Source organism: Halomonas sp. KM007, assembly GCF_050709225.1.
GTDB classification, from domain to species: domain Bacteria; phylum Pseudomonadota; class Gammaproteobacteria; order Pseudomonadales; family Halomonadaceae; genus Vreelandella; species Vreelandella hamiltonii.
This window is the reverse complement of sequence record NZ_CP136131.1, coordinates 1945132-2000100: the sequence shown is the minus strand read 5'-3', so window position 1 is coordinate 2000100 and position 54969 is coordinate 1945132. Positions and strand designations below refer to the sequence as shown.

Below are 54969 nucleotides of genomic sequence, written 5' to 3'. Positions count from 1 at the left end.
AGCAGGCCCGATGGTTCGCAAAGGCGATATGAAGAGCGCCGCGTGGATCACTGCCTACGAGAAAAACAACGTGCAGGTCGGTTTGGCCTGTGGCCTGCGCGGCCGCGCCCAGATTGGTAAAGGCATGTGGGCCATGCCCGATTTGATGCACAGCATGCTGGAGCAGAAGATTGGCCACCCGAAGGCCGGTGCCAACACGGCGTGGGTCCCTTCCCCCACAGCGGCGACCCTGCACGCGCTACACTACCACCAAGTAAACGTGAACGACGTTCAGCGCGAGCTGGAAGCCCAGGGCGAGCCGGACTTCCTGGACGACCTGCTCACCGTGCCGGTAGCGGAAAACCCCAACTGGTCGGATGACGAAATTCAGCAAGAGCTGGATAACAACTGCCAGGGCATTCTGGGTTACGTGGTGCGCTGGGTAGAGCACGGCGTAGGCTGCTCGAAGGTGCCGGACATTCACAACGTGGGCCTGATGGAAGACCGCGCCACGCTGCGTATCTCCAGCCAGCACATTGCCAACTGGCTGCACCATGGCATCGTCGATGCGCCACGTGTCGAGGAAACCCTCAAGCGCATGGCGAAAGTGGTCGATGAGCAGAACGCTGGCGACCCGACGTACACCGCCATGAGCGCCGACTTTGAAGGCTCTACCGCCTTTAAAGCGGCCTCAGACCTGATCTTCAAGGGCCGTGAACAGCCTTCTGGCTACACCGAACCGCTGCTGCACGAGTGGCGCCAGGTGCACAAGGCCAAGTAAGCACCCGCTGAATGGCCTGCCAAGCCCCAAGGCTCGCGCCTTGGGGTTTTTTTATTTATGCTGGCTTACGTTAACGTCAAGGAGAACAACAACGATGACCGTCATGACCGTCGAGCAGATCGAGCACTTTCTGGATGAGGTCTTTCCCCAGCGAATGGGCAAGATAGAGAGCGTTGGAGAGATGTGCGCTACCATGCGCCTAAGCATTGGCCATGAGCACCTGCGCCCTGGCCCCCGCGTTTCCGGCCCCACCATGATGGGCTTTGCGGATGTGGCGCTGTACGTGGCGATACTCGCCCAAATTGGCCCCGAAGCGATGGCCGTGACCAGCGATTTAAACTGCCACTTTTTACGCGCAGCCTCCGGCGACCACGACATTATTGCCTACGCCAAGCTGATCAAGCTGGGCCGCCGCCTGGCGGTGGGCGAAGTACAGATTTTCTCCGCCAGCGATGACACGCGCCCCGTGGTGCATGTCACCGCCAGCTATGCGCTGCCGGATAAACTCTAGGCAGCCGAACAGCGCGGTCGTTCACGCTTTAACGCGCTCAACTCACTTTGGGGAGCTGGTCGATCAGCCGATCCAGCGTCATCGGGTAGTCCCGTACGCGAATACCGGTGGCGTTAAGGAAACGCTGCACAAACCCCGCCACAGCCACCTGGCAGCCGCCACCATTATCGCCCTAGCAGAGAGCCTGGGATTAGACGTGATTGCCGAAGGCACGGAAACTGCCGACCAGTGCACGGTGCTGGTTCGCTTAGGATGCCATGTGTATCAAGGCTACTATTTTGGCAAGCCAGCACCCGCAGCAGAGTTTGCGCGACGCAACGGCGCTTCTTCGCCTACAGCGTCATAAACGGCTGGGCGTCTTGATCGCTGAATAGGTAAACGTTGTAAGGCTCGCTTTGGGGCCCAGGCATGCCCGGTGTGCCAATTGGCATACCGGCTAAGCCGATGCCATCGACATCCGGTTGCTGTTCAAACAGTGCCTCAACCGCTTCCATCGGCACGTGTCCTTCAATCCAATAGTTGCCTATCTCAATGGTGTGGCAAGAGCCCATGCCGTAAGGCACGCCCGCCTGCTGTTTGATATCACCCAGCTCGACGTCATCAATAATGGTGACGTCTACGCCCAGCGCTTCAAGATGACGCGCGTACTCATCGCAGCAGCCGCATTGCGGGTTTTTATACAGCGTCGCCTCATCCGGCAGCGCGGCGTGGGCGGTCGCAGCGCCGAACATCAAAGCACCGGATACCAGCAGCGCAGTGGCATGTCGTTTCATATCGCTCTCCTATGACACCGTTTTTTGCAAAGCTTACCACCTTGGGGCTACCCACAGGTCAAGGACCAGACAACGGTCTTTCCCTCTCATTTGACCTATGGGCGGCACCAGGTTCTACGCTAAAGGTTGGACGTTGATCGTAAGACGACAAGGAGACTGATGATGGCAGCAACGACCCACCACACCGCACAGGTGTATCGGATGAAAACCGCCGAGCACATGTGCCCGTTCGGCTTGAAGACCGTCGACCTGCTCAAACGCAAAGGCTACGCGGTGGATGACCACACCCTCACCTCTCGTGAGGAGATCGACGCGTTCAAGGCGCGAGAAGATGTCGATACCACGCCGCAGGTGTATATCGATGGGGAGCGTATCGGCGGCTACGAAGAGCTGCGTGAGCATCTAGGGATGAGCGTTCCCAATGCCAAAGAGACTACCTACCGCCCGGTGCTGGCCATTTTTGCCATCGCGCTATTGATAGGCCTGGCGATGAGCTGGACGACCCAGGGCACGCTGCTCACGGCGCGCATGCCAGAGTTTGCCGTAGCGACCGCGATGGTGCTGCTGGGCCTGCAGAAGCTGCAGGATATCGAAAGCTTCAGCACCATGTTTCTCAACTACGACCTGCTCGCCCAGCGCTACGTGCCCTATAGCTACGTTTACCCCTACGCCGAAACCGCCGCCGGGCTGTTGATGCTGGCTGGTACACTGATTTGGGTAGCCGCGCCGCTGGCGCTATTCGTCGGCACCGTGGGCGCGGTATCAGTCTTCAAAGCGGTTTACATCGATAAGCGCGAACTCAAGTGCGCCTGCGTGGGTGGCAACAGCAACGTACCGCTCGGCTTTGTGTCGCTCACCGAAAACCTGGTGATGATCGGCATGGGCCTGTGGATGCCGCTGCGCATGCTACTGGGCTAGCATCGATTAAGAGCGGCTTAGCAGCGCCGTGACGCCCAGGGCCAGCCAACCGGCCATCAGCAGCAGCCCGCCGATCGGCGTCACGATACCTACGCTCAACCCGGCCAGCGCCATCAGGTAGAGCGAACCAGCAAAGGCCAGCACACCTAACGCCCATAAGGCGAGTACGACCTGCTGACCGGGGAGCGGACGTTGGCTGCGCCAAGCAAGCACCGCCAGCATGGCCAGCGTGTGCCACGCTTGGTAGCGCACGCCGGTTTCTACGATATCTACCATGGCAGCGCTGGTGCGTGCCGAGAGCCCATGGGCCGCGTAAGCCCCCAGCATCACCATGGTTGCCCCTAAAAGCGCCACCACACACCACCACAGCTTGTCGATTCGCTGCACGCCTGACTCCTTTTCACCTATGTTGGCGGCGCATCGCCACCCCGTTAATCATGAGATATTCACCCCGCTGCATACCTTGCACGGGTCGAAACCGCTACAATAGAGGCCGTTTTGCCTCATCCACCAGGGTGCTTACTGTTTATGCCTACCCCCAATGAGTCGATACAGCTTACGCTCAACGGCGAACCCTACGCCATGACCGCAGGCCTCACCGCTGCCGACTTGGTCGAGCAGCTTGGCCTGGGCGGGCGTCGTATCGCTGTCGAAATCAACGAACAGATTGTGCCTAAGAGCCAACTGGCCGCGACCCCGCTGGCCGCAGGCGACCAGATCGAAGTGGTCCACGCCATTGGCGGCGGCTAGCTGCCGGTGCTTTTTCAAGGAATCGCTATGACGCAACTGACTGATACACCGTTCACCATTGCCGGACGTGATTTTAGCTCCCGCCTGTTAGTGGGTACCGGCAAGTACAAAGACTTTACCGAAACCGGTGCTGCCATTGCCCAGAGCGGTGCCGAAATCGTCACCTTTGCCGTGCGCCGCACCAACCTTGGCCAGGATGCCGATGCGCCGAACCTGCTCGACGTCATCTCGCCCAAGCAGTACACCCTGCTGCCCAATACCGCTGGCTGCTACAACGCGAAAGATGCCGTGCGCACCTGCCGCTTGGCCCGCGAACTGCTGGATGGCCACAACCTCGTCAAGCTGGAAGTGCTCGGCGATGACCATACGCTCTACCCCAACGTGGTCGAGACGCTAAAAGCGGCCGAGACACTGCTGGCTGATGGTTTCGACGTGATGGTGTACACCAGCGATGACCCGATTGTGGCACGCGAGCTGGAAGCCATGGGCTGCTGCGCCATCATGCCGCTGGGCTCGCTGATTGGCTCGGGCCACGGCATTCAGAACCCGCACAACGTGCGCCTGATCGTCGAGCAGAGCAAGGTCCCCGTCTTGGTAGATGCCGGCATCGGGACGGCCTCGGATGCCGCCATGGCCATGGAGCTAGGGTGCGACGGGGTACTGCTGAATACCGCGATTGCCCACGCACGCGACCCGCTGCGCATGGCCAACGCCATGAAGCTCGCCGTCGAGGCTGGCCGCGATGCGTTCTTGGCAGGCCGCATGCCGCGCCGCCAAAGCGCCGACCCCTCTTCGCCATTTGCTGGCCGAATCAACGGCTGATACAGAGACATCATGACCGACACCAACGACACTGTGCCGAACGGCAACACCACTGGCCCCGAAAGTGCCGACGCACCGCTGCACCGTCGCGGCATCAAAAGCTACGTGATCCGTGCCGGGCGCATGACCCAGGCCCAGCAGCGCGGGCTTGAAGAAGTATGGCCACGCCTGGGCTTGACCATTGCCGATGGCCGCCAGGATCTGGATGCCCTGTTTGGCCGCCAAGCCCCCCGCGTGGTGGAAATCGGCTTTGGCATGGGTAATTCGCTGATCGAGCAGGCCGAAACCCACCCGGATACCGACTTTATCGGTATCGAAGTACACGCCCCCGGGGTGGGCAAACTGCTGGACGAGGTCGACAAACGCGGCCTGACCAACCTGCGGGTTTACCGCGAAGACGCCCTGGCCGTGCTGGAGCAGTGCCTGCCCGAAGGCTCGTTGACGACCCTGCAGCTCTTCTTCCCCGACCCATGGCCGAAGAAGAAACACCACAAGCGGCGCATCGTCCAGCCAGCCTTCGTGGAGCTCATTCGCACGCGCCTCATGCCCGGCGGCACCTTCCATATGGCCACCGACTGGGAAGCCTATGCCGAATGGATGGCCGAGGTGATGGAGGCGGCCCCTGGCTATGCCAACACCGCCGATCAAGACACGGCCCCCTATGTACCGCGCCCGGAATTCCGCCCGCTCACCAAGTTCGAAGCGCGCGGCGAGAAGCTCGGTCACGGCGTATGGGACTTGATCTACCGCCGGGAAGCCTGACGTCCGGTCTCTGCCGCAACTGACCCACCAAAAAAGAAAGCCGCTCCAATGGAGCGGCAAAAGACCGTGACTAGCAATGAGAGGGAGAAACCATGACAGGAAACTGGCGGTTTCTGTCTTGGCCTGTGGCGTCTCATCAAACGCCACACCCATAATGTAATAGTTCTCATTTAATCCGTCAACTCAAATGCTAATGGTTTTTATTTATTTTTATCCCCCCACCCATTGCAGCCACATCGGCAGCGTCAGCATCGCCAATAGCGTCTGTCCAGTGATGATCGCCGCCATGAGCTCGGCATCGCCGCCCAGCTGTCGCGCCAAGATATAGGCCGATGTAGCCGTGGGCAGCGCCGCAAAGAGCAGCGCCACGTCTCGGCTGACGGGGTCCAGCCTCAACGCCCAGGCCAACACCAGCACCAATACAGGCATCAATACCAGCTTGATGGTATTGGTGGCCAGCACACCGCGGTCGAAGCGCAGCAACGCACGCGGGCGCAGCGCCACCCCGACAGCCACCAGTCCCAGCGGCAAGGCAGCGCCCCCCAGCAGCGAGACGGTGTCTTCGCTCCAGCCGGGCAGGCCGATGCCGCTCACGTTCAAGGCAATCCCCAGCAGACAGCCCAGAATCAGCGGATTCTTGATCAGCGCCAGGGCGCTTTTGCCCACGCTGGCACTGCCCAGGGTGCCCGCAGCCACAAAGCTGGCGACGCACATCACGTTGACGATAGGCACCATCAGCGCCACGGCCACGGCAGCCGTCGTGGCTCCCAGGCTGCCATGCAGCGCGGCGGCACCCGCGACACCCACGTAGGTATTGAAACGGACGGCCCCCTGGAAAACGGACGTGAACGCCGCTGGCTCCAGTGCCAACCAGCCCCGAAAATGCCAGAGCGCCATACCGAACAGGGCCATCGCGCCCAGCAGCACCAGCGCCAGCCGCCCGACAGGAACCTGACTGACGTCCGCGGTAGCCAACGTGCCCACCAGCATGGCGGGGAACAGCACAAAGTAGATCAAGCGCTCCATCTGTACCCAGAACTCACTGCTGGGCCAGTGGCGGTTGCCTAGTAGAACGCCCAGCAGAATCAGTAGAAACAGGGGGCCAAGCGCGCCCGTAATACTCTCCATTTGTTTTCCTTATCAAGTGCGACATCCCAGCACAGCGACATCCGCTGGATAGCTGTTACCATGAATCCAACTTCCCCGCCTCACGGCTTGCGTAGCGACTATTCTGCCATGAAGAAATTGCCTAAACCCGTCGAGCTGACGGGTTTTCCAGCGCTGAAAGTGTTGATACTGGTCACGGGCCTCGCGCTGGCGGCCTGCACCTGGTATGCCTTTGCCAACTGGCTGAAGGGCGACAGCGATGTGGTCTGGTTCTCGCCCAGCGGTGAGTGCAACTTGCATACTAGCCAATGTTCGGCAACGCTGGGAGACAAGGGGCACCTATCCCTCTCCATCGATGCCCATGGGCGTATCCAGGCGCTGGAAGTGCTGCCTCTGGACGTCGAAGTGGACGGCGTCAGCGCCAGTCAGGTGACCGTCGACTTCGTGGGCCGAGACATGGACATGGGCTTGCACCGTTTCACGCTCACCGAAACGGCGCCCGGACATTTCCATGGCCAGGGTCAGGTGGGCATTTGCACCCAGGAGGTCATGCCCTGGCGAGCACGGGTCATTCTCGATACGCCCGAGGGCAAACTGGGTAGCTGGTTCGATTTCGATGTCACAAGGAGCTGAAGGCATGGCCGCAGCAAATAAACGTAAACCGCTGGTGTGGGGATTGGCACTGCTGGGGGTCCTGTTGACGGTCAGCGCCGTCGGGATGTACCAGCTGGCCACCCCGTCGAACGACGGCGAGCCGCAAGGCGGTCCCATCGCCATGCCCTCCACCCACGGCGACTTTACGCTGACCCAACTGGATGACGACGAGATCGCCGTGGTCTCTTTCGGTTACACCTACTGCCCAGACGTCTGCCCCATGAACCAGGCCGTAAAGCGCCAAGTGCTGTCACAGCTGGACGAACAGCAGCGTGAGCGTGTGGTGCCGGTGATGATCACCGTGGACCCGGAACGCGATACGCTGGAGCGCATGAATGAATACATGCAGTTTTTCGGCGAGGAGTTCGTGGGGCTGGTGGGCAGCCAGGAGCAGTTGAGCGATGTTGCCGAGCGCTATGGCGTCATCTGGCGCCGTGTCGAGGCGCCGGATTCCGCCATGGCCTATACCATCGACCATAGTGCGTCACTGTTTCTGGTGAACCGCGAGGGAACCATCCTGCAGCGAGTGCTCTACTCGCCCACCCCCCATGGGTTGAAATCTGCCTTGGAGAGCGAGCTGGGCGGCTAGTCCGCCTCCTGCGTGCTTTCCTCTGCGGGAGCGTCGGGCGCCTCTTGGAGTCGCTCGACCATGGCCATCAGGGCTTTGGCCTGCGTGCCTTCACGGGTGTCATGCAAAGGGTTGATTTGCCATGTACTTTCGGCAAACCCCCACCAGTCCCAACAGGCTTGCGGGTTGGCCATGCTGCTTTCGGTCTGGGGGTAGAGGATGATCTGCCCGTGCTCCTCGGCCCAGCGGTTCAGGCCGCTGTAGCGAGCAAAGGTGTCGCCAATCGCTTCGTCATTCATCTGGCAGCCATGCAACGCCACGGTGACGGGGCAGCCTCCCGCGTCACACGTTTCGGGCACGAAGACATAGCCCGTATCGGCCAAGCCCTTGACGGCAAACTCGGACTGATCGAAGCGCCGTAACTCGCCTTCACTCTCCTGCACTGGCCGCTCGGGGTAGAGCCAGTCCAGCATATCGGCGGCCACATTGTCGCCACAGGCCAGTACGTGACTACCGCCGCCCAGGTGGCAGTCGCCCAAGGATTGCGGGTCGATGGGGGCATCCTTGGGCATGGCCACCGGCCAGCCGTGCCCGGTGTTTTCACGCTGCACATAGCGCAGCTGCTCGTCGGGCTCTGCCAGCCAACCTTGCCACTGTTTGGCTAACAGATCACCCAACGCGGGTGAAACCGTTGCATCGGCATCGCCATGCCACACGTAGGTTCTGAGCTGGCGCAGCGCCTCGCGGCTGCCTACTTGCTCCAGCGCCATATAGCGCTCATGGCGCTGTTCCAGCGTGTCCAGTGAAGGCAAGCCTCGGCGGGTCATCATGCACTGGTTGAGCGCCAGGCTCAGCGCCCCCTGGGCACAGCCCCAAGGGCCTGCGCCCAGCACCCCAACGCCGCTGAAACGCTCCGGCCAGGCAACGGCCAGCTGCGTGGCCATGTAGCCCCCCGACGAAACGCCCACCACTGAAGCAGCCTCGGGCATCGCACCCAACGCAGGCAGGTCAGTTGGCAGCGTTTCCGCCTGAGCATGGGCAGCACTGCCGCCCATGAGCATCAATAAGCTCAGCAGGCGATAGGGAGTGGCGGCAGGCATGGGTTACTCGACGCCCAGCAGTTCAACGCGGAAAGTGAGCATCTCGTTCGGACCGATCGGACCTTGACCGCGCTCGCCGTAAGCCAGCTCGGCAGGGATATAGAGCATCCAGCTGTCGCCCACGCTCATCAGTTGCAGCGCTTCCTGCCAACCTTCGATGACCTGATTCACCTGGAAACTGACCGACTGGCCACGCTCGAAGGAGCTGTCGAACACAGTGCCATCCAGCAGCATGCCTTCGTAGTTCACTTCCACGGTATCTTCAGGGCCAGGCGTGGCGCCATCGCCAGACTCCAGCACTTCATATTGAAGGCCCGACTCGGTGACTTCCACACCCCCACGCTCGGCGTTCTCTTCCAGGAAGGCCTGGCCTTCTTCCAGGTTCAGCTGGGCAATTTCAGCGGCCTGCTGCTCGCGGGCCTCCATGGAGCTTTCCTGGAAGTTCATCAGCGCTTCCATCATCTCTTCTTCGCTCATCGCCAGCTCATTACCGTCGAAAACGTCGCGCATGCCATCGGTGAAGGCATCGAGATCCAGATCTTCGATATCGGCCTGCATGCTCTCGCCCAACGTCACCCCCAGGCTGTAAGCCAGGCGTTGCTCGTCGGTCTCGGGGGCTGCGGCGGCGAACGGTGCTACCAGCAACAAACCAGTCAGGGCAGTAGAAGTCACAAGTGCTTTCATGGAAAAACCTTATCCAGCGGCGCAGCGCGCCAACGTGTTGTCGAATCTCTAAAGACTAACACCCGCCGCGTCAGGCTGCATTACCTGACGCGGCGGGTGTTGTTCAGACGTTCTCTTCAGACAACAGGATGCCGCAGAGGTTTACACCACCAGCGTAGGGCAGTGTGCCGCCCCAGCCACGCGCTGGGACACGCTGCCCAACAGCAGATTCTTCTCGCCGTTGGTGCCCTGGGCGCCGATCACGATCAAATCGCACTCCCGCTTGCGCGCAAAGCGCACGATGGTACGCGAGGGGCGCCCGCCCTTGACGAAAGCGCGCACGCGCAGGCTATCGGCACCCAGTTCGATGGCATGCGACTTGGCGTGCACCGCAATTTCGGTAGCGTACTCCTTCAAGGCATCGTCCGGCAGGTCGAGCTTGTTGGGTCTCACCATGGAGAGCGACGCTTCCAGCAGGCTGTGATGCTTGAACACGCACAGCAGGTAGAGCTCTGCCCCAGTGAGCATGTGCAGGCCAACGGCCTTCTCCAGCGCCTTGATGGCCCCCTTGGAGCCATCCACAGGAATCAAGATGCGGTTGAACATAAGCGCTCCTAGCGGCTAGCGGAAAGCAAGGTCGCGCAGGAACAGCGCAATCTGCGGGAACATGATGATCAGGGCCGCCGCGAGAATCAGCATGAAAATGAAGGGCGGCGTGCCGCGGATCACTTCCAGGTAAGGCCGCTTGAAAATCGCAATGGCGGTAAAGATGTCACACCCAAAGGGCGGCGTTGCCGAGCCAATGGCCACCTGCAGGGTGATCAGTACCCCCACCAGAACCGGATCCAGCCCCGAAGCCGCAATCGCCGGTGCAAAAATGGGGGTCAGCACCAGAATCACCACGATGGGATCGACGAACATGCAGGCCACGAAGAAGGCTATCGAAATGGCCACCAGCACGCCCACGGGCCCCGCTTCATTGATTCCGAAGGTGCCCAGAATCGTCTGCGGGATCTGGGCAAACGAGATGATCCACGAGAAGCCGTTGCCTGCTGCCACCAGGATGAACACCACGGCGGTGATCAAGCCCGTGGACTTGGCAATGGTGAACATGTCCGGCAGCTTCAGCGAGCGGAAAATCACGAATTCCAGCAGGAAGGCGTACAGTACGCAGGCCGCCGCCGCCTCGGTCGGGCTAAACACCCCGCCATAAATGCCACCGACGATCAGTACCGGAAAGCCCAGCGGCCACAGCGCCTTTTGCACGGCCACGGCTCGCTCTTTCCAGCTGGCCTTGGGCTCGGTGGGCACCTTGTTGACGATGGCGTAGATGATGCAGTAGGCGGAGAACATGGCCAAAATCAGCAGGCCGGGCCCGATACCGGCAATGAACAGCTCGGCAATCGACGTTTGTGATACCACCCCGTAAATGATCATGCCGATACTGGGTGGTATCAAAAAGGCGATGTCGCTGGAGTTGATGATCAGCGCCAAGGTGAAGGGATCTTTGTAGCCTGCCTTCAGCATGCGCGGGCGCAACGGGGAGCCCACGGCCACCACGGTGGCCTGGGTAGACCCGGACACGGCACCAAACAGCGTGCAGGAGACCGCCGTACTGACGGCCAGGCCGCCTTTGATATGGCCCACGAAGGTCATCACCATGTCGATCAATCGATTGGCCGACTGCCCGCGGGTCATGATGTCGGCTGCCAGAATGAACATGGGTACCGCAATCAGCGCGGTGGGGCTGATGCCGCGCATCATCTGCTGAATGAGCGTTTCCATCTGGCCCAGGCCGCCGAAGCTCATGAAAAAGCCCACGAAGGCCGCGGTCATCAAGGGGATCATCATCGGGAAGCCGAGCAGCAGCAGCACGATCATGAGGGTAATTATCGTCGCAGTCATGCGTGTTTCCTCGCTGCCTAGACTTCGGTTTCGGTGTCCTTGTAGCCGTCCACCACATGCGTGGACAGGTACACATCCTTCGAAAGCAGGTTAGTGATCGCCGTCATGACGTACTGAATACCGGTAACGGCAAAGCCCACCGGCACCCAGACGTACATCCACCAGGCAGGAATGCCCGTGGAGGGCAAGCTACGGCCTCGGCTCATGATGGTGTCGATATAACCAATCGAGAAGTAGCACAGCACGAACATCACTAGCGCCGTAAACAGACTGATGAAGACCATCAGCGCACGGCGACCGCCCGTGGGCAGGGCATCGTAGATCGCCGACATGCGGATATGCCGACCATGCCGAGCGGCATAGCCAATCCCGGCGAAGGTCACCAGCACGATCAGCATGCGGTTGACCTCTTCGGAAAAGTGCAGGCTTTCACCAAACACGAAGCGGCCAATGACGTTGGCCACGGTGTTGATGGCCATCAGAATGACACCCGAGGCCAAGATGAAGGCTTCGGCCTTGCTGATCCACGTATCAACGGTACCCAGCAGCCCAGGCAGCATAGAGCGATACTGTTTTTCAGCAATATCATCTTCGCTCATATCCATTGGAGTTGTTCCTCTCTGTTCCCGTTACACTTGTCGGTCTACCTTGCTACTGTAGCGGCTCGACTCAGCCCACCATTCAACGCTGATTAGCCGCACCCTGCGTCACGCTTGAAGGGTGTTGCTCTTCACGGAGTGGTGAACAAAAAAGGGGCAGCACTTGGCCACCCCTTTTGCTTTCACGCATTTGCGGGCATTGTGGGCGTCAGCCCTGCCAAGCCCTTGCCATGAATCAGTTGCTGGTCACCGCTTCGAGGTCTTCCTTGAACTGCTCGAGCAGTGCCGCACCGCGCTCGCCAGTCATCTCCACGAAGCGCTCTTCTACCTGGGGCGCACGCTCGCGGAAGGCTTGAATCTGCTCTTCATCGAGACGCGTCACGGTCACGTCATCGGAGGCGGCCTGGATTTTCTCCAGCGACTCGTCAGCCAAGCCCGAGATGTGCTCCATGGTGTGCTCGTAAGCCGCTTCCGTGGCATCACGCACCAGCTGCTGGTCATCTTCCGAGAGACCTTCGAAGAAGTCCTGGTTGGCCATCATGGCCGTGGTGAACCAGCCATGGCCGGTGAACACCAGGTTGGGGGAAACTTCATACAGGCCGCCCGACTCGATCCAGAAGATGGGGTTTTCCTGGCCCTGCAGAATGTTGGTTTGCAGGCCACCATAGACCTCACCCCAAGGCAGCGGCGTGGGGCTGGCGCCGAAGGCGCGGTAGGTTTCCGCCAGCAGCGGGTTGGTCATGGTGCGGATGTTCTTGCCACGCAGCTCGTCTGGCGAGGTAAACGGCTCGTCGAGGGTGACGACCATCTCACCTTCTGGGTACATCTTGAGCAGCTCCAGCCCCTGCTCCGCGTAGAGCTCCGGGAAGGTTTCATGGATCGCGGTGCTGGAGTTGAAGAACTCGATGACCGTTTCTTCATCGGTGGGCAGCAGGTAAGGCACGAAGAAGATTTGCGCTTCGGGGATCAGTGCGCCCGTGAAACCAGGCGACTGGTTGACGAACTGCAGAATACCCGCCTGGGTCTGCTCCATGATGTCGTCAGACTCGCCCAGCTCGCCAAAACGATATACCTGGACGGTGTGGTCGGAATTCTCTTCCACGTACTCCTTGAACGCCATGGCGAAGACATCCTGAACGTCGCCTTCATACTCTTCGTGGGCATAACGCCAGTTATCTGCCTGCGCTGCGGCGCTCAGGCCAAGCAGCAGAGCACCTACGCTCGCGGACGTGATGAGTTTCGTGGTGAGTGAACGAGTCGAAACAAACTTGTTTGGCTTCATACTGAGTTCCCTGGCAGTGGTAGCACGCTCTACGAGCGAGCATGAATTTGGTGTTATCTGTCCAGTGCTATCTGGTCATCCGCTAACCACGCAGAAACGCTTTTGCCGATTGACTCATTGCTGTGGGTTAGCGGGCGATCACCGCACAATTGGCACGGGTTGCCCAAAAACAGCCTAATTTCAGGCTAGCGTGGTGATTTACAGTGGTCAAGCCGACTTGCCAGGCATTCCAGCGCAGCAGCGATGTCATCGCGCACGCGTGAATCATGCAGTGAAGCGCTGTCAACATTGGCCAAAAAAAGCCTATTTTGCAGCCAAAAGCTGCCATCTTGCTGACTATCAACGACTTCTTCCAAACGCTGCGAGACATGCTTAGGCGCCTGAGCCCACTGCTGCCAACGTTGAAGATTTACACGCTCGGCCTGCAGTTCGGCGGTCTTGATGGTCTTGCGCAACGCATCGATGGCCTCGTCCTCGGCCGCCTGACGCTTCAATTCACGGCGTAGATGGCGTAGCGGCTCAGTGAACTGGCCCTGCCAATGCGCTCGCTCACGGCTGATATCGGCAAGCGCCTCGCGCCTGGCCTGGAGGCCGTGGCAATACAGCCACCCATGCAGCAACAGCTCGCAGACATCGACATCGGCGGCGTCCTGCAGTGTCAAGCACGCCTGCTCCACACCGGGCTGAGCATAAAAGGCCAGCGCAAAATCCCATAGCGAACGGTGCTGCAAAGCCTGCTGCAAGTCCTGCAATCGGTTAGAATCCATGAATTTACCCACTGGTTTCGGGAGAAAGCATGATCGCACTGCGCCAAGTCGCCCTGCAACGAGGTACGCAAACGCTCCTGGAAAGCGCCGACCTGACCCTGCACAACGGTGTCAAGGCAGGCATTATCGGGGCCAACGGGGCAGGCAAGTCGAGCCTGTTCAAACTGCTGCTGGGCGAGCTGGGCCCGGACCAGGGCGATGTAGAGATGAGCGGTGGCCAGCGTATCGCACACATGGCTCAGGAAGTGGAAGCGCTGGACCGGCCCATCGTCGAGTACGTGCTGGATGGCGATCATGCCCTGCGCCAGGCCGAAGCCGACCTGCTGGCCGCCCAGCAGGCGGGGGACGCCCACCGTGAAGCCGAGTTGCACGGCCTGATCGAGACACTGGATGGCTACAGCGCCGCCTCGCGCGCCGCCCAGCTGCTGGTGGGGCTGGGCTTCCTGCAGGCCGACCTGCAGCGCCCGCTTGCCGATTTTTCCGGTGGCTGGCGTATGCGAGTCAACCTGGCCCGCACTCTGTTCATGCCTTCCGACCTGCTGCTGCTCGACGAGCCGACCAACCACCTGGACCTGGATGCACTGCTGTGGCTGGAGCAGTGGCTGGTACGTTACCCAGGCACGCTGCTGCTGATCTCCCACGACCGCGACTTCCTGGATGCCGTGTGCGACCACATCGTCCACATGCATCATCAGACCCTGGAGCTTTACCGGGGCAACTACTCACGCTTCGAGCGTACCCGTGCCGAAAAGCTCGCGCTCCAGCAGGCCGAAGCCGCCAAGCAGCAGGCGCGCCGTGAGGAAATAGAGCGTTTCATCGCCCGCTTCAAGGCCAAGGCGACCAAGGCTCGCCAGGCCCAGAGCCGCATGAAGATGCTCGAGCGCATGGAAGATATCGCCATGGCGCATGTGGACTCGCCCTTCCACTTCACGCTACCCGCCGCCGACAAGACCTCTCACCCCCTGCTGGTGCTGGATCAGGCAACCCTGGGATATCGCAGCGAAGCGGCCGATGTCGCGCAGCTGGAAAAGGTCAATATCACCCTGCTACCCGGTAGCCGCATTGGCTTGCTGGGCCCCAACGGCGCGGGCAAATCCACGCTGATCAAATCGCTGACCGGCGAGCTGGCCTTGCTGGAAGGCAAGCGGGTGCCCGGCGAGCATCTGGCGATTGGTTACTTTGCCCAGCATCAGTTGGAAGGGCTGGACGTGACCACCACCCCATTTGTCCACGTCCAGCGGCTCTCCCCTACCGCCAGCGATCAGGACATTCGCAACTTCCTGGGCGGCTTCGGTTTCAAGGGCGATGACGCCTTCGGCGAGGTGGCGACCTTCTCGGGGGGCGAGAAGGCGCGCCTGGCGCTGGCGCTGGTGGCCTGGCAAAAACCCAACCTGCTGCTGCTGGACGAACCGACCAACCACCTGGACCTGGAAATGCGCGAAGCGCTCACCGAAGCGCTGGCCGCCTTCGAGGGCACGGTCATCCTGGTTTCCCACGATCGTCACCTGCTGCGCGCCACGGTCGATGAATTCTGGCGTGTGGCCGACCATCGGGTCGAGCCGTTCGATGGCGACCTGGAGGATTACCGCGCCTGGCTGAAAGCACGCCTGGAAGAGAGCCGCCGCGACGCCCGTAGCGAGAAGAGCGAACGCCAGGGGCAGCAGCCCACGACCGACCGCAAGGCCGCTCGCAAGGCTGCCGCCGAGCTGCGTGAAAAGCTGCGACCCTTGAAAAAGGTTCGTGATCAGGCCGAAAAACAGATGGAGAAGGCCCAGGCGGCGCTGGAAGAAGTCGAAACCGTGCTGGCCGATGCCACGCTGTATACCGACAGCGCCCGCAAGGCGGAACTGACCCAGGCGCTGGCCCGGCAAGCCGATGCCAAGGTCGAGCTGGAGCGCACCGAGCAGGCCTGGCTGGCCGCCGAAGAGGCGCTGGAAGCCATGGAAGCCGAACTGCTGGCCAGCGAAAACGCCTGAGGTTTTTCCGCTACCCTTCCAGCATGAAGGTCACCGGGCCATCGTTGACCAGCGCCACCTGCATGTCGGCGCCAAACTGCCCAGTGGCCACCGGTGGGCCCGCTTGCTGCGCGCGCGCCACCAGGTAATCGAATAGCCGCTCGCCCTCCTCCGGCGGTGCGGCGCTGGAAAAACCCGGCCGCAGCCCCTTGCGGGTATCGGCGGCCAGCGTGAACTGGGACACCAGCAGCAAGCCCCCCTGGGCCTGCTGCAGGTTATGGTTCATCTTGCCCGCCTCGTCACTGAACACGCGGTAATTCAGCAGCTTGTGCAACAGCTTGTCGGCATTAGCCTCGCTGTCGCCTCTTTCGACGCCGATCAGCGCCACGAGCCCGTGATCGATAGCGCCAATGGCCTGCCCCTCCACCGTCACGCTGGCGGTGGTTACCCGTTGAATCAAAGCCTTCACGTTACGGCTACCCTTGGAATGGCTGAAAGGCAAGAGTCTAGCGCAGTTCAGCGGCGCCCTAACAGGGCATCCCGAAAACCTTCGCCCAGCGGTTGCGGCTCGTTTTCGCCTTCCAGCTGGTAGTAGGCCCCCGCGCAGGCCGTCCAGATCATGTAGCGGAACACGCCACTGCCTAGCAGGATGTAGCGTTGGCCCTGGTCTTCGACCACACGGTCGAACTGCTAGCCGCGCTGTGGTGAACGGAGTGGATTGCTTGAGTCGCCGCGCGGTGTTTTCCTCCCAAGGCAGACGGAACAGAAACCCCTACGCTATACATGCCCATGTTATGCGTAAAGGTTCCGTACAACCAAAGGACTGGCGGCGCTACCAGGGGCGGCAGATCATCACATCGCAGTGCGGCTCGCTCAGCAGCATCTCGGTAAGCGGGTTGGGCTGCTGGGGTCGGCTGCGGCTTCCCAGCATCACCAGGTCAGGCGAATGGCGCTTGATATAGTCGCCGAGCACATCGCAGGGGTTGCCCGGCTCCAGTACCAGCTGCGTATCAGGCACGCCCTGCAGTTCGTCCATCAGGCTATCGACTTCGTTGTCCAGCGCCGTGCGCAGCCGGTTGACCTCATGGTCTCGCCACTGGGCGTAGAAGGCCTGATTACCCACCTCACGCTCGCCCGGCAGGCTCCAGGCATGCAGCAGGGTGATCTGCGCCTCCGGGAAGCGTATCAGGGCTTCCTTGAGTGTCTGGCGTGCGGTCAGTGAAAAGTCGATGGGCACCACAATATGCTGCCAGGCCTGCGTAGGCGGGGTGAACGCGATGACCACCGGGCACGGCGCGCTGCGCAGCACGCGCATCATGGTGGTGCCCTGCAGTAGCTCCTTCTGGCCGCGCTTGCGATGCATACCCAGCACGATCAGCGATGCGTGACGCTCGTGGGCCTCGCGGACGATTTCCGCATGGGGCTCGCCCACCACGGTCTGGATCATCAGCGGAGGCAGCGCCAGAGCGTAGTCTTCACTTAAATCCGTCAGCGTGGCGCTGATATCATCACTGATGGCCTGCTCCAGGTCATGCAGGGTGCGATGCGGCAGATAAGGGTCGAGCACGTGCAGCGTGTTCAGGGAAGCACCTTGCTCCTGGGCAAGGCGCAGCGCGCGTGCGAACGCGGCGCGATTTTCCCGGGAAAGATCGGAGGCAAACAGCAGCGAGCGAGACATGGGCATGCTCCTTGGCCGAATAGCGCAGTCGGTTGGATGAAACGGGCACCCTTCAGCATGGTGCCCGTTCGCCTATCTCGCAAGCGGTCTTTTATCGGCGCAGGCCCTGAGTCATTGAGCGCTTCCAGCGACGGCTACCACCAGGCATGAAAGTGATGAACCGGCCCTCTTCCCTGGCCCACGTTCAGGCGTTCGCTGGCGGCCAGGGCCTCGTGCAACCACTGCTTGGCGGTGGTGATCGCTTCGATGGGGGCCTCGCTGCTTGCCTGCGGGGACAGCTTGGCCAGGCATGCCGTGATCGCCGATGACAACGCACAGCCGGTGCCGTGCAGGTTGTCGGTGGCAATCCGTTCGGCGGCCAGCCAGCGCCGGCCCTGAGGGGAGGCCAGCAAATCCGGGCAGGTTTCACCCCGCAGGTGCCCACCCTTGAGTACCACGTAAGGCGCGCCCAAGGCCACCAGCGCTGGCAGCAGCGCCTCCATGTCTTCCAGCGATGCGGGCCGCGAGCGGTCCAGCAGCACGGCGGCTTCGGGAAGATTGGGAGTGATCACGTCCGCCAGGGGCACCAGAATATCGCGCACGGCGCGGATGCCGGCATCGTCCACCAGGACGTCACCGCTCTTCGCGACCATGACCGGATCCAGCACGATCCAGCGTGGGCGACGCTGCCGCAGCACGTCGGCAATGGTCTGTGCCACGTCACGGCTGGCCACCATGCCGATCTTCACGGCATCGATATGCACATCGGCCAGCAGGTGCTCCAACTGCTGACGGATGGCCGCCACCGAGACGCCATGTACCCCGGCGACACCGCAAGTGTTTTGGGCGGTCAGCGCCGTGATCACGCTGGTGCCGTAGGTGCCCAGCGCGGAGAAGGTCTTCAGATCCGCTTGGATGCCCGCCCCACCAGAGGGGTCGGAGCCAGCGATGGTCAATACGTTGGCAATCATGACGCTCCTCACCTCTTAGAGAACAGAGGGTAGCCAAGTGGCGATGCCGGGGAAAATCGCCAGCGCCAACAGCATGCCCAACTGAAGAATGATGAACGGGATCACGCCCTTGTAAATGGCCGAGGTCGGCACGCTGGCCGGGGTCACGCCGCGCAGGTAGAACAGCGCAAAACCGAACGGCGGGGTCAAAAACGAGGTTTGCAGGTTGACCGCGATCATGATGCCCAGCCAGATGGGGTCTACGCCCATGGCCAGCAGGACGGGCCCGACGATGGGCACCACCACGAAGGTGATTTCGATGAAGTCGAGAATGAAGCCCAGCAGGAAGATCACCAGCATGACCACCAGCGTGGCCCCGACCACGCCGCCCGGCATGGCTTCGAACAGCTCGGTGACCAGCTCTTCACCACCGTAAGCGCGAAACACAAGTGAAAACAGCGCAGCGCCAATCAGGATCAGGAACACCATACTGGTGACCTGCGCCGTGGAGTGCAGCGTTTCCTTGAGCATCTTGATACTCAACTGGCGATTGGTCGCCGCCAGTACCAGCGCGCCAAACGCGCCCACCGCCGACGCTTCGGTAGGCGTTGCAAAGCCCCCCAGAATCGAGCCAAGCACCGCCACGATCAGCAGTACCGGAGGCAGCAAGCCTTTCAGCAGCAGCGGCCAGATGCTCCCGGTGTGTCCCAGCTCGGCCTTCAGCACTGCGCGGTCCGCCGCCGGTGCCGCCTCCGGCTTCAACCATGCCACCATCAGCAGATAGAGGATATACACCACGACCAGCAACAGGCCGGGCACCAATGCGCCAATGAACAAGTCCCCAATCGACAGGGTTTTCGGGCTCCACACGCCCATGGAGAGCTGCGCCTGCTGGTAGGCGCTGGAAAGTACGTCGCCCAGCAGCACCAGCGCAATCGAGGGAGGAATGATCTGCCCCAGCGTACCCGTGGCGCAGATCGTGCCCGTGGCCAGCGCGGGCGAGTAGCCGCGCTTCAGCATCGTGGGCAGCGACAGAAGCCCCATGGTGACGACCGTGGCCCCGACGATCCCCGTAGAAGCCGCCAGCAACATGCCGACGATGACCACCGCGATACCCAGGCCGCCGCGCAGCGCGCCGAAGGCCATGGCCATGGCGTCCAGCAGCGTTTCGGCTACCCGAGACTTCTCCAGCAGAACGCCCATGAGCACGAACAGCGGCACCGCCAGCAGCGTGGCATTGGTCATGATGCCGTAAAGCCGGTTGGGCATGGCGTTCATCATGCGCGCTTCGAAGGGAACATCCACGCCCATGGACTGCAGCAGCAGCCCGAACCCGGCAAAAGCCAACGCGGTGCCCGCCAGCGAAAGCGCCACCGGATACCCCAGCATCAGGACGATACAGACCGCAGCAAAGAGTACCAGCGGCATCATGTCTAATAAGGTCGCCAGCACTAGATGATCTCCTCGTGAGCAGGGGGCGTGGTAGGCAGTTTGCCGCGCAATATTAAGGTCTGGCGAATCAGCTGTGCCACCGCCTGCAGCAGCAGCAGCGCCACCATCACCAGCATGAGCGTCTTCAGCAGGTAGACGCCAGGAATGCCGCCATCCGATGAGCGTTCCATGATGGCCCAGCTGCTGCGTACGTAATGAAAGCTGCTGACGGCGATGAAGATCGACACCGGAATCAGCAGCAGCAGCGTGCCCATCAGGTCGATCCAGGCCCGCCCACGGTCGGACAGGCGGCGATAGAAAATATCGACGCGGACATGACCATCGCGCTTGAGGGTCCAGGCGGCGCCCAGCATGAACACTGCGGCGTGCATGTACATCACCGACTCTTGCATGACGATGCTGTTGATGCCCAGCCAGTAGCGCATGATGACAATGGCAAACTGGACCAGCATCATGATGATCACCAGCCAAGCAATGGCTCGGCCAATCCCCTCGGTTACGCAGTCCAGCCAACGCAATAAACGTGGCTCTTGAGCACTCGTCGGCATAGCAGATGTCCCAGCATGAATAAAAACGGCCCAGAATCATCGCTGATTCTGGGCCTGACGTCATCCCCATTCACAGGATTAAACGCTTATCCATACGTCTGGGCGGAACGTCTGGCTATGAACCCCCATGGGTTTGAGCATGCTCGGCCTCTGCCAGCGCACTGACGCAGGCTGCGGGCAAGGGCAGGTCGACCGCGATGGGCAAGTGATCGGAAAACAGATGATCCAGCACGCGCACTTCTGCGGCTTCCAGCGTTTGGGACAGCAGAATATGATCCAGCGCCCGACGGGGCTGCCAGGAGGGGTAGCTGAGCAGTGGTTTCACCGGATGCAGCGGCAACGATGTGCTGAAACGCTCGTGGGCATGCAGTTGATCCGGCGTGCAGTTGAGATCCCCCATCACGACCACATGGCGCAGCGGCTGAATGATGTCGCTGAGGTAGTCCAGTTGGCGTACTCGGCCACGGTGGCTCAAGGCCAAGTGGGCCACGAAGATGTGCAGGGCATCGGGGCCATCGCCATAGCGGGCATGAATCGCGCCTCGCCCTGGCAGCATCCCGGGCAGCCGATGCTCTTCGATACGGCTCGGCACCAGCCGCGACAGCAACCCGTTGCTGTGCTGGGCGAACTTGCCCAAGTTGCGATTCAGCTGCTGAAAATAGTGCGGAAATCTGGCTTGGGCGGCAAGGAACTCTACCTGATTGACACGGCTGGAGCGAAAGCTGCCACCGTCTACTTCCTGCAAGCCCACCACATCGAACTGCTCGAGCGCGCTGCCCATCATCGCCAGGCGCTTCAAGCGCTGGGGATGCGGCAAGAAGTGTTGCCAGCTGCGGGTGAGATAATGGTGATAGGCAGAGGTCTGGATACCCACCTGCAGATTGAACGTCAGCAGGCGCAGGTGCCCCCGCTCCAGCAAGGGAGCGGCGGGCGCCTTTGGTGAGCCCGCAGGCTCACCGGTAGTGCCGTGTTCGAGCACGGTTATTGAGCGCGCTCGTTACGCACTTTTTCCACCAGGGCATCGGCAATGCGCGGCATGTTCTCGAGGCTGCCTGCGGTTTGCGGCGATACCACATAGCGACCATCCACCACGATGGCCGGAACCCCCATCAGGCGCATTTCACGCATACGGCTGTTGGCCTTATTGACCTCACTACGTACGCTAAAGGCGGTGAGCGCCTGTTTGGCTTCCTCTTCGCTAACGCCGTAATCAGAGAAGAATTCCGCAATCTTGTCAGCGTCGGTCAGTGAACGGCCATCCTGGTGAATCGCATCGAAGAAATCCGCATGCAGCTCCTCTTCAATACCCAGCGATTTGGCCGCATAGAAGGCCGTGGCATGGGTGTTCCAGTCACCGCCCATGGTCGCTGGCATTTTGACAATGCTGACATCGTCATCCAGGGTTTCGTACCACTCGTTTACTGGCGTTTGCAGCCGGTAGCAGTGCGGGCAGCCAAACCAGAACGCTTCGGTCACTTCAATCTGATCTTCGTCTACCTGGGTAGCTACCGGTGACTCAAGCAACGTGTAGTGCTGACCTTCTACCAGCTCCTGGGCACTTACCGCAGCAGACAGGCCAAGACCAGCAAGCGCGACCATCAACGTTTTCAACATAACGAGCATTCTCCAAATAAGCGGCCAACAAAAGTGAACCTGTGACCGTTAGTGTGTCAGACAGGTTCCCCATTCTGCGGATGTTTCACAGAATGGGGAGGCCAACAGCGGGGAAATTAGTTCAAGCCCAGCACGTAGTTGGCCACGGCTTCCATGTCCCGGTCGCTCATTTTGGAAGCGATATCGCCCATCAGGTTGTTGGGGCTATTGGTGCGGTCACCCGAGGCAAATGCTTGCAGCGTGGAGATGGTATATTCCGCATGCTGACCAGAAAGAGCCGGATACACAGCGCTACCAATACCTACCCCGGTGGGAGTGTGGCAAGCGCTACAGGCGGGAATGCCTTTAGACATATCGCCTGCGCGATACAGCTCTTCACCGCGGGCCAGCAACTCAGCGTCTTCATCACTGGTTTGACCGAGGTTAGCCTCTTGGCCTGCAAAGTGGGCAGCGACATCCCAAGCATCTTGGTCTGAGTAGTCATCGACCAAACCGGCCATCTGTGGGACGACACGGTTGCCATCACGGATATCCATGATTTGCTTGGCGAGGTAGGACATTTGCTGCCCTGCCAGGTTGGGGAAAGTACCCACTGCGCTGATACCTTGCTGGCCATGGCAGGCTGCACAGGTTTGGGCGAGTTCACGTCCTGCCGCTGCGTCAGCGTCGGCTTGAAGGTCCGCTTGGGCGTGGGCGGTGCCAACGGCACCCATGGTAATTGCCAGGCTTGCCAGTAACTTTCTCATTGCTAATCCACTATGCCGTTTGATTATTGACTGGTACGCACCCTGGGCGCTGCCCAGGTTCAGCACATTACCAGGGTCAGCTCCGCCAAAACGAACAACAATGTCGTGTTGGTCGCTGCTGGCTAAAGCGCGATGGTACACTAGCGCCCCAGGTCGCAGTTATAAACCGCTTGCATTATAACGAATCACCCTAGCGGCGGGAATGCAAGTCCAGGTCTGCTTTTGGGGTAATTCGTCGCGGTACCGCTCTCTCTCACACTAGGGTTGGCCAGCGGGCCGTGTTATACGTTTGTTTTTCAGGATTAATTCCATGTCTACCCCCCATGATAGCCCAGTCCCTCGGCTGAACTACCCCACGGCGCGTTTTATGATCAGCGCGCCAACCCTGGCACTGTGTCCTGACGATACCGGTGCAGAAGTAGCGTTTGCCGGACGCTCAAATGCCGGTAAATCCAGCGCCATTAACGCGCTAACCCAGCAAAATGCGCTGGCGCGCACCTCGCGCACCCCGGGCCGAACCCAGCTCATCAACTTCTTCACTGTGATGAACGATGAGTCGCGCCGCTTAGTGGATTTGCCCGGCTATGGCTACGCCAAAGTACCTGAAGCGGTCAAAATCGAGTGGCAAAAGCATCTTTCTGACTACCTGCGTGGCCGTTTTAGCCTGCGTGGTTTAGTGCTGCTTATGGACGTGCGCCACCCGCTGACCGAGTTCGACCAAATGATGCTCGACTATGCTGACCAGCGCGGGATGCCGGTGCATATTCTGCTGACCAAAGCCGACAAGCTGAAGCGTGGCCCAGCCAGCGCCGCCCTGCAGAAAGTGCGCTCCCGCTTAAAAGAGTGGGAAGACCTCGTATCGGTACAGCTGTTTTCATCGCTGAAACGCGACGGGGTCGATACCCTTTCCCAAAAACTAGACCAGTGGCTGCACACTCCAGAAGACGCCCGTTAATAGGCGTGGTCTAGGCGCGTTTTTCCAGCCACTCAATCAGCTCCGGTAGCTCTTTGACATGAGCAACACGGTGAACCCGCTCAGGCAGCGTTTGGTCGCCACATTCAGCCACCCAGGCGGCATGCATACCCAGTTGCTGGGCGGGAAGCACATCCTCATTCCAGGAGTCGCCCACGTGCATGGCGCGCTGCGGTACGGTATTCAGTCGCTCCAGCGCGGTGAGAAAAGGCTTGGGGTCAGGCTTGGGAGCCAGCAGCTCCCCAGCGGCAATCGCTACCGGAAAGTGGGCCGCCAATGGCTGGCGCTTAAGGTGAATATTGCCGTTGGTAATCGCCGCTAGCCGATAGCGCTCGGCAAGCGCCGATAGCAGCCCAGCAGCCTCTGGGTGCGGCGTGACCTGCACCCGCAGACGGTGGAACTCATTCATTGCCGCAGCGGCCCATAACAGCGCAGCGCTGCGTGGCAAACCGCTGGTTTCCAATTGGGCCTCCAACGCTCGTAGCCTTAGCCAGGTAAAGTCACCTCGCCGTTCAGGCACTTGGCTTGCCCACTGCTGGCGGCGCTTCAGGTAATCCGCCACGCCCTCATCATACGTTAACGGTAGCGGCGCCTCTTGACGGGCAGCACGCCATGCAGCCAGCGCTTCCAGCAGCCAGCGGTAATGGCCCTCTTCGGTTTTCAGCATGACGCCCTGGTTGTCCCATAGGGTGTCATCCAAATCAAAGGTGATGGCGTCTAACGTGACCATGCTTAACTCTCACTGGGGCGGCGTTTGGCGCGCGGGTGGGCGGCATCGTAACTGTCTGCCAAGTGCTGCCAATCCAGCCGCGTATACACTTGAGTAGTGGATAGATTGGCATGACCAAGCAACTCCTGCACGGCACGCAGATCCTGGCTAGATTCCAGCAGGTGGCTGGCAAAAGAGTGGCGCAGGCGGTGGGGGTGAAGATGTTCGGGCAGGCCGCGCACCACCGAGAGCTGTGCTAAGCGTTTCTGGATCGCTCGATGCCCCAACCGCTGCCCCCGCTGCCCGACGAACAGCGCCGTTTCAGCGCTGGCCGCCAAACTGGCCCGGCAGGTGAGCCACGCGGTGAGTGCCTGCTGGGCACGCCGTCCCACCGGCACTTGGCGGGGCTTGCTGCCCTTACCCATCACCCGCACATGATTGGCCGTTAAGTGGCTCATATCCAGCGCCGCCAGCTCGGCTAAGCGCAGGCCGCTGGAGTAGAAAAGCTCCAGCATGGCTTGGTCGCGAAGCGCCAGCGGCGAGCCGTCGTGGGGCGTGTCCAGAAAGCGCGCCAGCGCATCCACATCCAGCGGTCTGGGCAGATGACTGGGCTGCTTAGGGGTGCGCAGTAGGCTGACCGGGTTATCTGCCAACACACGATGCTGCACTAACGCATCGGCAAAGCGAGATAGCGCCGCACGTCGGCGGGCTAGGCTTCTCGGCGCCAGCCCCCGGCTACGTTCGGCGCCTAGAAAGGCTCTCACCAGCGCCGTGTCCAGCGCGCTGGCCTGAGTGATGCCACGCTGTTCGGCAAACTGGCAAAAGGCGGATAAATCCTGACGATAGGCCGCCACCGTGGCCGGGCTGGCATGGGTGGCTAGCTGCGCTAAGTAGTTAGTGACCGTGTCTGCCAGCAAGCTATCGCTGTCCATGCGGCTCCGGCCCCAACCGCAGCAGTAGGCGCGCGACAATATCGCCCAGGTACTCGGTAAACAGCGTATCCATACTGGCGCGGTAACATTCAGGATCAGGGCTAGCGAGCAGCAAATAACCCAGCTGCTCCCCCGCCGAGAGACGCGTAATCGCACAGGAACCCGCTTTACGGGGTGCTTTGGTATGGGGCAGTAGGCACTTCCAATCACTGACGCTCAGCTTGGCGCAGCGACTGGTGCGGCCATCCAGCAGCGCCGCCAAGCGAGCGCTGGCGTGCTGGTCGAGAATATGGCGTGGCGGCTGGGGTGGCGTGGACTCTGCATCGCTTAACGACGCGGGGCACCATAGGGCCATCGCCGGGGTTTGAAAGCGCTCGCTAAGCTGAGTCGCCAGCGCTTGGGCCAAGGCATCACGGTCTTCCGCTTCAACTAAGCTGAGCAGCGTTTCCCGCAGGCGACGGTACTGAGCCTCGTTATGACGAGCGGTTTCCAGCAAATGCTCAAGCCGCCCTTCCGCCGTTTCAGCTCGCTGGCGCAGGTCGATCACCAGCCGCTCCAGCAGCGACACAGCACCATCGATATTCGGGTGGGGCACTTTGAGCTGCTGCAGCAGCCCTTCACGGCCAATAAAAAAATCGGGGTGACGGGCCAGCCAAAACGCTACTTGGTCAGGGTCGAGCGTTTTGCGCGGCTCAGGAGCTTGAGACATCGCCGTTCTCCTCGCATTAGTTGAGTGATACCCGACCATCAAACACCCGGGTAGCAGGGCCCACCATGACGAGTGACGCTTCGGGGTCAGGCCACTCGATACTGAGCTGCCCGCCGGGCAAGTGCACTTTCACTGGGCTCTTCAGAAGCCCCTGACGAATCCCACTGGCCACCGCCGCACAGGCCCCGGTGCCGCAGGCCAGGGTTTCACCGCTGCCACGCTCGAACACCCGCAGACGAATCTCGCTGGGCGAGACCACCTGCATGAAGCCGACGTTGACCCGCTTGGGAAACCGAGGATGCGACTCCAACAGCGGACCCAGCCGTTCGACGGGCGCACGCTCGACATCCTCGACCTGGAGCACGGCATGGGGGTTCCCCATGGAAACCACTCCTAGGGAGAGCGTTTCACCGTCTACCTCCACCTCGTGGAGAGGCTGGTCGCCGGTGGCTTCGAAGGGCAGCGTGGCCGGGTTGAAGCGCGGCCTACCCATATCGACCCGTACCATGCCATCGTGCTGAACATTGAGCACCAGCGGGCCACCGGCGGTTTCCACATGGATTTCATGCTTGTGGGTTAAACGCTGGTCGCGCACAAAGCGGGCAAAGCAGCGCGCGCCGTTGCCACAGTTCTCCACTTCGCTGCCGTCGGCATTGTAGATACGGTAGCGAAAGTCCATGTCCGGGTCGCGGGGCGGCTCGACGATCAGCAGTTGGTCAAAGCCAATGCCAAAGCGCCGGTCCGCCAGTTGGCGGATCTGCTCGTCCCGCAGGCGCGCCCGCTGAGTGACCAGGTCCACCACCATGAAGTCGTTGCCCAGGCCGTGCATTTTGGTGAAGTGCAGCAGCATCAGCGCGCCCCTTCCGGCAGCAGCGCCTCACCGGCCCACAGGCTTTCCAGCGTTTCCCGAGCGCGCACCACGTGGTACGTGTCGCCATCCACCATCACCTCTGGCGGGCGCGGGCGGCTGTTGTAGTTCGACGCCATCACAAAACCGTAAGCTCCGGCGGAGCGCACTGCCAACAGATCGCCTTCGGCGATAGCAAGCTCACGCTCTTTACCCAGGAAGTCGCCGGTTTCACACACAGGGCCGACCACGTCGTAGGTGGCGTTCTCACGAGGCTGGCGGGTATCCACCGGCACAATCGCCTGCCACGCCTGATACAGCGCCGGACGAATCAGGTCGTTCATGGCCGCATCGACAATGGCAAAGTTCTTGGTCTCGCCGGGTTTCAAGAACTCTACCCGGGTGAGCATCAGCCCGGCGTTGGCCGCAATAGAGCGACCTGGCTCAAACAGCAGCGTCAGGGTCTCGCCGCCTTCCCAGCGGGAGAGGCGCGCCAACAGCTGGCTGGCGTAGTCGAAGGGCTGGGGCGGCTTCTCGTCGCGGTAAGGCACGCCCAGGCCACCTCCCAGGTCCAGGTGGTCGATCTCGATACCCTGCTCGCGCAGGCGCTCCATCAGCAGCAGCAGGCGCTCCAGGGCATCCAGGAACGGAGCGGTTTCGGTCAGCTGTGAGCCGATGTGGCAATCCAGACCGGTCACGCGCAAATGGGGCAGGCTGGCAGCCAGTTGATACACGTCCAGCGCATCATCGACGGGAATGCCGAACTTGTTGTCCTTCAAGCCGGTAGAGATGTACGGGTGGGTACCCGCATCGACATCCGGATTGACGCGCAGCGAGACCGGGGCGATTTTCCCCAGCTCACCTGCCACGGCATTCAGGCGCTCAAGCTCTGGGCGCGACTCGACGTTAAAGCATTTGATGCCGACTTCTAGCGCCCGCGCCATTTCATGCGGCTGCTTAGCCACGCCAGAAAACACCACTTTGGCGGGGTCGCCGCCCGCTTTTAGCACTCGCTCAAGCTCACCCACGGAGACAATATCAAACCCGGCCCCCATGCGGGCCAAAAGGCCCAGCACGGCAAGGTTAGAGTTAGCTTTCACCGCGTAGCAGATTAAGTGCGAGTGGCCACCCAAGGCTTCGGTGTAGGCGCGAAAATGGCGCTCAAAGGTCGCTTTTGAGTAGACATAGCAGGGCGTGCCCAGCTCGGCGGCCAGCTGCGTTAGCGGCACATCTTCGGCGTAGAGCACGCCATCGCGGTAGTTAAAGTGATCCATTACCCCTCCTACTCGGCGGCCGAATCATTGGTATCGTCAGGCAGATAAAGTGGCCCCTTTTGACCACAGCCAACAAGCAGCAGTGCGGCCATCAGCAGCGCGCTAAGTATGATTGCACTGCGTTTCATGACGCACCTTTCAGGGCTGCCAGCGCTTCTCGCGCACGGTTTGCAGCGGCGCGCACTTGGTCAGGCGCCGTACCGCCAATGTGGTTGCGGGCAGCGACCGAGCCTTCTAGCGTCAGCACTTCAAATACGTCCTGCTCAATGATATCGGAGAACTGCTGCAGCTCTTCGAGGGTCATTTCAGAGAGGTCTTTCTTGGTTTTCAGGCCGTAGGCCACGGAGAGACCCACGATCTCGTGAGCATCACGGAAGGCCACGCCCTTGCGTACCAGATAGTCGGCCAGGTCGGTGGCCGTCGAGAATCCACGCCGCGCAGCCTCGTACATGCTGTCTTTCTTCGGCTCGATGGCGGGCACCATGTCGGCAAAGGCTTTCAGGCAGTCGCGCACGGTATCGACAGCATCGAACAGCGGCTCCTTGTCTTCCTGGTTATCCTTGTTGTAGGCCAGCGGCTGGGACTTCATCAGCGTCAACAGCGCCATCAGGTGGCCATACACGCGGCCTGTCTTGCCACGCACCAGCTCGGGCACGTCGGGGTTTTTCTTCTGCGGCATAATGGAGGAGCCGGTGCAGAAGCGGTCAGGCAGATCGATGAAATTGAACTGCGCGCTGGTCCACAGCACCAGCTCTTCGCTCATGCGCGAGAGGTGCATCAGCAGGATACTGGCGAAGCTGGTGAATTCGATGGCAAAGTCGCGATCCGACACGGCGTCCAGCGAGTTTTCCGCCGGGCGATCAAAGCCGAGCAGCTCGGCGGTCACGTGGCGGTCGATGGGGTAGGTGGTGCCCGCCAACGCTGCCGAACCCAGCGGCATCACGTTGACCCGCTTGCGGCAATCCAGCAGACGCTCGTGATCGCGGGCCAGCATTTCCTGCCAGGCCAGCAGGTGGTGGCCGAAAGTGACCGGCTGTGCCGTCTGCAGGTGGGTAAAGCCGGGCATGATGGTGTCGGCTTCCCGCTCGGCCAGCGTGATCATGCCATCGCGCAGCCGTGTCAGTTCGGCCTCGATCACATCGATTTCATCACGCATGAACAGGCGAATATCGGTGGCCACCTGGTCGTTGCGCGAACGGCCAGTGTGCAGTTTCTTGCCGGTGATTCCGATCTTGTCGGTCAGCCGCGCTTCGATGTTCATGTGCACGTCTTCCAACGGCACCGACCACTGGAACTCGCCGCGCTCAATCTCGCCCTGAATGTCGGTCAGGCCGTTAATAATAGCGTCGCGCTCTTCTTCGGTGAGCACGCCCACCCGCGCCAGCATGGTGGCATGGGCAATCGAGCCCTGAATATCCTGGCGCGCTAGGCGCTGGTCGAAGTTCACAGACGCGGTAAAGCGTGCAACAAAGGCATCGGTGGGCTCGCTGAAGCGACCGCCCCAAGACTGGTTCGTAGCTTGGCTCATCGGAGAGATATCCTGCTGACAAATCTAATGGAGTCGTTAAAAGAAAGTGTACCAGAGTCACTGCGTAGAGCGGCATGCCGTTTTATGGCAGTGTTTATAACGAGGCAGGAGATTCTTGGCTAGCAACGACTACTAGCGGCGTTTTCAAATATGCCTTCAGCGCACTCAAGGCCATGGGACGAGCAAAGTAGTAGCCTTGGTAGTGGCCGCACTGCAGGGTACGCAGGAAGTGAAACTGCTCGGCGGTTTCAACGCCTTCAATTAACACCTCGAGTCCCAACTTATCTGCCATGGTGACAACGCCCTCTACAATAGCGGCGTCACGGGAATCAACGGCCACATCGCCCACAAACGAGCGGTCAACCTTCAGCTTATTGATGGGTAGGCGTTTTAGATAGCTAAGGCTTGAGAAACCGGTGCCAAAGTCATCCAGCGCAATGTGCACGCCCAGTTGGCGCAGGGCCTGTAAAGCCTGAATGGTGTGTTCGGCGCTATCCATTAACACACCTTCGGTCAGCTCCAGCTCTAATAGCGCGGGGGGCAAGCCACTACGCGCCAGCACCTGCTTTACGGAGTCTAAAAAGCCTGGGCGCTGAAACTGCATGGGTGATACGTTAATCGCCACGGTTATGGGGGTCGTGCTTTCGGCATTGAGCACCACCGCATCGCGGCAGGCAGTTTCCATCACCCATTCACTGATGGGAATAATCTGCCCGGTATCCTCGGCCAAAGGAATAAACTGCCCTGGCGGGATGTTGCCACGCTCTGGGTGGTACCAACGGATCAGCGCTTCAACCCCAGCGACCCGCCCGCTATGGTGAATTTGCGGCTGGTAATGGAGCTCAAACTGCTCCTGCTCAATGGCCTGCAGCAGGGCATGGCGCAAATTCACCCGCTTGGTGACCTTGCGGTTAAGTTCGTCGGTATACCACTGAAAGGTGTTGCGCCCCCTGCGTTTGGCCTTGTACATGGCAAGGTCGGCCTGCTGAATGAGCTGACGCGGCGTTTGAATAGTGCCATCGTTGGTGGCAATCCCAATACTGGCAGTAATTCTTAGCTCGTTGCTGCGATACCAGTAAGGTGCCGAAACTCGTGTCAGCAGCCGCTCGACCACCTGTAAGACATCGTCTTCGTGGGCTAAATCCGGCAACAGCACGATAAACTCATCGCCGCCAAATCGGGCCACGGTGTCCCAGGGGCGCAGCTCCTCCTCCAAGCGCTTGGCGACCTCTAGCAAAATATAGTCGCCCACTTCATGGCCGAGGGTGTCATTGATTGGCTTAAAGTCGTCTAAATCAATGAACAGCACTGCTAAATAACGCTGGTAGCGCCTGGCTAACAAACAACCTTGGGCAAGGCGCTGGTCCAGCAACAGCCGGTTGGGCAGCCCGGTCAGCGCATCGTGATTGGCGTTATGGCTCAGCTGGGCCTGATACTCGCGCTGGGCGGTAATGTCGTTTTGAGCGCCGATGAAATGGGTCACCACGCCGTCGTCGTCACGCACGGGGGAAATGTACAGATCGTTCCAGAATGGCGCGCCGTTGCGGCGATAGTTGCGGATCACCACGTGCACGTCCCGCTGCTCCTGGATGCCCTTGCGTAACAGTGCCAGCGTTGCCGAATCCGTCTCTTCGCCCTGCAGGAAGCGACCGTTGCGCCCCAGCGCCGCGTCACGAGAGTACCCGGTGATACGTTCGAAAGCGCTATTCACGTAGACCATCGGCAGGTCCGGCTGCTGCGCATCGACGATCACCACACCGTTGGTGCTGGACTCCACGCTGCGCTCCAGTAGGGTCAACTGGCGTTCGGTAGCCTTGCGCTGGGTAATGTCCTGGCTAGAGCCCTGAACCTGAATGATCTGCCCCTGCTCATCGCGCACGGCTCGGCCAATCACCCTGACCCAGCGGCGCTGATGGTGCTGGGTGACGATCTCGAGCTCTTCGTCGAAACTCACGCCCTGTTCGCAGCAAGCCGTAAACGCCGCCCGGATGCGCTCCTGGGAACGCGCCTCGTAAAAACCCAAGGCTTCGACCAGGGTCGGCTGATAGCCCACGGGCATGCCGTGGAGGCGACACACCTCTTCTGACCAGATCGGCACCCCAGCGGCAATGTCCATGTACCAACCGCCGATATGGGCGGTTTCCCCAGCAATCCTGAACAGGCGCTGATTGCGCCGCAGCTGCTTCTCTACCGCCTTGCGCTGGGTGATATCTCGCGCAATCACATAGATCACCTGGTCACCGGTAGAGGCGGTCACCTCGATCCATACGCGACGACCATCGGCGGTCAATGCGCAGACCGCAAACGCCTCGATCTTCTCGCCACGGCATAGCCGCGCCAGGGCATCTTCGATGGCCGGGTGGTCTCGGGGCTCCACCACGACACCACAAGGCCTGCCCAGCAGCGCGGCAGCGTCATACCCCAGCAAGGTCTCGAAGCGCGGGTTGACGCTGAGCAGCTTGCCCGCAAAGTCGATGCAGCAGAACAAGTCCTGGGAAAGCAGGAAGAACTGGTCTAGCTTGCCTTGCGGTTCATCGACTGACATTAGGTTTCCTGGCAGGGTTGGGCGCATCGCGCGCGGGTCTTAAATGGACCGGTTATTTTTACTGTGTGGCCGGGTGCTTTATGATGAGAATTATCACAGTTCGACGCGCCGTGTCAGCGGCAAAGGGAGAATAACGTGTTACCCATCACGAAATTGCGCATTGCCACGCGAAAAAGCCAGTTGGCCATGTGGCAAGCCGAGTATGTTCGCGACCGCCTCATGGCGGCCCACGAAGGCCTGGAGGTCGAGCTTGTTCCGCTGTCCACCAAGGGCGACAAGATCCTCGACACACCGCTTTCCAAGATTGGCGGCAAAGGGCTGTTCGTCAAGGAGCTCGAGGATGCCATGCTGGATGGCCGCGCCGATATCGCCGTGCACTCCATGAAGGACGTGCCGATGTACTTCCCTGAAGGGCTGGGGCTGTCGGTTATTCTGGAAGGCGCCGACCCAACCGATGCGTTTGTCTCGAACCACTACGCCAGCGTCGAGGAACTGCCGGAAGGCGCTCGCATTGGTACCGCCAGCCTGCGCCGAGGCCTGCAGCTTCGTGAAGCGCGCCCAGACCTGCAGATTCTCAACCTGCGCGGCAACGTACAAACTCGTCTGGCCAAGCTGGACGACGGCGAGTTCGAAGCCATCATCCTGGCAACCTCAGGCCTGCAGCGCCTGGGGCTGGACGCCCGGATCGCCCAGGCGCTTCCACCGGAAGTATGCTTGCCAGCCTGCGGCCAGGGGGCGCTGGGCATCGAATGCCGCTTGCACGACCCCGAATTGATTGCGCTACTGGCCCCCTTGGACGATCAGGATACCGCCACCCGCGTGCGCGCCGAGCGCGCCCTGAACACGCGCCTGGAAGGTGGCTGCCAAGTACCGATTGCCGGGCACGCCGTACTGGATAAAGCCAACGATACCCTGTGGCTGCGCGGGCTAGTGGGCAACCCAGAGGGCACCGAGGTACTGCGTGCCGAGGGCCGTGGCTCTATCCATGAGCCGGAAGCGCTCGGCATTCGTATTGCCGAAGAGCTGCTGGATCAAGGCGCCGGCGATATCTTGGCAGAGGTTTACGGCCGCAACGTATGAGCCAGCCGGTACTGATTTGCCGCCCAGGGGAGCGGGGCGAAACGCTGGCTGATGCCCTGCGGGCAAGCAAAGGCTGGGTGGAGTCGCTTGACGTGATGCATCTGGAAGCGCTGCCTGAAGATGCTACGCAGCGCCAAGTCTGGTTGGATATTGATCAGTACCATAAGATAGTGGTGGTCAGCCCCTTTGCCGCTTACTGTTTAAGCGAGGCGCTGGATCGCTACTGGCCACAGCTACCTATCGGTATTGATTACTATAGCGTTGGACGGGGCACTGCCAGCATACTGTTCGATCAGCTTGGGGTTCGGGTACGTATTCCTCCGCCCCAGCAGGGTGAAGACACCAGCGAAGCGCTGCTTTCGCTAGCGTCGCTTCGCCACCTAGCACATCAACGAGTACTGCTGGTGGCAGGAGAAGGCGGCCGCACGCTGATCGCCGACACTCTAGCGGCACGCGGGGCCACTATTACCCGGCTGGCGGTCTATCGGCGGGTTTATCAGCCGCCTTCGCCAGCGATGCAAAAGCGCCTCGCCACAGGTGCCTACCGGGCGCTCATCGTCACCAGCGGCGAACTGCTTGAATATCTGGCAAAATGGTGTGGTCCAGCAGCGTTGAACCAACCGCTAATCGTTTCCAGTCACCGTTTAGCTACACTGGCCGGTAGACTGGGTTTTTGTGACCTCAAGGTGGCGTCGGGAGCAACGCCGGCTGCGCTGGTGGCCGCGTTGGATCGGTCCTGTAACCCCTAGGGTGCCGATGTCGATCAAGGAACTTAATAAGGGCTAGCGACAGATGAGCAAACAACCAACTGATCAGGAAGGCGTCAACCACGCGTCTACCGATGCATCCAAGGGCGGCACTCCTGCTGGTGACGCCTCAGCGACCGCGCCCCAAGACACGGGCCCCAACGGCTCTTCGTCTTATGCCGCCAAGAACAGCCGTTCACGGCGTCGGCATAAAAACACCAGCAACACGACAGCGGCCCCTGCGGCAAGCGCTGCGGTCGACCCCGCCAAAGAGAACGTTGCCGGCACCAAACCCACCACCAAGCCGGCAGATGAGAAGCCTGCCAAGCATAGCGGGCCTGCTCCAGCAGGCGGCGGCGCGAAGCCCACGCCGCCGCCCACCGTCAACGGTGGCGGAAACGGCAAGGGTGGCGGCATTGCCATTGCGCTGGTGGTTATCCTGGCACTCGCCCTGGGCCTGATCACTTGGCAAGGCTGGCAGCGCCTGGATAGTCAGCAGCAGCGCCTGGACGAATTGGCCCAGCAAGCGCAAAACAGCGCTTCCCAGCAAGCGGTCAGCGAGCTTGAGTCACGGATCGAAGAGGGCGAAGCCGAACGCAGTCAGGTGCTGGACAGCACCATGAACGAACTGCGCAGCGAGCTGGACAGCTATCGCAGCGACGTCAACAGCACGCTGGATGAGGTGCTGGCCCAACTGTCACAAGAGCAGGAAACCGACGAGCGCGACTGGCTACACGCCGAAGCCGCCTACCTGCTGCGCCTGGCGAATCAACGTCTGCAGCTCGAAGGCGATGTGGAAGGTGCCGCCGCTCTGCTGCGCACCGCCGATGCCCGTCTGGCCGATGCCGATAACCCGGCGCTAACGCCCGTGCGTCGTGAAATTGCCAACGAGCTCGCCGCGCTGGACGCCGTTCCTCAAGTGGACCGCACAGGCATTTACTTAGCTCTGAATGCCCAGCAAGAGCGCGTAGCGGGTCTGCGCCTATCTCAAGAGATCGAAGAGCGCGCCGTGACGTCGAGCATTGAGCAGCCGCCTACCGGCACTTTCCAGCGCCAGCTCGCCCGCTTCGGTGAAGAGCTAAAAGATCTCGTGGTGATTCGTCAGCACGATGAAGCACTGGAAACGTTGATCACGCCGGAGCAGGAGTCCTACCTGCGCCAGAGCCTGCGCCTGATTCTCGAGCAGTCTCAGCTAGCGCTGCTCAAAGAGGAGCCCGAGCTGTACGAAGCGAGCATCGACAAAGCCCTGGAGCTGCTGAACGGCTACTACGACACCGAGCGTGAAGAGACCCAGAGCGTCATAGCCCGCCTTCAAGAGCTGAAGCAGGCCGAAGTAAAGCCCGAGCTGCCGGATATCAGCGCCTCACAGCAAGCGCTGGCCAGCTTCATCGACAACCGTTTCGAGTCGCGTCGTCAGGATGGAGGTGATGCATGAGAAAACTCATCCTGCTGATCATCGCGGGCCTCGCGGTTGGCGCGCTCTTTGGGCACCTGATGATGTCAGTGCCCGGTTACTGGCTGATTCGAGTGGGCGACACCTCGGTTCAAACCTCGTTCTGGTTTGGTCTGGTGCTGCTACTGGGTGCCTTTATTGTGCTGCACTTCGCGCTACGCCTGCTTACCGGCATTATTCGCCCGGTTGGTCGCTTCCGTACCTGGAACAGCCGCGCCCGTAACCGTCGCGCCATGAAACGCACCGTGCGTGGTTTGGTGGCACTCACCGAAGGCCGCTGGAAAAAAGCCGAGAAAACCTTGGTGCGCGCCGCCGACGACTCCAGCACACCACTCGTTAACTACCTATCGGCCGCGCTGGCAGCCCACTATCAGGGCGACCACGAGAAGTCCCAGGAGCATCTGAACCAGGCCCAGCTGACCACCGACGGCGCGGATACCGCCGTTGGCCTGATGCAGGCCCAGCTGATGATCGACCGCCAACAGCCCGAAGAAGCGCTGGCGATCCTCAACCGACTGGACAAGCAGCTATCCAACCACCCTCAGGTGCTGAAACTGCTCAAGCAGGTGCATTTGAGCGTCAACGACTGGGAAGGGCTGCGTCGCCTCATTCCACGCCTGGCCGCGCAGAAGCTGATTACCCAGCAAGAGCGCGAGCAGCTGGAGTTCAAGGCCTACCGGGAGCTGATTCTGTTCGAAGCCAAGAACCCGTCCAATATCGAGCGTGTTCGCGGGCTATGGGCCGACATGCCCGACTATCTGCGGGCCAACACCGAGCTGATCGTGCTCTACACCGAAGCCCTGCTGCAATCCAACGAAGAACCGATTGCCGAGCGGCTGCTCAATCACTCCCTGGATCATCACTGGGATGCGCGCCTGGTCAAGCGCTATGGCCTGCTGAACGTCGACGCCGCGCGCCAGCTGGCCAAGGCGCAGAAATGGCTGCAAGAGCGCCCCAACGACCCGGAACTGCTGCTGGCCTGTGGCCGCCTGTCACTGCGGGTTGGCCAGTGGGAAAAGGCGCTTGAGTATTTCGAGGCCAGCCAGCGCCAGCGCCCGAACGGTGAGGTCTGTGCCGAGCTTGCACGCCTGTACGCCAGCCTGGGCGAGCACAACAAGAGCCAGCTCTACTACCGGCACAGCGTGGACATGCTGGCCAAGTCGCTGCCTTCACTGCCACAGCCCAGCGATGCCCATGACAGCAAGCAAGGTGGCCAGAAAGCAACGCCGCGCAAGGCATGACCCTCGCAAGGCAGGTCGCTTGAACGCAACAGGGTGCCCCGAGGGGCACCCTGTTGCGTTTCAGGCGTAGCAAACAGATCGTTCACACGGCGATGATGGCGTCCAGCGCTGCCCGGTAGCCCTGTATGCCCAGCCCGGCGATCACCCCATCGGCACGCAGCGAGACATACGAGTGGTGGCGGAAGGCCTCTCGCTTGTGGACATTGGAAAGATGTACTTCGATGACCTTTCCGTCGAATGCGTTCAAGGCATCCAGAATGGCTACCGAGGTGTGCGTATAGGCGGCGGGGTTGATGATGATGGCCTGCGTACCATCCAGTCGAGCAGCATGAATGGCATCGATCAATTCGCCTTCGTGGTTGCTTTGCAGGCAGTGGATATCCCACCCCGCCATGACGGCCCGCTCGCGCAGCAGATTATTGACATCCTCCAGGGTGTCGTAGCCATAGATCTCAGGCTGCCGGCTCCCCAGCAGGTTCAGGTTTGGCCCGTGCAACACGACCACTTTGCCTTGCCCCATGACGCTCTCCGGTGATGATTTTCGCCAGCATGCCAAGCTTTGCGGTCGTGCGCCAGCCATTCGCCGGTTACACGGCATAGCGGTTACACTGATGTTTTGATGGCATGACGAAGGCCCCCTGTTGACATGATCGGCGCAACCCCCGCCCTCCCCCTCTATCTTGGCCTGCCCATGTGGGCCAATCAGGATTGGCAAGGCAGCCTCTATCCTCGCCAGGCCAAAACCGAGCTGCTCAGCGACTATGCGGCGGTGTTTTCCAGCGTGGAGGGCAACACGACGTTTTACAGTGGCACGCCCAAATCGGATATCATCGCCGCCTGGGCGCGCCAGGCGCCGCCGCATTTTCGCTTCTGCTTCAAGCTGCCAGGCCACATTACCCACGACCAGCGCCTGACCCGACCTGGGGATGCCTGGGCGTTTCTGGACGCGCTGACGCCCCTGCACGACCGGCTAGGCCCTACCATGGTGCAGCTACCCAGAGACTTTGGCCCTGCCGAACTCCCCAAACTGGAAGCCCTGCTCGCCCAGTGGCCAGCGCACCTGCCCTGTGCGGTAGAGGTTCGCCACCCTGTTTTTTTCCACAAAGGTGAGGCAGAGAGGGCCTTGAACCGCCTGTTGATAACTTATTCGGCCAACCGAGTCATGCTGGATGTGCGCCCGGTCTTCTCTACGCCGCATGAAGGACACGCTGGGCTGGCCCACGCCCAGCAGGAGAAGCCGAAACTCCCGCTACACGTGCTTTCCACTGGTCAACAACCCATCATTCGCTTCATTGGACATATTGACAAAGCGATCAACACACGCTACTTCGCCCCTTGGATAGAACAGCTCAGCCTGTGGATAAAACAGGGGAAAACCCCTTTTTTATTTGTGCATACCGCAGACAACCGTGAGTCACCCCAGATGGCTCGCCACCTCTATCGCCTGGTGCAGGCCAAGGCCGCTTTGGCGGACCTGGCACCTTTCGCCGATGAAAAGCAGAGCCAGCTGTTTTAGGCCGCCTTTTTAGGCTGGCTCACTGGCAAGCCTACCCTTGATCGGATAAATTGCGCGTTCTTTCGGAAAAGCACGCTGGCAATCTCTTTTTTCCGAACATCGGCGCAATCTGCCGATATCGACCCATTACAATCGAACTGAAACAGGTGATTTATGGCAAAACTTGCGCATGCACAGTGGTCATCTCGCATGGGCTTTGTGCTGGCCGCGGCGGGCTCCGCCGTTGGCCTGGGCAATATCTGGCGTTTCTCGTACATGGTGGGCGACAGCGGTGGCGCCGCCTTCGTTCTGGTCTATTTGGCCTGTGTAGCACTGGTCGGCCTGCCCATTCTGGTCGCCGAGTGGATGATTGGCCGTCGCGGCCAGAAGAACCCCATCAACACCATGGCCGAACTGGCCGCCAACCACGGCCGCTCGAAAGCGTGGGCGCTGGTGGGTGTCAGCGGTGTCTTGGCTGCCTTTCTGATTCTCTCGTTCTACAGCGTCATCGGCGGCTGGTCGCTGAACTATACGCTGGGCTCGGTGCTCGGTAGCTTCAACGGCCAAGATGCGGACAGCATTGGTGCGCTGTTCAGCGGCATGCTGGGCAGCCCGACGGCCCTTCTGCTGTGGCATACGGCGTTCATGGTATTGGTCGTCGGTATCGTGGCACGCGGGGTCACCAAAGGCCTGGAAAGCGCAGCGCGCACCATGATGCCTGCTCTGGTGGTGTTGATGCTGGTGCTGGTGGGATACGGCATGGCCAGCGGCTACTTTGGTGAAGCCCTGAGCTTCATGTTCAGCCCTGACTGGGATGCTCTCGATGGCGGTGTCGTACTGGCGGCCATGGGCCAGGCATTCTTCACGCTGTCGCTGGGCATGGGGATCATGATGGCCTACGGGTCGTATCTGGGCGAAGACGTCAATCTGATCAGCACCGCACGGACGGTCATCCTGCTGGATACCGCCATCGCCCTGCTGGCGGGCCTGGCCATCTTCCCCATCGTCTTTGCCAACGGCCTGAGTGCCGGCGAAGGCCCCGGCCTGATCTTTGTCACCCTGCCCCTGGCGTTTGGCAACATGACCGGCGGCACCATTCTGGGCCTGATGTTCTTCCTGCTGCTGACCTTTGCCGCCCTGACGTCGGCCATTTCACTGCTGGAACCGGTGGTGGAAACTCTCGAAGAGCGCACGTCGATGTCACGTATCGTGGCCACATTGGTCAGCGGCGTGGCGGTATGGGCACTGGGTGTCGCGGCGCTGCTGTCGTTCAACGTATGGGCAGACGTGCTGTTCTTTGGGCTGAACATCTTCGACCTGCTGGATACCTTCACCAGCAAGATTCTGCTGCCATTGACCGGCCTGGGTGCGATCGTGTTCTTCGCCTTCTGCCTGGATAAAGAAGAAGCGCGCAAGGAGCTGAGGCTGGATGTCTACGACTACAGCCTGTGGAACCTGCTGGCCAAATACGTCGCCCCCATCGGGGTCACGGTGGTTTTCCTGGCAGGCCTGTTCTGACTCGCCGCTAGGTCGGCAAGCTTACCCAATAGAGAAGGCGTTACCGTGGCGTAACGCTTTCTCGCCTTCCTTCACCAGCCTCTTCTTCAGCTGGCTAGTGCAGTTCGCTCTCTTGCGGGTCGCCCTCGTCTGGCAAGGGAGCGATATCCCGTGACAGCTTCTGGAATTCACGGTGCAGCTCGATGCCCCGACGCGCTCTCAGGCTGCGTTGGGCGGCGCTGCGCCGACGTTGGGCATGCTCATCGACCTCCATACTCATGAATATGTCGAGCAATTCGCTTTTTACCGAGGTCATTCGTTCGACGTTTCTCATAATCGACGCTCCTCCAGGTGAGTTGCCTACGTCCACCTGCATCCGTGACGACTGATTTTTAAATGATGCAGTGCGGCACGTCACTTCTTACTATAACCTACTTGACAAAATGATGACGAATTCTGCTCAAATGTCTTAACGGCATTTAAACGCCTTTAGGTTAGGCTTGGCTCACTCATTGGCATGCCATCTTAAATCGCCTGCCGCAGCGCTGAGTCAAACGATGAAGCGCCATTAAAAAACGAACGTTTTAAACAGATTTATTTTGTCGTACTGTAATCCTTTGTTTTTGAGCACCCAAGGAGCTGAACGTGAGCCGCGCCCTGTTCGATGAAATGAGACGCCGCATGGAGCATTTCCGTCGCTCCGAACAAAAGGTCGCGCGGTTCGTGCTGCGCAACCCCGATGAAGTCATTCACATGCGCATCGTGGACCTGGCCACCGAAGCAAAGGTGAGCGAGCCCACGGTGGTGCGCTTCTGCCGTGCGCTGGGCTGCAACGGCTTTCAGGATTTCAAGCTGCAGCTGGCCCAGATGCTGGCCAGCGGAAGCCAGTTCGCGCAGTTCTCGATGAACGACAGCGACTCGGTGGCCGAATTCTCCCACAGCATTTTCGACTCCACCGTGGGCACGCTGCTGTCGGTGCGCGACCGGCTCGATAACGAAGCGCTGGGCAAGGCCGTCAATGCACTGGCCATGGCCAATCGCGTCGAGTTCTACGGCTTTGGCGCCTCCGGCGCGGTGGCCTTCGATGCCCAACACAAGTTTTTCCGCCTGCAGATATCAACCTCCGCCTACGCCGACCCGCACATGCAGAACATGTCGGCGGTGACCCTGCAGGAGGGCGACGTGGTGGTCGCCATCTCGCAGACAGGCCGAACCCGGGCGCTGGTGGCCAGCGTTCGCCTGGCCCGCGAAGCAGGCGCCACCGTGATCGGCCTGTGTCCCAGCGAATCACCGCTGGCCCAGGAGGTGAGCCTGCCGCTGTTCATCGACGTGCACGAAGACACCGAGATTTACACCCCGCTCAGCTCGCGTATTGCCCACCTGGTGCTGATCGACGTGCTGGCGGTGGGCGTGGCCAAGACCCGGGGCCCCAAACTGGCCGAACAGTTGAAAGCGGTGAAGAAGAGCCTGACCACGCTGCGTTACCCGGAAGAGTCCTGAGCAACGGTTCTGATAAAGAGTCCTGAGCCAACGTCCTGAAGACACGCTGTATGCACAGCCAGTGTGCTGGCTGTGCTAGACTGGTCGCCCCTTTTTTGAACCGGCAGCGGCTTATATGGACGACGTCACGGCGATACTCGATCATCTCAACCCGGCCCAGCGGGAAGCCGTCAGTGCGCCCCAGGGCAACCTTCTGGTACTGGCCGGCGCCGGTTCCGGCAAAACGCGTGTGCTGGTACACCGCATTGCCTGGCTGATGCAGGCCGAAGGGCTTTCCCCTTATGCGCTGCTGGCCGTCACGTTTACCAACAAGGCCGCCCGAGAGATGCGCACGCGTCTGGAAGCCTTGCTGGGCATCTCCATGCGCCATGTCTGGGTGGGTACCTTTCACTCGATCTCGCACCGGCTGCTGCGCACCCATTGGCAGGATGCTCGACTGCCCCAGCACTTTCAGATCATCGACTCCGATGACCAGCTGCGGCTGATCAAGCGGCTGCTGAAAGACTACTCGATTGACGATGAGCGTTTCCCGCCACGCCAGGTGCAGGGGTTCATTTCTGGTTGCAAGGAAGAGGGCCTGCGACCCCATCAAGTGAACGTCAATGGCGATGCGTACCTCGCCCAGATGGTCGAGCTCTACGAGCGCTACCAGTTCACCTGCGAGCGAGGCGGGCTGGTGGATTTCGGTGAGCTGCTGCTGCGCAGCCTGGAGCTGTTGCGCGACAACCCGCCGCTGCTGAACCACTATCGCGAGCGCTTTGGCCATGTGCTGGTGGACGAGTTTCAGGATACCAACACCCTTCAGTACGCCTGGCTCAAACTGCTCACCGGCCAGCAGACCCCGATGACCGCCGTGGGCGATGACGACCAGTCCATTTACGGCTGGCGGGGCGCCAAGGTCGAGAACATTCGCCGCTTCGAAGAAGAGTTTCCCAACACCCATACCGTGCGCCTGGAGCAGAACTATCGCTCTACCAGCGCGATTCTGGAAGCGGCCAATACGCTGATCAGCCACAACAGCGAGCGCCTCGGCAAGAACCTATGGACCGATGGCGCCGAAGGCGAGCCTATCTCGGTATATGCGGGGTTCAACGACCTCGAGGAAGCCCGCTATATCGTCGATACCATCAAGGAGAAGGTCAACGAAGGCTTCAACCGCCGGGACGTGGCCATCCTCTACCGCTCCAACGCCCAGTCGCGCCTGCTGGAAGAGACGCTGATTCGCCAAGGCATGCCCTATCGTATCTACGGCGGCCACCGCTTTTATGAGCGGCTGGAAATCAAGAACGCCCTGGCCTACCTGCGCTTGCTGCTCAACCGTGATGACGATGCCTCCCTGGAGCGCGTCATCAACGTGCCCACCCGTGGCATTGGCACGCGCACCGTGGAAATCGTCCGCCATCACGCCCGTGAGCAGAGCGTGTCGCTGTGGCAGGCGCTGCACGACACCCTTCAGGATGGCACCTTGAGAGGCCGCGCAGGCAACGCCGTGCAGGCCTTTACCAACTTGATCGAACAGCTGGACAACGACACGTCCGGGCTGCCGCTCCACGAGATCATCGACCACGTCACGGCGCGCACCGGGCTGATCGAACACCATCAAAGCGAGCGCGGTGAAAAAGGCCAGGCGCGGGTCGAGAACCTGGAAGAGCTGGTCAACGCGGCCCGGGCCTTTACCCATGGCGATGCCTTCGAGACCCCAGAAGCCGGAGAAGGCATGGCCGCGCTGGAAGCCTTCCTTTCGGAAGCCGCCCTCAACGCAGGCGACCATGAAGCCGAGGAGTTCGAAGACAGCGTGCAGCTGATGACCCTGCACTCGGCCAAGGGGCTGGAGTTCCCGGTGGTGTTCATTGCCGGGGTGGAAGAGGGGCTGTTTCCCCACAAGATGTCCGTGGAGGAGCCAGGCCGCCTGGAGGAGGAGCGCCGCCTGTGCTACGTGGGCGTGACGCGCGCCATGCAGAAGCTCTACCTGACCCACGCCGAGACTCGCCGACTGCACGGCAAAGAGGTGTTCCCACGCCCGTCCCGGTTTCTTCGTGAGCTACCGCCTCATCTGCTGGAAGAAGTGCGTCTGCGCGGCCATGTCTCGCGCCCCGTGACCGCGTCACGGCCCAGCTTTGCCCAATCCAGCATCGAAAGCGACGGCGACCTGCCCGCCCTGCATGTCGGCCAGCGGGTGGGCCACCCGGTGTTCGGCGAAGGCATCATTCTGAACGCCGAAGGCGAAGGCGCTCGGGCGCGGGTTCAGGTGAGCTTTGACGGCGAAGGCGTGAAGTGGCTGGTACTCGGATTTGCCAAGCTCACTCCCATGTAACCCGTTGACCCGCCAGCAGGACTGGGTACTTGCCCAATAAAACCTGCTTGGCGCATACTGGCAGGCGGACACTGCGCTCACTGCGCTTATAAAAAACATCCAATAATTTCGGAGTCATGCCCGCCATGCAACGCCGTCAATTCCTGAAAACCGCCGGCCTGGGTGCCGCCGGTGTCGCTGCTGCCCCCTTTGTTTCTACCGCCAGCGCTAACGAAACCTACACCTGGGATATGGTCACCTCCTGGCCGAAGAATTTCCCCGCCCTGGGTACCGGTGCTAACGACTTTGCTCGTCGTGTGGAACAGCTCTCTAACGGCCGCATGCGCATTCGCGTTCACGGTGCAGGCGAGCTGGTACCGGCACTGGAAGTCTTTGATGCCGTCGCCGCTGGCACGGCTGAAATGGGTCACTCCGCGTCTTACTACTGGCGCGGTAAAGTCGCGGCTTCTCAGTTCTTCACCGCCGTGCCATTTGGCATGACCACCACTGAAATGAACGCCTGGCTGTACCATGGCGGTGGCCAGGAGCTGTGGGACGAGATCTACGCCAACCACAACCTCAAGCCCTTTGCCGTGGGTAATACAGGCACTCAGATGGCGGGCTGGTTCAAGAAAGAGATCAATTCGCTGGCCGACATGCAGGGCATTCGCCTGCGCCTGCCAGGCCTGGCCGGTGAAGCCATGAACGGTATCGGTGTCACCACCGTGAACATGCCAGGCTCCGAAATCTTCACTTCGCTGCAAACCGGTGTTCTGGATGCCGCCGACTGGGTAGGCCCCTACAACGACATGGCCTTCGGCCTGCATCAGGTGGCCGACTACTACTACACGTCGGTATGGAACGAGCCCACGGCGGTGCTGGAAGGCACCGTCAACCTGGACGCCTGGAATGCCCTGCCGGAAGACCTGCAGGACGTGATTCGCGAAGCGGCACGTGCGTCCAATCTGGCCATGATCAGCGAGTTCGCCTACCGCAACGCCCAGGCGCTCGAGACGCTGGTCGACGAGCACGGCGTGCAGCTGCGCACCTTCCCGGATGACGTCATGGCCGCGCTGTACGAGTCCTCCAAAGAAGCCATTCAGCGCCAGGTCGATGGCGATGAAGAGTCGCGTCGCGTGTGGGAATCCTACTCGGCCTTCCAGAGCGTGCTGCGCCCCTTCAGTGACGTAGGCGAGTATGCCTACCTGAAGAGCCGCGACAGCGTGGGTGCCTGATCACCTTCGACTCAAAAGGGCGCCTCGGCGCCCTTTTTGTTATGACGACTTTGTTATGACGACGGTGTCATGGCCACATCAGCTGTGAACCGCTCTGATCCGACCATTGTCATCCAGCGCCACCATGACGAAACGCGCTTCGGTGACCTTCTGGCGCTCTTCGATGTGTCGGCCATGGGGAGGACGCACCCAGACCTCCACGTCGATGCGGATCGAGCTATGGCCAATATCCTGTACCTGGGTGTATACACTGACCATGGAGCCCACGCGCACCGGGCTTAGAAAATCCATGGCTTCGATGGCGACCGTGGCAGTGCGCCCACCCGCCTCTCGGCCAGCGGCCAGTTCGGCGGCCTGGTCCATATGATTCACCAGCCAGCCGCCGGGAATGTCCCCGTAGAGGTTGGTATCCTGACGAGAAGCCAGTAATTTTAACGTGAGCTGCCCTTTAGGGGCGGGAGCATCGTCCACATCGGAATCCAGTGGTGTCATGAGGTCGTCGCTTTGCAAGGTTATTGTTGTGGTCGGGCCTAGCGCCTGTTGCTGCACTGCAATAACAGGCTAGCACCAGTTAATCACAAGAGGAACGGCGTTTGAAGAGCGACAGTGTACAGCGATGGAGACCTTACCGCCTACTGCTGGCAAGCTGGCTATGCTGCTGCAGCGCCTTTGCCTGGGCGCAGCCAGCGCCCATCAGCGGCACGCTGGGCGCCGTGGGTTCGGACACCATGGCCGGGCTGATGCTGCGCTGGGGTGAAGCCTTGAATGCGCGCTACCCCGATATCACTCTGCAATTTCAGGCGGGGGGGTCGGCCAGCGCCCCCACAGCTCTGGTGGCAGGCACCACCCGCATCGGGCCCATGTCGCGGGCCATGACCGAACGCGAGCACCAGCAGTTCATCCAGCGTTATGGCTACCCGCCGCTGCAACTCAGCGTCGCCCGCGATGCCCTGGTCCTGGTGGTACATCGCCATAACCCGCTGGAAGCCCTGTCACTGGCGCAGGTAGATGCCATCTTCTCTACCACCCTCGCCTGCGGTGCCGATGCGCCTCTGCAGCGTTGGGAAGCGCTGTTGCCCGCCACGGATTGGCCTTACGGGCACATTGCCCTGCATGGCAGAACCCTGGCCTCCGGCACCCAGGGGCTGTTCCAGCAGCGCGCCTTGTGCGGCGGGCAGTTTCGCCGCGATATCAGCGAACATCCCGGTGCGGCAGCGGTGATTGCCGCCGTGGGGGAGTCGCCCAACGCCATGGGCTATGCCGGATACAACCACCTGACCCCCATGGTACGCGCCGTGGCGCTGGCCGATGAGCAAGGCAACCCGGTAGAGCCCAGCGTGGCGAACATTCAAAAGGCCACCTATCCACTCTCCAGAACGCTGTATCTCTACGTCAACTTGCCCCCCGGCGAAGCGCTCCCGGCGGCCGAGCAAGCCTTTCTGGAGCTGGTCTTTTCAGCCGAAGGGCAGCAGATCGTGCAGGCGGCAGGCTTCGTGGCACTTCCCGACCACCTGCGCAGCAGCCAAGCGCTGGATGAATAAACTGTCATCCAATTGTCACAAACAGGGCGTAGGGTAAGCTATTCTGGCCACAAACCCTTATTTTCATCACGGCACCTGCTTCGTATGATGTCGACATGACTCCTCCTCGGCTACCTGCTTCGCGTCAGCCGCTACGTTTGCTTCACGACCGTATTGCCACCGGACTGATTACGGCTGGCGGCATTGCTGTTTTGCTGGCGATCCTCGCCATTGGCGTCTTTCTGGTGTGGGAAGCGCTGCCGCTGCTTGGTTTTGGCGAAGCGCTCTCCCTGGCCACGCTGTCGCCGCTCGCCTGGGGCACCCTCAAAGCTGCCCTGGCGGCCATGCTGTTTGCCACGCCTATTGCGCTAGGGGCCGCCATGTATTCGGCGCTGTTCATGTCGTCACGCCTGCGCAGCCGCATCAAGCCCGTGATGGAGTTGATGGAAGCAATACCCGGCGTGGTGATTGGCTTCATTGCCGGACTGCTGCTGGCCCCGTGGGTAGAGCGTCATTTGGCCAGCACCCTGCTCGTACTGGCCTGGCTGCCGCTGAGCGCAGCGCTGGCAGGTGCCCTTTGGCATATGGCCAGCAGCCGTTGGCGCCAGCGGCTGCCGCTGTCGTCGGCGGCACTGTGGCTGATACCGTGGCTCGCCTGCATGACCGCCCTGGCCCTGTGGGCGGCACCGCTCGCCGAAACCCACTGGCTGGGGGGCGACTTGCGTCTGTGGCTGGAGCAGCGCCACGGCATCGACTACGCCACACGCAACGCCCTGATCGTCGGCATCGCCATGGGCTTTGCGATTATTCCCAGTATCTACTCGCTGGCCGATGACGCCCTGGCCGACGTGCCATCCACCTTGATGGAAGGCGCCCAGGCGTTGGGCGCCAGCCGCTGGCAAGCGCTGTGGAAAGTCGCCCTGCCCACCGCAGGCCCTGGCGTGTTTTCGGCGGTGATGATTGGCGCAGGCCGCGCCGTGGGCGAAACCATGATCGTGCTGATGGCCAGCGGCAACACCGCACTGTTCAGCGCCAGCCCCTTTGAGGGGCTACGTTCACTGTCGGCGTCGATTGCCATCGAGCTGCCGGAGGCCTCCCCCGGCGGCATGACCTATCACCTGCTGATTCTGGCGGCGCTGGCGCTGTTCATCTTCACCTTCTCGGTCAATACGCTGGCCGAAGTCGTGCGCCAGCGCCTGCGTCGGCGTTACCAGCGGCTGGGAGGCGCACGCTGATGGGCTGGCGAGCGCTGAGCTTTCGCCTGAACACGGCGGGCAACCGGCTGTGGCCTTGGCTATGTGCGGGTAGCGTGGCCCTTTCGCTGCTCATGCTCGGCGCTTTGCTGGTACTGCTGACCACCAAAGGGTTAGGTCACTTCTGGCCCGCCGAGCTGGAGGAGGTCACCCTGCACAGCGGCGAAACGGTGATCGGCCAGCCGGTGCGCGAGGTGCCGCTACCCCATGCCCAAGGCATGGAGCGGCTCTATTTTACCGGCAACCGCGACCTCATGGGCGCCAGCTGGCGCTGGCTGGCCGTCGATCAAATCGCCCAGGTCACCACACCCGCTGAGCTGATACGCCTGGAGCGTACCCCATGGGGCGACTTTCTTGGCCGCCTGGTCGCCGTCGACAGTGCAGGCCAGCGGCTTGAAGGGCAGGCGGCCAAGGAGTTCGTGCGCCAAGCCCTGATGCTGCCGCCAAACCAGCGCCCCGACGCCCAGCTGTTGCTGGAGGCCAATGGCAGGGTACAGCCTCAGCCGTTGGCGGGGATCACCCACCTGCAAACTCCCAACGCCATGGCCTGGCACCAAAAGGTGGCAGCCTGGGGCGGGCGCGTGTGGCAGTTCCTCAGTGAGGGGCCGCGTGCGGCCAATACCGGGGGCGGCGTATGGCCGGCCATTTTCGGTACGCTGCTGATGGTGATTCTCATGTCCGTGATCGTCACCCCCTTTGGCGTGCTGGCAGCCATTTACCTCAACGAAATTGCCCACCAGAACCGCCTGACCCATCTGGTGCGTATCGGGGTCCGTAACCTCGCTGGCGTGCCCTCCATCGTATATGGCGTGTTTGGGCTGGGAGTTTTCGTGTACGGCATCGGCGGTTCCATCGACAGCTGGTTCTTCGAAGACGAACTGCCATCACCGACCTTTGGTACCGGCGGGCTGCTGTGGGCATCGCTGACCCTGGCACTGCTGACCCTGCCGGTGGTGATCGTGGCTACGGAAGAGGGCCTGGCACGCATTCCCGATGCCCAACGTGAAGGGGCCGTGGCGCTGGGGGCGACCCGCCTGGAGATGCTCACGCGCATCGTGCTGCCCATGGCCATGCCCGCCATGCTGACCGGGGTGATTCTGGCCGTGGCGCGGGCCGCTGGCGAAGTGGCCCCGTTGATGCTGGTGGGCGTCGCCAAGCTGGCTCCGCAAATGCCCCTGGACGGCGAGTTTCCCTACCTGCATCTCGAACGCAAGTTCATGCACCTCGGCTATCATCTATTTGATACGGCCTTCCACGGTGAAGACGTACAGGCCTCGATCCCCCTGGTGTTTGCCACCGCACTCCTGCTGGTGCTGATTGTGCTGGTGCTTAATCTAACTGCCATATTTCTGCGTCATTATCTGAGGCGTCAACGAGGAAACGAATGCTAGCGTTATCATCCGCCAACACTGCTCAACCGCCGGTGACGCGCTTCTCAGCCGACGCCCGGTGCCTGAGCATCCACCAGTTCAACCTCGCTTATGCGGGGAAACCGGCGTTGCGTGACCTGACGCTCGACGTACCTCGTCACCGGGTGACCGCGTTCATCGGCCCCTCGGGCTGCGGAAAGTCCACGCTGCTACGGGCAATCAATCGGCTTCACGACTTGAACGAATCCGTGACCCACGACGGCCATATCTACCTGGAAGAGCAGGACATTCATGCGCCACGCATGAACGTGACCGAACTCAGACGGCGGGTAGGGATGGTGTTTCAGACGCCCAACCCGTTCCCGATGTCGATCTACGAAAACGTGGCCTTTGGCCTGCGCCTGCAAGGGCGCCTGCCCAAACGCAAACGCGACGACATCATCGAGTGGGCGCTGACATCGGCCGCTCTGTGGGATGAGGTCAAGGACCGCCTGCACCGTTCGGCCTGGCAGCTCTCCGGCGGGCAACAGCAGCGCCTGGTGATTGCCCGGACGCTGGCCGTTCAGCCGGATGTCCTGCTGCTGGACGAGCCCGCCTCGGCCCTCGACCCTATTTCGACCCTCAAGATCGAGGAGTTGATACGCAACCTGAAGTCCCAGCTCACCCTGGTGCTGGTGACTCACAATATGCAGCAGGCCGCGCGGGTTTCCGACTACACGGCCTTTTTGCAAAACGGTGAACTGATCGAATATGGGCCCACGGATCAAGTGTTCACCAACCCGCGTCTACAACGCACCGAAAACTACATTACCGGCCGCATGACCTAGGCCCCATCGACGATACGTCAGGAGTGCTCAATGGATATCACGAGCGAGACACACAGCCAACACATCTCTCGCCAGTTCAACCAGGAGCTGGAAGAGCTGAAGACCCACCTGATGGCCATGGGCGGTCTGGTGGAAAAGCAGGTGCAGGATGCGGTGCACGCCCTGCTGGAGGGCGACAGCCGCCTGGCGGAAAAAGTGCGCGACAACGACCGTCAGGTCAACGACCTGCAGCTGCAAATCGACGACGAATGCACCCGGGTGCTGGCTCGCCGTCAGCCGGCGGCATCGGACCTGCGGCTGGTGCTCGCGGTCATCCGTGCCACCTCGGACCTGGAGCGAATCGGCGACGAAGCCAGCAAGATTGCCCGCAATGCGCTGTTGTTAAGTGAAAATAGCGGTGGCATTCGCGGTCTGGTAGAAGTTCGCCATATCAGCGAGCACGTGCGCAAGATGCTGCGTGACGCCTTGACCGCCTTCGCCCGCTTCGATACCGAGCTGGCCATGCAGGTCGTTCGCGAAGACGAATCGGTAGACGACGAGTACGGCAGCGCCATGCGCTCGCTGATGACCTTCATGATGGAAGACTCGCGCTCCATCAGTTCGGTGCTGAGCATCATGTGGGTACTGCGCGCCCTGGAACGGGTGGGCGACCACGCCAACAACCTGGCGGAATACGTGGTGTACCTGGTGAAAGGCCTGGATATTCGCCACAGCGATCCCAGTACCCTGGAACAGAAGGTCATGAAAAAATCTTGACCTGCCCGCCAAACCCTCCTGCAATACGCCCAGATAATCATCTGGGCGTTTTTTAGGGAGTAATGTCGCGTGAATGCACTCAACGCGTTGGGTCAAGGCACCCGCCTGGTGTATCAGCCCGGGCTAAGGCGCTATGTCTTTCTACCCATTCTGGTCAATCTGCTCGTGTATACGGGTATGGTTTACGTGGTCTTCACACGTTTTTCGGGCTGGCTGGAGAGCAGCATGGCCATGGTGCCTGGCTGGCTGGAGTGGTTGTCGTGGCTCATCTGGCCGCTATTCTTCATCAGCTTGCTGGTGGTGATCTTTTTTAGCTTCACCCTGGTGACTCACCTGATCGCAGCGCCTTTCTATGGGTTTCTGGCGGCTCAGGTAGAGCGCCAGGCCACCGGGCGTGAGCCTCTGGATGACCGAGGGCTGGTCAAAACGGCGCTGGACGCTGTGGGACGAGAGCTGGTCAAGCTGAGCTATATCCTGCCGCGCATGGCTGTGCTGTTCCTGTTCAGTTGGATTCCCGGCTTGAACGTCTTCGCGCCTCCCTTATGGGCGCTCTTTTCTGCCTGGGTCATGGCCATTACCTATCTGGATTACCCGATGGATAACAACAAAGTGTCGTTCAAGGACATGCGCAGCAGGCTTTCACGGCGCTGGTGGCCGAGCATGACATATGGCGGGCTGGTCATGCTCATCACCTGGATCCCCTTGGCCAACCTGTTCCTGATTCCAGGCGCCGTCGCAGGCGCCGTCCTCATGTGGGACCGCCACTATCGTGGCACACCGGACACACGGGATAAGGCGGCAGGCTCGGCGCTCTGAATCAGAGCCACTCATCAAAGGGCCGCCCATATAGCAGGCACAAAAAATTAGACCCCGCTAGGCGGGGTCTCGACCACTCTTACTTGTGAACGATACTGACTGCTGGCTTCCTATCCGTTTGCGGGACTCCAACCTTGGAATTTACCCTGACCAGTGTCTTGACCGTTTTCTGATTCATCCGTGAATCGATGAGCATCCTTGCTATGGGACATCCTTGCCCCTTGTTTGCTCAACCCTAAGCGTAAGAGTTTTTTCCAGCTTTGCAAAGAATTGTTACTTAACTACCGCTGTTTTCTTCAACTACGTCTTCTGGGGTGTACTCGGCACCACCACTCATGTTGGTGGAGTCCGGCTCATCCACGACGTCGGGGCCTTGAGTGCCGTGATCCGTCGTCAGGTCTTCGGTGTCATAGCTGCCGGGCTCGGCTGTGCCAGACTGTGTGTTCATGGGCTCATCTTCGACGGTTACATCCTGATTCTGGTCGATGGATGAGTGATCCGTGGTGTCTGCAAAAGCCAGTGGGCTTGCCATCAGGCCAAAAGAAACACCTAAAATACCAGCTTTCTTGAGTAGTTCCTTGGACATCATATTCCGCCTCCTCGATCGCTGTTGATACCGCATAGTTAAGGAAGAGTGACTTCATGTCTTACCAGTTCCTGCGGTAATCTTCCTTGCCTAGAATATTGCATACGTTGTGCCACGCATGCCAAAAATCAAAAAAATTATTTATTATCAATAATTTAAAAAAACAAGGATGGTATAAAGCATGGGCTCAGGGGGTCATGACCACGCCTTTGAGGTGGTTAAAAATGACACATGAGTGATGTGTGACCAGAGTTCTATGCCAATATGGCACACTTATACAGGGGTTGTGCAGGAAGCGGATAAGGAGGAGCGCAAAGCGTCATCGAGCCCTCAAGCCGAGCCGCTGACTCGCTTGGCAGGGAAGACACAGCGAAAGGATGCCCCCTCGCCAGGATGTGACTCTATGTTGAGCTGGGCCTCGTGGCGCAGCAGCACGTGCTTCACGATGGCCAGGCCCAGACCCGTCCCTCCTGTTGCCGTACTACGCCCTTTATCCACTCGATAGAAGCGCTCGGTCAGGCGGGGGATATGCACCGGATCAATGCCATCGCCATCATCCTCGACCTCGATACACCCGCTGCCGTTGGCGGCCACCGACCAGCGCAACGTGATCTGACTGCCTTCTGGGGTATAGCGCACGGCATTGAAGGCTAGATTGGAAATGGCGCTGCGCAGCTCCTGCTCGCTGCCGATCAAGCCAGCGTCGCTCTCCAGAATGACCTGCACACTGTGCTGCTGCCTGGAGAGCGCCAGGGCGTCTCGGCGAATGCTGTCGAGCATGGGGCCTACGGCCAGCGTCTGGTGATCATCGCCTCCCTGGTCGATTTCCAGCCGTGACAGCAGCAGCAGGTCGTTGACCAGATTCTGCATTCGTCGCGTCTGCTCCTCCATCTGTACGATCCCTTTACCCAGGCGGGGAGGCAGCAGCTCCTTGAGGTCGCCGTAGGTTTCCAGATAGCCCGACAGCACGGTCAGCGGAGTGCGCAGTTCATGGGAGACGTTGGCGACGAAGTCACGCCGCATCTGCTCCAGGCGATGCAAGCGCGTGATATCACGGGCCATGACCAGCCGCTCGTCATCGCCGTAGAGGGTGATCTGATACTGGAGGATGCGCCGCTCGTCGATCGGCGAGGTCAGCGTCAGCGGCTCGCTGTAGTCGCGGGCATTGAAGTAGCTGATGAAGCGAGGGTCGCGCAGCAGGTTGGTGATGTGCTGGCCACGGTCGTGGGCGGTTTGCAGCCCCAGCATGTCGGTGGCCGCGCTGTTCCACCACTCCAGGTCGCCGTGTCGGTCCAGCATCACCACGCTATCGCGCATGGCTTCGGAGGACTCCTGAATTCTCGCCAGCGTCGCCCGCAAACGACTTTGGGTAATGCGCTGGCTTTTCTGGTAGCGATAGAGGCGGTCGAACAGCTCCCCCCACATGCCCTTGGCCGCCGGGGGCTCATCGTGGGGGTGAAGGGTCAGCCAAAGGAAGAGCGCCCGAAACTGGCGCAGATGATAGACCAGACAAAACAGCAGCCCCGCCGCCAGCCCGGCGCCAGGGTAATCCACCAGCCATCCCAGGCAGAGGCCCAACAGGGCCAGCCAGATGATGCGCCAGATCTCACGGCTCCACAGGCGCACGCTTACACTCGCGCAGAGAACCGGTACCCAGTACCGCGCACCGTTTGAATCAGATTTTGATGAGGCTCGCCCAGCGCTTTGCGAAGACGACGAATATGCACGTCCACCGTGCGCTCTTCCACGTAGACGTTGCCACCCCATACCTGGTCAAGCAATTGGCTGCGCGTGTAGGCGCGCTCCTGATGGGTCATGAAAAACTGCAGCAGACGATACTCGGTAGGCCCCATTTCCAGCGCCTTGCCATGGGCGCTGACCCGGTGGCTCACAGGGTCCAACAGCAGGCCATTGATTTCGATGGGGTCTTCCACGCCACGCGGCGTGGCACGGCGCAGCACGGCCTTCAGGCGGGCCACCAGCTCACGGGGGGAAAAGGGCTTGGTGATATAGTCGTCGGCACCCGCTTCCAGGCCCTGGATCTTGTTGTCCTCCTCGCCCTTGGCCGTCAGCATGATGATCGGCAGCTCGGCAGTGGCTTCTTCGCGCTTCAACCGACGGGCCAGCTCGATGCCGCTGGTGCCCGGCATCATCCAGTCCAGCAGCAGCAGGTCAGGCTGGTGGTCGACGACCATGGCGTGGGCATCCTGGGCGTTGTCCGCTTCAAGCACGCGATAGTCAGCCATTTCCAGCGCCACGGCGATCATTTCGCGGATAGGCGCCTCATCATCGACGATCAGTACGGTCTTGGCGGTCATTCCAGGGCCTCACGGTGCTCTATACAGGAAAGTTCAATGACATGTGTGTGACGATAACACCATGACTTGATGACAGTTCCATGACACCCAGTCAATTTAGCCCGCTACCGGCCACCAGCTCAAGGCAATACCTGCAAAGACCAGCAGACCCGACCAGTGGTTGTTCAGGAAGGCCTGAAAACAGCGGTCTCGATCGCGCCCGACGATCAGCCACTGCTGGTACACGAACGTCGCCGCCATGCCCAGCAACCCCAGCCAGAAAAAGCCCCCTAGCCCAACGCGCAGCGCGACCCAGCTCAGCAGGGCCAGCACGCTTGCCTGCAGCACTCCGATGATCAGCCGGTCAGCACGGCCAAACAGCACGGCGGTCGACTTGATACCGATTTTCAGATCATCGTCACGGTCGACCATGGCGTACTGGGTATCGTAGGCAACGGTCCACAGCAGGTTGGCACTGAACAGCAGCCAGGCTTCCAAAGGCACGTGGCCCAATACCGCGCCAAACGCCATGGGAATGGCCCAGGAAAAGGCCGCGCCCAGCACCACCTGCGGGAAGTGGGTGTAGCGCTTCATGAACGGATACACGAAAGCCAGCAGCACGCC

Annotated in this window: 60 protein-coding genes (2 of these 60 cut by a window edge); 26 read left to right on the top strand and 34 right to left on the bottom strand. The window is 60.8% G+C overall.

The genetic code is table 11. The annotated features are described in order from the left end of the window. The 3 genes from RVM27_RS09415 to RVM27_RS09405 form a co-directional block, all read left to right on the top strand. On the top strand, positions 1–760 hold the 3' end of the coding sequence (locus tag RVM27_RS09415) for a malate synthase G (protein WP_287807082.1). The gene continues 1415 nt to the left of window position 1, outside the view; the window shows 760 of its 2175 coding nt (coding positions 1416–2175); its start codon lies beyond the left edge, outside the window; the stop codon is at positions 758–760. Between the two features lie 94 nt (positions 761–854). Next, positions 855–1271 (top strand): PaaI family thioesterase, encoded by a 417-nt coding sequence (locus RVM27_RS09410; protein WP_287807080.1) that lies wholly within the window; start codon positions 855–857, stop codon positions 1269–1271. Between the two features lie 196 nt (positions 1272–1467). After that, complete coding sequence (locus RVM27_RS09405; RefSeq protein WP_498956419.1) at positions 1468–1617, top strand: hypothetical protein; 150 nt, start codon at positions 1468–1470, stop codon at positions 1615–1617. On the opposite strand, the gene RVM27_RS09400 is transcribed toward RVM27_RS09405, so the two are convergent. Beyond that, the gene (locus RVM27_RS09400) at positions 1604–2044 is read right to left on the bottom strand and encodes a DUF411 domain-containing protein (RefSeq protein ID WP_228219198.1); all 441 of its coding nucleotides are present in this window, start codon (positions 2042–2044) and stop codon (positions 1604–1606) included. The two genes, RVM27_RS09405 and RVM27_RS09400, sit on opposite strands and share 14 nt — an antisense overlap. Positions 2045–2206: 162 nt before the next feature. Between RVM27_RS09400 and RVM27_RS09395 the strand changes: the two genes are divergently transcribed. Beyond that, positions 2207–2962, top strand: coding sequence for a glutaredoxin (locus RVM27_RS09395; RefSeq protein WP_228168935.1), 756 nt, complete (start codon positions 2207–2209; stop codon positions 2960–2962). A gap of 6 nt (positions 2963–2968) precedes the next feature. Here RVM27_RS09395 and RVM27_RS09390 read toward each other — a convergent pair whose 3' ends face one another. Further along, positions 2969–3349, bottom strand: coding sequence for a DUF423 domain-containing protein (locus RVM27_RS09390; RefSeq protein WP_054640754.1), 381 nt, complete (start codon positions 3347–3349; stop codon positions 2969–2971). A gap of 141 nt (positions 3350–3490) precedes the next feature. On the opposite strand from RVM27_RS09390, the gene thiS reads away from it, so the two are divergent. From thiS to trmB, 3 genes are read left to right on the top strand one after another with little or no spacing between them, the layout of a single operon-like run. Then, positions 3491–3712 carry a sulfur carrier protein ThiS gene (thiS, locus tag RVM27_RS09385; RefSeq protein WP_044629870.1) on the top strand — a complete coding sequence of 74 codons (222 nt, stop codon included), beginning with the start codon at positions 3491–3493 and terminating at the stop codon, positions 3710–3712. A gap of 27 nt (positions 3713–3739) precedes the next feature. Continuing rightward, a complete protein-coding gene (locus tag RVM27_RS09380; RefSeq protein WP_287807074.1) occupies positions 3740–4534 on the top strand; it encodes a thiazole synthase in 795 nt (264 codons plus the stop codon). 12 nt (positions 4535–4546) lie between these two features. Then, complete coding sequence (gene trmB / locus RVM27_RS09375; RefSeq protein WP_144981413.1) at positions 4547–5296, top strand: tRNA (guanosine(46)-N7)-methyltransferase TrmB; 750 nt, start codon at positions 4547–4549, stop codon at positions 5294–5296. Between the two features lie 210 nt (positions 5297–5506). Here trmB and RVM27_RS09370 read toward each other — a convergent pair whose 3' ends face one another. Then, positions 5507–6424 (bottom strand): AEC family transporter, encoded by a 918-nt coding sequence (locus RVM27_RS09370; protein ID WP_287807071.1) that lies wholly within the window; start codon positions 6422–6424, stop codon positions 5507–5509. A 60-nt stretch (positions 6425–6484) separates the two neighbouring features. Between RVM27_RS09370 and RVM27_RS09365 the strand changes: the two genes are divergently transcribed. Both RVM27_RS09365 and RVM27_RS09360 read left to right on the top strand, forming a co-directional pair. Further along, positions 6485–7036 (top strand): hypothetical protein, encoded by a 552-nt coding sequence (locus tag RVM27_RS09365; RefSeq protein ID WP_240525289.1) that lies wholly within the window; start codon positions 6485–6487, stop codon positions 7034–7036. Between the two features lie 4 nt (positions 7037–7040). Further along, positions 7041–7646 carry an SCO family protein gene (locus RVM27_RS09360; protein ID WP_016915439.1) on the top strand — a complete coding sequence of 202 codons (606 nt, stop codon included), beginning with the start codon at positions 7041–7043 and terminating at the stop codon, positions 7644–7646. On the opposite strand, the gene RVM27_RS09355 is transcribed toward RVM27_RS09360, so the two are convergent. The 7 genes from RVM27_RS09355 to RVM27_RS09325 all read right to left on the bottom strand — a co-directional run bounded on the left by RVM27_RS09355 (position 7643) and on the right by RVM27_RS09325 (position 13941). Continuing rightward, positions 7643–8725 carry an alpha/beta hydrolase family protein gene (locus RVM27_RS09355; protein WP_498939469.1) on the bottom strand — a complete coding sequence of 361 codons (1083 nt, stop codon included), beginning with the start codon at positions 8723–8725 and terminating at the stop codon, positions 7643–7645. The genes RVM27_RS09360 and RVM27_RS09355 overlap by 4 nt on opposite strands. Before the next feature lie 3 nt (positions 8726–8728). Beyond that, the gene (bamJ, locus tag RVM27_RS09350) at positions 8729–9409 is read right to left on the bottom strand and encodes a peptidylprolyl isomerase (RefSeq protein WP_498274608.1); all 681 of its coding nucleotides are present in this window, start codon (positions 9407–9409) and stop codon (positions 8729–8731) included. Between the two features lie 141 nt (positions 9410–9550). Continuing rightward, a complete protein-coding gene (locus tag RVM27_RS09345; protein WP_016915442.1) occupies positions 9551–9994 on the bottom strand; it encodes a universal stress protein in 444 nt (147 codons plus the stop codon). 15 nt (positions 9995–10009) lie between these two features. Continuing rightward, a complete protein-coding gene (locus RVM27_RS09340) occupies positions 10010–11293 on the bottom strand; it encodes a TRAP transporter large permease (protein WP_039178791.1) in 1284 nt (427 codons plus the stop codon). Positions 11294–11310: 17 nt separating this feature from the next. Beyond that, the gene (locus RVM27_RS09335; protein WP_096921809.1) at positions 11311–11898 is read right to left on the bottom strand and encodes a TRAP transporter small permease; all 588 of its coding nucleotides are present in this window, start codon (positions 11896–11898) and stop codon (positions 11311–11313) included. Positions 11899–12127: 229 nt separating this feature from the next. Next, the gene (locus tag RVM27_RS09330; RefSeq protein ID WP_287807061.1) at positions 12128–13174 is read right to left on the bottom strand and encodes a TRAP transporter substrate-binding protein; all 1047 of its coding nucleotides are present in this window, start codon (positions 13172–13174) and stop codon (positions 12128–12130) included. 185 nt (positions 13175–13359) lie between these two features. Beyond that, positions 13360–13941 (bottom strand): TIGR02444 family protein, encoded by a 582-nt coding sequence (locus RVM27_RS09325; RefSeq protein WP_498956418.1) that lies wholly within the window; start codon positions 13939–13941, stop codon positions 13360–13362. 29 nt (positions 13942–13970) lie between these two features. Here RVM27_RS09325 and RVM27_RS09320 point away from each other — a divergent pair, with 29 nt between their 5' ends. Continuing rightward, the gene (locus tag RVM27_RS09320) at positions 13971–15917 is read left to right on the top strand and encodes an ABC-F family ATP-binding cassette domain-containing protein (protein WP_498956417.1); all 1947 of its coding nucleotides are present in this window, start codon (positions 13971–13973) and stop codon (positions 15915–15917) included. A 10-nt stretch (positions 15918–15927) separates the two neighbouring features. On the opposite strand, the gene dtd is transcribed toward RVM27_RS09320, so the two are convergent. The 9 genes from dtd to RVM27_RS09275 form a co-directional block, all read right to left on the bottom strand. Further along, on the bottom strand, positions 15928–16365 hold the full coding sequence (gene dtd, locus RVM27_RS09315; protein WP_081138643.1) for a D-aminoacyl-tRNA deacylase: 438 nt from the start codon (positions 16363–16365) through the stop codon (positions 15928–15930). Positions 16366–16412: 47 nt separating this feature from the next. Then, positions 16413–16574: a hypothetical protein gene (locus RVM27_RS09310; RefSeq protein WP_016915449.1), complete on the bottom strand. Its 162-nt coding sequence runs from the start codon at positions 16572–16574 to the stop codon at positions 16413–16415. A 154-nt stretch (positions 16575–16728) separates the two neighbouring features. After that, a complete protein-coding gene (locus RVM27_RS09305; protein ID WP_498956416.1) occupies positions 16729–17574 on the bottom strand; it encodes a universal stress protein in 846 nt (281 codons plus the stop codon). A gap of 134 nt (positions 17575–17708) precedes the next feature. Then, positions 17709–18524 (bottom strand): bifunctional hydroxymethylpyrimidine kinase/phosphomethylpyrimidine kinase, encoded by an 816-nt coding sequence (thiD, locus tag RVM27_RS09300; RefSeq protein WP_498939478.1) that lies wholly within the window; start codon positions 18522–18524, stop codon positions 17709–17711. A 15-nt stretch (positions 18525–18539) separates the two neighbouring features. Continuing rightward, a complete protein-coding gene (locus RVM27_RS09295) occupies positions 18540–19955 on the bottom strand; it encodes a TRAP transporter large permease (RefSeq protein ID WP_287807049.1) in 1416 nt (471 codons plus the stop codon). After that, on the bottom strand, positions 19955–20503 hold the full coding sequence (locus RVM27_RS09290) for a TRAP transporter small permease subunit (RefSeq protein WP_039178819.1): 549 nt from the start codon (positions 20501–20503) through the stop codon (positions 19955–19957). Before RVM27_RS09290 ends, RVM27_RS09295 begins: the two co-directional genes overlap by 1 nt. A gap of 115 nt (positions 20504–20618) precedes the next feature. Next, positions 20619–21482, bottom strand: coding sequence for an endonuclease/exonuclease/phosphatase family protein (locus RVM27_RS09285; RefSeq protein ID WP_498956415.1), 864 nt, complete (start codon positions 21480–21482; stop codon positions 20619–20621). Positions 21483–21484: 2 nt separating this feature from the next. Then, entirely contained in the window at positions 21485–22117 is a 633-nt protein-coding gene (locus RVM27_RS09280) for a thiol:disulfide interchange protein DsbA/DsbL (RefSeq protein WP_498956414.1), read from the bottom strand. 116 nt (positions 22118–22233) lie between these two features. Next, on the bottom strand, positions 22234–22863 hold the full coding sequence (locus RVM27_RS09275; RefSeq protein WP_228219209.1) for a c-type cytochrome: 630 nt from the start codon (positions 22861–22863) through the stop codon (positions 22234–22236). 310 nt (positions 22864–23173) lie between these two features. Between RVM27_RS09275 and yihA the strand changes: the two genes are divergently transcribed. Continuing rightward, a complete protein-coding gene (yihA, locus tag RVM27_RS09270) occupies positions 23174–23818 on the top strand; it encodes a ribosome biogenesis GTP-binding protein YihA/YsxC (RefSeq protein ID WP_044629848.1) in 645 nt (214 codons plus the stop codon). A gap of 10 nt (positions 23819–23828) precedes the next feature. Here the strand turns inward: yihA and RVM27_RS09265 are convergent, their stop codons facing one another. The 8 genes from RVM27_RS09265 to RVM27_RS09230 all read right to left on the bottom strand — a co-directional run bounded on the left by RVM27_RS09265 (position 23829) and on the right by RVM27_RS09230 (position 32380). Further along, positions 23829–24566: an HAD family hydrolase gene (locus RVM27_RS09265; RefSeq protein WP_054644908.1), complete on the bottom strand. Its 738-nt coding sequence runs from the start codon at positions 24564–24566 to the stop codon at positions 23829–23831. A gap of 2 nt (positions 24567–24568) precedes the next feature. Further along, positions 24569–25477, bottom strand: a complete 909-nt coding sequence (locus tag RVM27_RS09260) for a tyrosine recombinase XerC (protein WP_288102299.1) — start codon at positions 25475–25477, stop codon at positions 24569–24571. Next, positions 25464–26186: a DUF484 family protein gene (locus RVM27_RS09255; RefSeq protein ID WP_062359241.1), complete on the bottom strand. Its 723-nt coding sequence runs from the start codon at positions 26184–26186 to the stop codon at positions 25464–25466. The genes RVM27_RS09260 and RVM27_RS09255 overlap by 14 nt, the downstream gene beginning before the upstream one ends. 16 nt (positions 26187–26202) lie before the next feature. After that, complete coding sequence (gene dapF, locus RVM27_RS09250; RefSeq protein WP_498956413.1) at positions 26203–27036, bottom strand: diaminopimelate epimerase; 834 nt, start codon at positions 27034–27036, stop codon at positions 26203–26205. Further along, positions 27036–28307, bottom strand: coding sequence for a diaminopimelate decarboxylase family protein (lysA, locus tag RVM27_RS09245; protein WP_498956412.1), 1272 nt, complete (start codon positions 28305–28307; stop codon positions 27036–27038). Before lysA ends, dapF begins: the two co-directional genes overlap by 1 nt. An 8-nt stretch (positions 28308–28315) precedes the next feature. Then, entirely contained in the window at positions 28316–28435 is a 120-nt protein-coding gene (gene lptM, locus RVM27_RS09240) for a lipoprotein (RefSeq protein ID WP_498956411.1), read from the bottom strand. Further along, positions 28432–29835, bottom strand: coding sequence for an argininosuccinate lyase (argH, locus tag RVM27_RS09235; RefSeq protein ID WP_498956410.1), 1404 nt, complete (start codon positions 29833–29835; stop codon positions 28432–28434). The genes lptM and argH overlap by 4 nt, the downstream gene beginning before the upstream one ends. A gap of 94 nt (positions 29836–29929) precedes the next feature. Beyond that, on the bottom strand, positions 29930–32380 hold the full coding sequence (locus RVM27_RS09230; RefSeq protein WP_498956409.1) for a sensor domain-containing protein: 2451 nt from the start codon (positions 32378–32380) through the stop codon (positions 29930–29932). Between the two features lie 135 nt (positions 32381–32515). Between RVM27_RS09230 and hemC the strand changes: the two genes are divergently transcribed. Genes hemC through RVM27_RS09210 form a run of 4 tightly spaced genes read left to right on the top strand, consistent with a single transcriptional unit; the run spans position 32516 to position 36900 of the window. Next, positions 32516–33460 carry a hydroxymethylbilane synthase gene (hemC, locus tag RVM27_RS09225; RefSeq protein ID WP_498956408.1) on the top strand — a complete coding sequence of 315 codons (945 nt, stop codon included), beginning with the start codon at positions 32516–32518 and terminating at the stop codon, positions 33458–33460. After that, positions 33457–34209: a uroporphyrinogen-III synthase gene (locus RVM27_RS09220; RefSeq protein WP_498956407.1), complete on the top strand. Its 753-nt coding sequence runs from the start codon at positions 33457–33459 to the stop codon at positions 34207–34209. The genes hemC and RVM27_RS09220 overlap by 4 nt, the downstream gene beginning before the upstream one ends. 43 nt (positions 34210–34252) lie before the next feature. Further along, entirely contained in the window at positions 34253–35641 is a 1389-nt protein-coding gene (locus RVM27_RS09215) for a uroporphyrinogen-III C-methyltransferase (protein WP_498956406.1), read from the top strand. After that, entirely contained in the window at positions 35638–36900 is a 1263-nt protein-coding gene (locus tag RVM27_RS09210) for a heme biosynthesis HemY N-terminal domain-containing protein (RefSeq protein WP_498939493.1), read from the top strand. The genes RVM27_RS09215 and RVM27_RS09210 overlap by 4 nt, the downstream gene beginning before the upstream one ends. Positions 36901–36982: 82 nt before the next feature. On the opposite strand, the gene aroQ is transcribed toward RVM27_RS09210, so the two are convergent. Continuing rightward, positions 36983–37420, bottom strand: a complete 438-nt coding sequence (aroQ, locus tag RVM27_RS09205; protein WP_227407339.1) for a type II 3-dehydroquinate dehydratase — start codon at positions 37418–37420, stop codon at positions 36983–36985. 126 nt (positions 37421–37546) lie between these two features. Between aroQ and RVM27_RS09200 the strand changes: the two genes are divergently transcribed. Next, entirely contained in the window at positions 37547–38416 is an 870-nt protein-coding gene (locus RVM27_RS09200) for a DUF72 domain-containing protein (RefSeq protein ID WP_498939495.1), read from the top strand. 153 nt (positions 38417–38569) lie between these two features. Continuing rightward, on the top strand, positions 38570–39913 hold the full coding sequence (locus tag RVM27_RS09195; RefSeq protein WP_287807020.1) for a sodium-dependent transporter: 1344 nt from the start codon (positions 38570–38572) through the stop codon (positions 39911–39913). Between the two features lie 94 nt (positions 39914–40007). On the opposite strand, the gene RVM27_RS09190 is transcribed toward RVM27_RS09195, so the two are convergent. Then, on the bottom strand, positions 40008–40226 hold the full coding sequence (locus RVM27_RS09190; protein WP_498956405.1) for a PA3496 family putative envelope integrity protein: 219 nt from the start codon (positions 40224–40226) through the stop codon (positions 40008–40010). Positions 40227–40537: 311 nt separating this feature from the next. Between RVM27_RS09190 and hexR the strand changes: the two genes are divergently transcribed. The 3 genes from hexR (at position 40538) to RVM27_RS09175 (ending at position 44920) form a co-directional block, all read left to right on the top strand. Then, positions 40538–41392 (top strand): transcriptional regulator HexR, encoded by an 855-nt coding sequence (gene hexR / locus RVM27_RS09185; protein WP_287807016.1) that lies wholly within the window; start codon positions 40538–40540, stop codon positions 41390–41392. A gap of 115 nt (positions 41393–41507) precedes the next feature. Continuing rightward, positions 41508–43706 (top strand): DNA helicase II, encoded by a 2199-nt coding sequence (uvrD, locus tag RVM27_RS09180; RefSeq protein WP_227407341.1) that lies wholly within the window; start codon positions 41508–41510, stop codon positions 43704–43706. 125 nt (positions 43707–43831) lie between these two features. Next, a complete protein-coding gene (locus RVM27_RS09175; protein ID WP_287807013.1) occupies positions 43832–44920 on the top strand; it encodes a TRAP transporter substrate-binding protein in 1089 nt (362 codons plus the stop codon). A 78-nt stretch (positions 44921–44998) separates the two neighbouring features. On the opposite strand, the gene RVM27_RS09170 is transcribed toward RVM27_RS09175, so the two are convergent. Then, positions 44999–45412, bottom strand: coding sequence for an acyl-CoA thioesterase (locus tag RVM27_RS09170; protein ID WP_039178866.1), 414 nt, complete (start codon positions 45410–45412; stop codon positions 44999–45001). 101 nt (positions 45413–45513) lie between these two features. On the opposite strand from RVM27_RS09170, the gene RVM27_RS09165 reads away from it, so the two are divergent. The 6 genes from RVM27_RS09165 to cysZ all read left to right on the top strand — a co-directional run bounded on the left by RVM27_RS09165 (position 45514) and on the right by cysZ (position 51462). Beyond that, the gene (locus RVM27_RS09165; protein ID WP_498956404.1) at positions 45514–46461 is read left to right on the top strand and encodes a PstS family phosphate ABC transporter substrate-binding protein; all 948 of its coding nucleotides are present in this window, start codon (positions 45514–45516) and stop codon (positions 46459–46461) included. Positions 46462–46556: 95 nt separating this feature from the next. Beyond that, positions 46557–47675, top strand: coding sequence for an ABC transporter permease subunit (locus RVM27_RS09160; protein WP_081194949.1), 1119 nt, complete (start codon positions 46557–46559; stop codon positions 47673–47675). After that, entirely contained in the window at positions 47675–49084 is a 1410-nt protein-coding gene (gene pstA / locus RVM27_RS09155) for a PstA family ABC transporter permease (protein ID WP_498956403.1), read from the top strand. The genes RVM27_RS09160 and pstA overlap by 1 nt, the downstream gene beginning before the upstream one ends. After that, entirely contained in the window at positions 49078–49890 is an 813-nt protein-coding gene (gene pstB, locus RVM27_RS09150; RefSeq protein WP_016915479.1) for a phosphate ABC transporter ATP-binding protein PstB, read from the top strand. Before pstA ends, pstB begins: the two co-directional genes overlap by 7 nt. Positions 49891–49920: 30 nt before the next feature. Next, positions 49921–50646: a phosphate signaling complex protein PhoU gene (phoU, locus tag RVM27_RS09145; protein ID WP_039178877.1), complete on the top strand. Its 726-nt coding sequence runs from the start codon at positions 49921–49923 to the stop codon at positions 50644–50646. Positions 50647–50715: 69 nt separating this feature from the next. Then, positions 50716–51462, top strand: coding sequence for a sulfate transporter CysZ (gene cysZ, locus RVM27_RS09140; protein ID WP_498939506.1), 747 nt, complete (start codon positions 50716–50718; stop codon positions 51460–51462). A 277-nt stretch (positions 51463–51739) separates the two neighbouring features. On the opposite strand, the gene RVM27_RS09135 is transcribed toward cysZ, so the two are convergent. The 4 genes from RVM27_RS09135 to ubiA form a co-directional block, all read right to left on the bottom strand. After that, on the bottom strand, positions 51740–52051 hold the full coding sequence (locus RVM27_RS09135) for a hypothetical protein (RefSeq protein WP_039178882.1): 312 nt from the start codon (positions 52049–52051) through the stop codon (positions 51740–51742). 327 nt (positions 52052–52378) lie between these two features. Continuing rightward, positions 52379–53674, bottom strand: coding sequence for a phosphate regulon sensor histidine kinase PhoR (gene phoR, locus RVM27_RS09130; protein ID WP_218314052.1), 1296 nt, complete (start codon positions 53672–53674; stop codon positions 52379–52381). Positions 53675–53676: 2 nt separating this feature from the next. Continuing rightward, positions 53677–54366 carry a phosphate regulon transcriptional regulator PhoB gene (gene phoB / locus RVM27_RS09125; RefSeq protein ID WP_016915484.1) on the bottom strand — a complete coding sequence of 230 codons (690 nt, stop codon included), beginning with the start codon at positions 54364–54366 and terminating at the stop codon, positions 53677–53679. Between the two features lie 96 nt (positions 54367–54462). Next, positions 54463–54969, bottom strand: the 3' portion of a protein-coding gene (gene ubiA / locus RVM27_RS09120; RefSeq protein ID WP_081138642.1) for a 4-hydroxybenzoate octaprenyltransferase. 384 nt of this gene lie beyond the right edge of the window; 507 of the gene's 891 nt are visible here — the last part of the coding sequence; its start codon lies beyond the right edge, outside the window — the gene reads right to left on this strand; its stop codon occupies positions 54463–54465.

What these genes read in the sequence shown, in the direction of transcription:
- RVM27_RS09410 (WP_287807080.1), top strand. Translation starts at nt 855, where the DNA reads ATGACCGTCATGACCGTCGAGCAGATCGAGCACTTTCTGGATGAGGTC.
- RVM27_RS09400 (WP_228219198.1), bottom strand. Translation starts at nt 2,044, where the DNA reads ATGAAACGACATGCCACTGCGCTGCTGGTATCCGGTGCTTTGATGTTC.
- RVM27_RS09395 (WP_228168935.1), top strand. Translation starts at nt 2,207, where the DNA reads ATGGCAGCAACGACCCACCACACCGCACAGGTGTATCGGATGAAAACC.
- thiS (WP_044629870.1), top strand. Translation starts at nt 3,491, where the DNA reads ATGCCTACCCCCAATGAGTCGATACAGCTTACGCTCAACGGCGAACCC.
- RVM27_RS09380 (WP_287807074.1), top strand. Translation starts at nt 3,740, where the DNA reads ATGACGCAACTGACTGATACACCGTTCACCATTGCCGGACGTGATTTT.
- trmB (WP_144981413.1), top strand. Translation starts at nt 4,547, where the DNA reads ATGACCGACACCAACGACACTGTGCCGAACGGCAACACCACTGGCCCC.
- RVM27_RS09370 (WP_287807071.1), bottom strand. Translation starts at nt 6,424, where the DNA reads ATGGAGAGTATTACGGGCGCGCTTGGCCCCCTGTTTCTACTGATTCTG.
- RVM27_RS09365 (WP_240525289.1), top strand. Translation starts at nt 6,485, where the DNA reads ATGAATCCAACTTCCCCGCCTCACGGCTTGCGTAGCGACTATTCTGCC.
- RVM27_RS09360 (WP_016915439.1), top strand. Translation starts at nt 7,041, where the DNA reads ATGGCCGCAGCAAATAAACGTAAACCGCTGGTGTGGGGATTGGCACTG.
- RVM27_RS09355 (WP_498939469.1), bottom strand. Translation starts at nt 8,725, where the DNA reads ATGCCTGCCGCCACTCCCTATCGCCTGCTGAGCTTATTGATGCTCATG.
- bamJ (WP_498274608.1), bottom strand. Translation starts at nt 9,409, where the DNA reads ATGAAAGCACTTGTGACTTCTACTGCCCTGACTGGTTTGTTGCTGGTA.
- RVM27_RS09345 (WP_016915442.1), bottom strand. Translation starts at nt 9,994, where the DNA reads ATGTTCAACCGCATCTTGATTCCTGTGGATGGCTCCAAGGGGGCCATC.
- RVM27_RS09340 (WP_039178791.1), bottom strand. Translation starts at nt 11,293, where the DNA reads ATGACTGCGACGATAATTACCCTCATGATCGTGCTGCTGCTGCTCGGC.
- RVM27_RS09335 (WP_096921809.1), bottom strand. Translation starts at nt 11,898, where the DNA reads ATGGATATGAGCGAAGATGATATTGCTGAAAAACAGTATCGCTCTATG.
- RVM27_RS09330 (WP_287807061.1), bottom strand. Translation starts at nt 13,174, where the DNA reads ATGAAGCCAAACAAGTTTGTTTCGACTCGTTCACTCACCACGAAACTC.
- RVM27_RS09325 (WP_498956418.1), bottom strand. Translation starts at nt 13,941, where the DNA reads ATGGATTCTAACCGATTGCAGGACTTGCAGCAGGCTTTGCAGCACCGT.
- RVM27_RS09320 (WP_498956417.1), top strand. Translation starts at nt 13,971, where the DNA reads ATGATCGCACTGCGCCAAGTCGCCCTGCAACGAGGTACGCAAACGCTC.
- RVM27_RS09305 (WP_498956416.1), bottom strand. Translation starts at nt 17,574, where the DNA reads ATGTCTCGCTCGCTGCTGTTTGCCTCCGATCTTTCCCGGGAAAATCGC.
- thiD (WP_498939478.1), bottom strand. Translation starts at nt 18,524, where the DNA reads ATGATTGCCAACGTATTGACCATCGCTGGCTCCGACCCCTCTGGTGGG.
- RVM27_RS09290 (WP_039178819.1), bottom strand. Translation starts at nt 20,503, where the DNA reads ATGCCGACGAGTGCTCAAGAGCCACGTTTATTGCGTTGGCTGGACTGC.
- RVM27_RS09280 (WP_498956414.1), bottom strand. Translation starts at nt 22,117, where the DNA reads ATGTTGAAAACGTTGATGGTCGCGCTTGCTGGTCTTGGCCTGTCTGCT.
- RVM27_RS09275 (WP_228219209.1), bottom strand. Translation starts at nt 22,863, where the DNA reads ATGAGAAAGTTACTGGCAAGCCTGGCAATTACCATGGGTGCCGTTGGC.
- yihA (WP_044629848.1), top strand. Translation starts at nt 23,174, where the DNA reads ATGTCTACCCCCCATGATAGCCCAGTCCCTCGGCTGAACTACCCCACG.
- RVM27_RS09265 (WP_054644908.1), bottom strand. Translation starts at nt 24,566, where the DNA reads ATGGTCACGTTAGACGCCATCACCTTTGATTTGGATGACACCCTATGG.
- RVM27_RS09260 (WP_288102299.1), bottom strand. Translation starts at nt 25,477, where the DNA reads ATGGACAGCGATAGCTTGCTGGCAGACACGGTCACTAACTACTTAGCG.
- RVM27_RS09255 (WP_062359241.1), bottom strand. Translation starts at nt 26,186, where the DNA reads ATGTCTCAAGCTCCTGAGCCGCGCAAAACGCTCGACCCTGACCAAGTA.
- dapF (WP_498956413.1), bottom strand. Translation starts at nt 27,036, where the DNA reads ATGCTGCTGCACTTCACCAAAATGCACGGCCTGGGCAACGACTTCATG.
- lysA (WP_498956412.1), bottom strand. Translation starts at nt 28,307, where the DNA reads ATGGATCACTTTAACTACCGCGATGGCGTGCTCTACGCCGAAGATGTG.
- lptM (WP_498956411.1), bottom strand. Translation starts at nt 28,435, where the DNA reads ATGAAACGCAGTGCAATCATACTTAGCGCGCTGCTGATGGCCGCACTG.
- argH (WP_498956410.1), bottom strand. Translation starts at nt 29,835, where the DNA reads ATGAGCCAAGCTACGAACCAGTCTTGGGGCGGTCGCTTCAGCGAGCCC.
- RVM27_RS09230 (WP_498956409.1), bottom strand. Translation starts at nt 32,380, where the DNA reads ATGTCAGTCGATGAACCGCAAGGCAAGCTAGACCAGTTCTTCCTGCTT.
- RVM27_RS09220 (WP_498956407.1), top strand. Translation starts at nt 33,457, where the DNA reads ATGAGCCAGCCGGTACTGATTTGCCGCCCAGGGGAGCGGGGCGAAACG.
- RVM27_RS09215 (WP_498956406.1), top strand. Translation starts at nt 34,253, where the DNA reads ATGAGCAAACAACCAACTGATCAGGAAGGCGTCAACCACGCGTCTACC.
- RVM27_RS09210 (WP_498939493.1), top strand. Translation starts at nt 35,638, where the DNA reads ATGAGAAAACTCATCCTGCTGATCATCGCGGGCCTCGCGGTTGGCGCG.
- aroQ (WP_227407339.1), bottom strand. Translation starts at nt 37,420, where the DNA reads ATGGGGCAAGGCAAAGTGGTCGTGTTGCACGGGCCAAACCTGAACCTG.
- RVM27_RS09200 (WP_498939495.1), top strand. Translation starts at nt 37,547, where the DNA reads ATGATCGGCGCAACCCCCGCCCTCCCCCTCTATCTTGGCCTGCCCATG.
- RVM27_RS09195 (WP_287807020.1), top strand. Translation starts at nt 38,570, where the DNA reads ATGGCAAAACTTGCGCATGCACAGTGGTCATCTCGCATGGGCTTTGTG.
- RVM27_RS09190 (WP_498956405.1), bottom strand. Translation starts at nt 40,226, where the DNA reads ATGAGAAACGTCGAACGAATGACCTCGGTAAAAAGCGAATTGCTCGAC.
- uvrD (WP_227407341.1), top strand. Translation starts at nt 41,508, where the DNA reads ATGGACGACGTCACGGCGATACTCGATCATCTCAACCCGGCCCAGCGG.
- RVM27_RS09175 (WP_287807013.1), top strand. Translation starts at nt 43,832, where the DNA reads ATGCAACGCCGTCAATTCCTGAAAACCGCCGGCCTGGGTGCCGCCGGT.
- RVM27_RS09170 (WP_039178866.1), bottom strand. Translation starts at nt 45,412, where the DNA reads ATGACACCACTGGATTCCGATGTGGACGATGCTCCCGCCCCTAAAGGG.
- RVM27_RS09160 (WP_081194949.1), top strand. Translation starts at nt 46,557, where the DNA reads ATGACTCCTCCTCGGCTACCTGCTTCGCGTCAGCCGCTACGTTTGCTT.
- pstA (WP_498956403.1), top strand. Translation starts at nt 47,675, where the DNA reads ATGGGCTGGCGAGCGCTGAGCTTTCGCCTGAACACGGCGGGCAACCGG.
- pstB (WP_016915479.1), top strand. Translation starts at nt 49,078, where the DNA reads ATGCTAGCGTTATCATCCGCCAACACTGCTCAACCGCCGGTGACGCGC.
- phoU (WP_039178877.1), top strand. Translation starts at nt 49,921, where the DNA reads ATGGATATCACGAGCGAGACACACAGCCAACACATCTCTCGCCAGTTC.
- RVM27_RS09135 (WP_039178882.1), bottom strand. Translation starts at nt 52,051, where the DNA reads ATGATGTCCAAGGAACTACTCAAGAAAGCTGGTATTTTAGGTGTTTCT.
- phoB (WP_016915484.1), bottom strand. Translation starts at nt 54,366, where the DNA reads ATGACCGCCAAGACCGTACTGATCGTCGATGATGAGGCGCCTATCCGC.